The organism is Dactylosporangium sp. NPDC051484 (genome assembly GCF_040689395.1).
GTDB lineage: Bacteria > Actinomycetota > Actinomycetes > Mycobacteriales > Micromonosporaceae > Dactylosporangium.
The window spans coordinates 1-55,492 of sequence record NZ_JBFAZX010000038.1; the positions used below are offsets into that span (position 1 = coordinate 1).

52 protein-coding genes and 4 pseudogenes (1 of these 56 cut by a window edge) are annotated in these 55,492 nt (G+C 71.7%); 26 read left to right on the forward strand and 30 right to left on the reverse strand.

Features of this window, described 5'->3' with window-relative positions; genetic code table 11:
- Positions 1-88: 88 nt before the first annotated feature.
- Entirely contained in the window at positions 89-382 is a 294-nt protein-coding gene (locus AB0367_RS34485; RefSeq protein WP_366230693.1) for a sulfurtransferase TusA family protein, read from the forward strand.
- Positions 383-450: 68 nt separating this feature from the next.
- On the opposite strand, the gene AB0367_RS34490 is transcribed toward AB0367_RS34485, so the two are convergent.
- From AB0367_RS34490 to AB0367_RS34510, 5 genes are read right to left on the reverse strand one after another with little or no spacing between them, the layout of a single operon-like run.
- The gene (locus AB0367_RS34490; protein ID WP_366230694.1) at positions 451-1,041 is read right to left on the reverse strand and encodes a hypothetical protein; all 591 of its coding nucleotides are present in this window, start codon (positions 1,039-1,041) and stop codon (positions 451-453) included.
- A complete protein-coding gene (locus tag AB0367_RS34495; RefSeq protein ID WP_366230695.1) occupies positions 1,038-1,913 on the reverse strand; it encodes a hypothetical protein in 876 nt (291 codons plus the stop codon). The genes AB0367_RS34490 and AB0367_RS34495 overlap by 4 nt, the downstream gene beginning before the upstream one ends.
- Positions 1,910-2,785 (reverse strand): ATP-binding cassette domain-containing protein, encoded by an 876-nt coding sequence (locus tag AB0367_RS34500; RefSeq protein WP_366230696.1) that lies wholly within the window; start codon positions 2,783-2,785, stop codon positions 1,910-1,912. Before AB0367_RS34500 ends, AB0367_RS34495 begins: the two co-directional genes overlap by 4 nt.
- Complete coding sequence (locus AB0367_RS34505; RefSeq protein WP_366230697.1) at positions 2,782-3,606, reverse strand: zf-HC2 domain-containing protein; 825 nt, start codon at positions 3,604-3,606, stop codon at positions 2,782-2,784. Before AB0367_RS34505 ends, AB0367_RS34500 begins: the two co-directional genes overlap by 4 nt.
- Before the next feature lie 11 nt (positions 3,607-3,617).
- Positions 3,618-4,166, reverse strand: a complete 549-nt coding sequence (locus tag AB0367_RS34510; protein WP_366230698.1) for an RNA polymerase sigma factor — start codon at positions 4,164-4,166, stop codon at positions 3,618-3,620.
- Between the two features lie 229 nt (positions 4,167-4,395).
- Here AB0367_RS34510 and AB0367_RS34515 point away from each other — a divergent pair, with 229 nt between their 5' ends.
- The 3 genes from AB0367_RS34515 to AB0367_RS34525 are packed head-to-tail and all read left to right on the forward strand — an operon-like array spanning position 4,396 to position 8,324.
- Positions 4,396-5,304 carry an NADP-dependent oxidoreductase gene (locus AB0367_RS34515; protein ID WP_366230699.1) on the forward strand — a complete coding sequence of 303 codons (909 nt, stop codon included), beginning with the start codon at positions 4,396-4,398 and terminating at the stop codon, positions 5,302-5,304.
- 32 nt (positions 5,305-5,336) lie between these two features.
- Positions 5,337-7,004, forward strand: a complete 1,668-nt coding sequence (locus AB0367_RS34520) for an FAD-dependent oxidoreductase (RefSeq protein ID WP_366230700.1) — start codon at positions 5,337-5,339, stop codon at positions 7,002-7,004.
- Positions 7,005-7,046: 42 nt separating this feature from the next.
- Positions 7,047-8,324, forward strand: coding sequence for a cytochrome P450 (locus tag AB0367_RS34525; RefSeq protein WP_366230701.1), 1,278 nt, complete (start codon positions 7,047-7,049; stop codon positions 8,322-8,324).
- A gap of 24 nt (positions 8,325-8,348) precedes the next feature.
- Here the strand turns inward: AB0367_RS34525 and AB0367_RS34530 are convergent, their stop codons facing one another.
- A complete protein-coding gene (locus AB0367_RS34530) occupies positions 8,349-9,515 on the reverse strand; it encodes an epoxide hydrolase (RefSeq protein ID WP_366230702.1) in 1,167 nt (388 codons plus the stop codon).
- 141 nt (positions 9,516-9,656) lie between these two features.
- Between AB0367_RS34530 and AB0367_RS34535 the strand changes: the two genes are divergently transcribed.
- Positions 9,657-10,739, forward strand: coding sequence for an amidohydrolase family protein (locus tag AB0367_RS34535; protein ID WP_366230703.1), 1,083 nt, complete (start codon positions 9,657-9,659; stop codon positions 10,737-10,739).
- Between the two features lie 55 nt (positions 10,740-10,794).
- Here the strand turns inward: AB0367_RS34535 and AB0367_RS34540 are convergent, their stop codons facing one another.
- Positions 10,795-11,571 carry an NADPH-dependent F420 reductase gene (locus AB0367_RS34540; RefSeq protein WP_366230747.1) on the reverse strand — a complete coding sequence of 259 codons (777 nt, stop codon included), beginning with the start codon at positions 11,569-11,571 and terminating at the stop codon, positions 10,795-10,797.
- Positions 11,572-11,625: 54 nt separating this feature from the next.
- Here AB0367_RS34540 and AB0367_RS34545 point away from each other — a divergent pair, with 54 nt between their 5' ends.
- Entirely contained in the window at positions 11,626-12,735 is a 1,110-nt protein-coding gene (locus AB0367_RS34545; protein WP_366230704.1) for a serine hydrolase domain-containing protein, read from the forward strand.
- A gap of 262 nt (positions 12,736-12,997) precedes the next feature.
- Here AB0367_RS34545 and AB0367_RS34550 read toward each other — a convergent pair whose 3' ends face one another.
- From AB0367_RS34550 to AB0367_RS34560, 3 genes and pseudogenes are all read right to left on the reverse strand, one after another.
- Positions 12,998-13,228 (reverse strand): hypothetical protein, encoded by a 231-nt coding sequence (locus AB0367_RS34550; protein ID WP_366230705.1) that lies wholly within the window; start codon positions 13,226-13,228, stop codon positions 12,998-13,000.
- Positions 13,225-14,190 carry a Hint domain-containing protein gene (locus AB0367_RS34555; RefSeq protein WP_366230707.1) on the reverse strand — a complete coding sequence of 322 codons (966 nt, stop codon included), beginning with the start codon at positions 14,188-14,190 and terminating at the stop codon, positions 13,225-13,227. Before AB0367_RS34555 ends, AB0367_RS34550 begins: the two co-directional genes overlap by 4 nt.
- 406 nt (positions 14,191-14,596) lie before the next feature.
- Positions 14,597-16,870, reverse strand: a pseudogene (locus AB0367_RS34560) (RHS repeat-associated core domain-containing protein); the annotation flags it as partial.
- Between AB0367_RS34560 and AB0367_RS34565 the strand changes: the two are divergent.
- Together AB0367_RS34565 and AB0367_RS34570 are read left to right on the forward strand one after the other, a co-directional pair.
- Positions 16,869-17,249, forward strand: a complete 381-nt coding sequence (locus AB0367_RS34565; RefSeq protein WP_366230708.1) for an STAS domain-containing protein — start codon at positions 16,869-16,871, stop codon at positions 17,247-17,249. The pseudogene AB0367_RS34560 and the gene AB0367_RS34565 overlap by 2 nt on opposite strands.
- Entirely contained in the window at positions 17,246-18,511 is a 1,266-nt protein-coding gene (locus tag AB0367_RS34570; protein WP_366230709.1) for a GAF domain-containing SpoIIE family protein phosphatase, read from the forward strand. The genes AB0367_RS34565 and AB0367_RS34570 overlap by 4 nt, the downstream gene beginning before the upstream one ends.
- Positions 18,512-18,568: 57 nt before the next feature.
- Here AB0367_RS34570 and AB0367_RS34575 read toward each other — a convergent pair whose 3' ends face one another.
- Entirely contained in the window at positions 18,569-19,318 is a 750-nt protein-coding gene (locus AB0367_RS34575) for a DUF2795 domain-containing protein (RefSeq protein ID WP_366230710.1), read from the reverse strand.
- A 418-nt stretch (positions 19,319-19,736) separates the two neighbouring features.
- Here AB0367_RS34575 and AB0367_RS34580 point away from each other — a divergent pair, with 418 nt between their 5' ends.
- Positions 19,737-20,123, forward strand: a complete 387-nt coding sequence (locus AB0367_RS34580) for a hypothetical protein (RefSeq protein WP_366230711.1) — start codon at positions 19,737-19,739, stop codon at positions 20,121-20,123.
- Positions 20,124-20,158: 35 nt separating this feature from the next.
- Positions 20,159-20,917, forward strand: a complete 759-nt coding sequence (locus AB0367_RS34585) for a glucose 1-dehydrogenase (protein ID WP_366230712.1) — start codon at positions 20,159-20,161, stop codon at positions 20,915-20,917.
- 64 nt (positions 20,918-20,981) lie between these two features.
- On the opposite strand, the gene zwf is transcribed toward AB0367_RS34585, so the two are convergent.
- From zwf to cbiM, 5 genes are all read right to left on the reverse strand, one after another.
- Complete coding sequence (zwf, locus tag AB0367_RS34590; RefSeq protein WP_366230713.1) at positions 20,982-22,472, reverse strand: glucose-6-phosphate dehydrogenase; 1,491 nt, start codon at positions 22,470-22,472, stop codon at positions 20,982-20,984.
- Positions 22,473-22,573: 101 nt separating this feature from the next.
- Positions 22,574-23,998 carry an NAD(P)/FAD-dependent oxidoreductase gene (locus AB0367_RS34595; protein WP_366230715.1) on the reverse strand — a complete coding sequence of 475 codons (1,425 nt, stop codon included), beginning with the start codon at positions 23,996-23,998 and terminating at the stop codon, positions 22,574-22,576.
- 167 nt (positions 23,999-24,165) lie between these two features.
- Positions 24,166-24,945 (reverse strand): ABC transporter ATP-binding protein, encoded by a 780-nt coding sequence (locus tag AB0367_RS34600; protein WP_366230716.1) that lies wholly within the window; start codon positions 24,943-24,945, stop codon positions 24,166-24,168.
- Positions 24,942-25,883: a cobalt ECF transporter T component CbiQ gene (gene cbiQ / locus AB0367_RS34605; RefSeq protein WP_366230717.1), complete on the reverse strand. Its 942-nt coding sequence runs from the start codon at positions 25,881-25,883 to the stop codon at positions 24,942-24,944. Before cbiQ ends, AB0367_RS34600 begins: the two co-directional genes overlap by 4 nt.
- Positions 25,880-26,980, reverse strand: coding sequence for a cobalt transporter CbiM (cbiM, locus tag AB0367_RS34610; RefSeq protein WP_366230718.1), 1,101 nt, complete (start codon positions 26,978-26,980; stop codon positions 25,880-25,882). Before cbiM ends, cbiQ begins: the two co-directional genes overlap by 4 nt.
- 228 nt (positions 26,981-27,208) lie before the next feature.
- Here cbiM and AB0367_RS34615 point away from each other — a divergent pair, with 228 nt between their 5' ends.
- Together AB0367_RS34615 and AB0367_RS34620 are read left to right on the forward strand one after the other, a co-directional pair.
- Complete coding sequence (locus tag AB0367_RS34615; protein ID WP_366230719.1) at positions 27,209-28,549, forward strand: cytochrome ubiquinol oxidase subunit I; 1,341 nt, start codon at positions 27,209-27,211, stop codon at positions 28,547-28,549.
- A gap of 4 nt (positions 28,550-28,553) precedes the next feature.
- The gene (locus tag AB0367_RS34620) at positions 28,554-29,549 is read left to right on the forward strand and encodes a cytochrome d ubiquinol oxidase subunit II (RefSeq protein WP_366230720.1); all 996 of its coding nucleotides are present in this window, start codon (positions 28,554-28,556) and stop codon (positions 29,547-29,549) included.
- An 8-nt stretch (positions 29,550-29,557) separates the two neighbouring features.
- Here AB0367_RS34620 and AB0367_RS34625 read toward each other — a convergent pair whose 3' ends face one another.
- Positions 29,558-30,364 (reverse strand): NAD(P)-dependent oxidoreductase, encoded by an 807-nt coding sequence (locus tag AB0367_RS34625; RefSeq protein ID WP_366230721.1) that lies wholly within the window; start codon positions 30,362-30,364, stop codon positions 29,558-29,560.
- A 53-nt stretch (positions 30,365-30,417) separates the two neighbouring features.
- Complete coding sequence (gene manD / locus AB0367_RS34630) at positions 30,418-31,656, reverse strand: D-mannonate dehydratase ManD (protein ID WP_366230722.1); 1,239 nt, start codon at positions 31,654-31,656, stop codon at positions 30,418-30,420.
- Between the two features lie 1,185 nt (positions 31,657-32,841).
- Between manD and AB0367_RS34635 the strand changes: the two genes are divergently transcribed.
- A complete protein-coding gene (locus tag AB0367_RS34635; protein WP_366230748.1) occupies positions 32,842-33,207 on the forward strand; it encodes a DUF4279 domain-containing protein in 366 nt (121 codons plus the stop codon).
- Here the strand turns inward: AB0367_RS34635 and AB0367_RS34640 are convergent.
- Both AB0367_RS34640 and AB0367_RS34645 read right to left on the reverse strand, forming a co-directional pair.
- Positions 33,183-33,828: pseudogene (locus AB0367_RS34640) on the reverse strand (transposase family protein); the annotation flags it as partial. The gene AB0367_RS34635 and the pseudogene AB0367_RS34640 overlap by 25 nt on opposite strands.
- Positions 33,829-33,923: 95 nt before the next feature.
- A pseudogene (locus AB0367_RS34645) lies at positions 33,924-34,220 on the reverse strand (ABC transporter); the annotation flags it as partial.
- Between the two features lie 173 nt (positions 34,221-34,393).
- Between AB0367_RS34645 and AB0367_RS34650 the strand changes: the two are divergent.
- From AB0367_RS34650 to AB0367_RS34670, 5 genes and pseudogenes are all read left to right on the forward strand, one after another.
- A complete protein-coding gene (locus tag AB0367_RS34650) occupies positions 34,394-35,617 on the forward strand; it encodes an MFS transporter (protein WP_366230723.1) in 1,224 nt (407 codons plus the stop codon).
- A 115-nt stretch (positions 35,618-35,732) separates the two neighbouring features.
- Positions 35,733-36,071 (forward strand): Imm51 family immunity protein, encoded by a 339-nt coding sequence (locus tag AB0367_RS34655; protein ID WP_366230724.1) that lies wholly within the window; start codon positions 35,733-35,735, stop codon positions 36,069-36,071.
- A gap of 74 nt (positions 36,072-36,145) precedes the next feature.
- Positions 36,146-36,874, forward strand: a complete 729-nt coding sequence (locus AB0367_RS34660) for a M23 family metallopeptidase (protein WP_366230725.1) — start codon at positions 36,146-36,148, stop codon at positions 36,872-36,874.
- A gap of 29 nt (positions 36,875-36,903) precedes the next feature.
- Positions 36,904-37,323 (forward strand): YbiU family protein, encoded by a 420-nt coding sequence (locus AB0367_RS34665; RefSeq protein WP_366230726.1) that lies wholly within the window; start codon positions 36,904-36,906, stop codon positions 37,321-37,323.
- 11 nt (positions 37,324-37,334) lie between these two features.
- Positions 37,335-37,760: pseudogene (locus tag AB0367_RS34670) on the forward strand (YncE family protein); the annotation flags it as partial.
- 75 nt (positions 37,761-37,835) lie between these two features.
- Here AB0367_RS34670 and AB0367_RS34675 read toward each other — a convergent pair.
- Entirely contained in the window at positions 37,836-38,504 is a 669-nt protein-coding gene (locus tag AB0367_RS34675) for an NAD(P)H-binding protein (protein WP_366230727.1), read from the reverse strand.
- 62 nt (positions 38,505-38,566) lie between these two features.
- Here AB0367_RS34675 and AB0367_RS34680 point away from each other — a divergent pair, with 62 nt between their 5' ends.
- The 6 genes from AB0367_RS34680 (at position 38,567) to AB0367_RS34705 (ending at position 43,364) form a co-directional block, all read left to right on the forward strand.
- Positions 38,567-38,974 carry a helix-turn-helix domain-containing protein gene (locus AB0367_RS34680; RefSeq protein WP_366230728.1) on the forward strand — a complete coding sequence of 136 codons (408 nt, stop codon included), beginning with the start codon at positions 38,567-38,569 and terminating at the stop codon, positions 38,972-38,974.
- Between the two features lie 16 nt (positions 38,975-38,990).
- A complete protein-coding gene (locus tag AB0367_RS34685) occupies positions 38,991-39,542 on the forward strand; it encodes a TetR family transcriptional regulator (protein ID WP_366230729.1) in 552 nt (183 codons plus the stop codon).
- An 82-nt stretch (positions 39,543-39,624) separates the two neighbouring features.
- Positions 39,625-40,659, forward strand: a complete 1,035-nt coding sequence (locus AB0367_RS34690; RefSeq protein WP_366230730.1) for a medium chain dehydrogenase/reductase family protein — start codon at positions 39,625-39,627, stop codon at positions 40,657-40,659.
- A gap of 108 nt (positions 40,660-40,767) precedes the next feature.
- Positions 40,768-41,526 carry a polyprenol monophosphomannose synthase gene (locus AB0367_RS34695; RefSeq protein ID WP_366230731.1) on the forward strand — a complete coding sequence of 253 codons (759 nt, stop codon included), beginning with the start codon at positions 40,768-40,770 and terminating at the stop codon, positions 41,524-41,526.
- A 34-nt stretch (positions 41,527-41,560) separates the two neighbouring features.
- Entirely contained in the window at positions 41,561-42,022 is a 462-nt protein-coding gene (locus AB0367_RS34700) for a PPOX class F420-dependent oxidoreductase (RefSeq protein ID WP_366230732.1), read from the forward strand.
- Between the two features lie 100 nt (positions 42,023-42,122).
- Positions 42,123-43,364: a condensation domain-containing protein gene (locus AB0367_RS34705; RefSeq protein WP_366230733.1), complete on the forward strand. Its 1,242-nt coding sequence runs from the start codon at positions 42,123-42,125 to the stop codon at positions 43,362-43,364.
- A 5-nt stretch (positions 43,365-43,369) separates the two neighbouring features.
- Here AB0367_RS34705 and AB0367_RS34710 read toward each other — a convergent pair whose 3' ends face one another.
- Positions 43,370-44,263, reverse strand: coding sequence for an ADP-ribosylglycohydrolase family protein (locus AB0367_RS34710; protein ID WP_366230735.1), 894 nt, complete (start codon positions 44,261-44,263; stop codon positions 43,370-43,372).
- Between the two features lie 22 nt (positions 44,264-44,285).
- Positions 44,286-45,755, reverse strand: coding sequence for a trehalose-6-phosphate synthase (locus AB0367_RS34715; RefSeq protein ID WP_366230736.1), 1,470 nt, complete (start codon positions 45,753-45,755; stop codon positions 44,286-44,288).
- Positions 45,756-45,923: 168 nt separating this feature from the next.
- On the opposite strand from AB0367_RS34715, the gene murJ reads away from it, so the two are divergent.
- Entirely contained in the window at positions 45,924-47,501 is a 1,578-nt protein-coding gene (gene murJ, locus AB0367_RS34720) for a murein biosynthesis integral membrane protein MurJ (RefSeq protein WP_366230749.1), read from the forward strand.
- 71 nt (positions 47,502-47,572) lie between these two features.
- On the opposite strand, the gene AB0367_RS34725 is transcribed toward murJ, so the two are convergent.
- The 4 genes from AB0367_RS34725 to AB0367_RS34740 form a co-directional block, all read right to left on the reverse strand.
- Positions 47,573-48,664, reverse strand: coding sequence for a sugar transferase (locus tag AB0367_RS34725; RefSeq protein WP_366230737.1), 1,092 nt, complete (start codon positions 48,662-48,664; stop codon positions 47,573-47,575).
- Between the two features lie 81 nt (positions 48,665-48,745).
- Positions 48,746-50,632 (reverse strand): asparagine synthase (glutamine-hydrolyzing), encoded by a 1,887-nt coding sequence (asnB, locus tag AB0367_RS34730; RefSeq protein WP_366230738.1) that lies wholly within the window; start codon positions 50,630-50,632, stop codon positions 48,746-48,748.
- 46 nt (positions 50,633-50,678) lie between these two features.
- Positions 50,679-51,521, reverse strand: a complete 843-nt coding sequence (locus AB0367_RS34735; protein WP_366230750.1) for a WecB/TagA/CpsF family glycosyltransferase — start codon at positions 51,519-51,521, stop codon at positions 50,679-50,681.
- A gap of 234 nt (positions 51,522-51,755) precedes the next feature.
- On the reverse strand, positions 51,756-52,100 hold the full coding sequence (locus AB0367_RS34740) for a MerR family transcriptional regulator (protein ID WP_366230739.1): 345 nt from the start codon (positions 52,098-52,100) through the stop codon (positions 51,756-51,758).
- Positions 52,101-52,159: 59 nt separating this feature from the next.
- On the opposite strand from AB0367_RS34740, the gene AB0367_RS34745 reads away from it, so the two are divergent.
- A complete protein-coding gene (locus tag AB0367_RS34745; protein ID WP_366230740.1) occupies positions 52,160-53,038 on the forward strand; it encodes an NAD(P)-binding domain-containing protein in 879 nt (292 codons plus the stop codon).
- Positions 53,039-53,169: 131 nt separating this feature from the next.
- On the opposite strand, the gene AB0367_RS34750 is transcribed toward AB0367_RS34745, so the two are convergent.
- The 3 genes from AB0367_RS34750 to AB0367_RS34760 all read right to left on the reverse strand — a co-directional run.
- A complete protein-coding gene (locus tag AB0367_RS34750) occupies positions 53,170-53,568 on the reverse strand; it encodes a hypothetical protein (RefSeq protein WP_366230741.1) in 399 nt (132 codons plus the stop codon).
- A complete protein-coding gene (locus tag AB0367_RS34755) occupies positions 53,565-53,903 on the reverse strand; it encodes a hypothetical protein (RefSeq protein ID WP_366230742.1) in 339 nt (112 codons plus the stop codon). The genes AB0367_RS34750 and AB0367_RS34755 overlap by 4 nt, the downstream gene beginning before the upstream one ends.
- A gap of 126 nt (positions 53,904-54,029) precedes the next feature.
- Positions 54,030-55,492, reverse strand: the 3' portion of a protein-coding gene (locus tag AB0367_RS34760; protein ID WP_366230743.1) for a glycoside hydrolase family 71/99-like protein. It continues 193 nt past the right edge of the window; the window shows 1,463 of its 1,656 coding nt (coding positions 194-1,656); the start codon falls outside the window, past its right edge — the gene reads right to left on this strand; the stop codon is at positions 54,030-54,032.

Sequence of the window (55,492 nt, forward strand, 5' to 3'; positions counted from 1 at the left end):
CCAACCACGGACGACGAGCCATCCGCCTCAACGACGGCATGCTCGAATGGCGCCTCGCCGACCTCCCCATCACCACCGGGGAACACCCGTGACCGCGGGTTCGCAACCGGCGGCAGGTCTCACCTTCGACGGCACCGGTCTGCTGTGCGTCACTCTGCTGCTCCGGCTGCGCCGGGCCATCCAGGACCTCGCACCGGGCACCGTCGTGCACGTCATCGCCAGCGACCCCGCCGCCCCGCTCGACCTGCCCGCCTGGTGCCACCTCACCGGCCACGACTACCTCGGCGAACTCCCCGAACCCAGTCCGCCGACCTACGCACTGCGCATCACGGCCAGCGCGCACCGGGTCGACCCCGCCAGGCCCTGGCACACCACGCCCTGAGCCCGGCGCGAGTCCGGAAGCCCTGCCCGGGCCGCCGCGGCCGGTAACGGCACGGCGCGGCGGCGCGGTCAGGCCTTACGCAGGCTGCGGATCAGGGCCGCGGCCAGGATGACGCACGAACCGGTCGTCACGGCGGCCCAGACGGTACGGCTGGTGTGCCAGTCCTCGGATGGCCAGACCGGAAACACCGGCAGTTGCTGGGTGAACGGCCTGGCCAGCGCCAGCGCGGTGGCCGTCGGTACGACGATCGCGGCGAACGCGCGCCCGGGCTCGGCCACCCCTCGGCCACGCCGCCAGGTGGTGACCGCGAGCGCGAGGCCGGCCATGCCGGCCGCCTGCAGCACGAAGAACCAGAAGTGGTCGGGCAGTCGGCTCCGGGCGACCAGCAGGCACGCGATCCACGTGCCGAGCACGAGCGGCACCACGGCGGCTCGGGCGGCGATGCGCCACCACAGCGGCCGGGGCAGTGTGTCCACCACCTGCGCGGCCGGTTCGTCGCTCGCCCAGGCGGTGATCCCCGCGATCAGGCCGAGGGCCGTGCCCTGCAGCGGCCACATGACCGCCGGCCACCGGGCGACGAGCGTCATCAGGCCCACGATGATGCCCGTGGCGGCGATGGTCAGCCGCCACGGGACCGCCTGGACCAGGTACCGGGTCACGCGCCGCTCGGCAGCGGATTGACCAGGGTGTGCTCGACGCCGGTGAACATCGCCAGCAGGCAGGTGACCACGGCGGCCACGAACAGCGCGCCGCCCACGAGGCGCAGTGCCGGCGTCCGGGCGCTGGGATCGTGCCACAGCGCGGCGACGACGGCGAGCCCACACAGGCAGCCCAGGTACGCCGCCCACCAGCCGGGTGAGCCGCTCAGCAGCAGCATCCGCATGTCGTCGCCCTCGACGCCGATCGGGCCGCCCCAGTACGTGAACGGCATGATCACCCGAACCGAGCGCAGCGGCTCGAAGATGCCCTGGAAGACGATGGCCACCGCGACGAGCAGTACGGCGACGATCGGTGCCGTGCCACGCTGCGGCAGGTACCGGCCCACCACGATCCCGAGCAACGGCCCGCCGAGCGCGGAGAACGCGCCCTCGCCGAGCAGCGCCGCGAAGGTCCAGCCGTCGCCGGCGGGGCCGAAGGGGAATCCGTTGTCCGGCACCGGCCAGTGGTGCTGCGCCCACATCGCCCACGCCACCCAGAGCAGGCCGACGGTGAACGGCAGCAGGGCCGTGAGTGCCAGTGCCGCGGTCTGCACCCGCTCCGGCACCGGGGTGACCCCTGCGGCCCGGTTCAGCGTGGCCGCCTTGCGGGTCTGCGCGGCCATCGCGACCAGGCCGAGGATGCCGAGGCCAGCGGCGGGAACGATGGCGTTGAAGAAGCCGGAGGACGGCTGGTCGGGCCGGCCGACGGTCGTCGCGACGGTCAGAAGCACTCCGATGATGAACAGCGGATGCGTGGCGTATCTGCGCAGCTCCATGGCGGTGAGCTGGCCCAGTGCGCTGCCGGTGCGCGCGGTGGTGGCGGTCGTCGTCATGCTGCTAGTTCCATCCGGGACTGGGCCGTGGGGCCGAGCATCAGCAGGTAGGCGTCCTCGACGGACGGTTCGGCCGCGACGGCCTCCGCGGTGGGCTGACCGCCGATCGAGCGGACCTGGCCGTCGGCGGTGCGCCAGGACGCCTGCGCACCGGGCAGTTCGACGCCGGCGAGCCACACCCGGCCGGCGGCGGTACCGACGAAGTCACGGACCTTGCCGTCGAAGTGGATGCGTCCGGCCGCCACGACGATGACCCGATCGCACAGCGCGGCGACGTCCTCGGTCTGGTGGGTGGCGAGCACGACCGCCCCGGTGCGGCCGCGCTCGGACAGCAGCGCCCGCAGCGACGCCCGTTGCTCGGGGTCGAGCCCGGTGGTCGGCTCGTCGAGCACGAGCAGGCGCGGGTCGCCGATGAGTGACTGGGCGAGGGCGAGGCGCCTGCGCTGCCCGCCGGACAAGGTGCGGATGCGCCTGGTGGTGCGCTCGCTGAGCCCGACCAGATCGAGGACCCGGCGGACCTCGGCATGGCGTGCCGCGGTGGACGTCCACTCCTTGAGCACCGCGATGTAGTCGACGAACGCGAAGCACGTCATGCCCCGGGGGAACTGCAGTTCTTGCGGGAGATACCCGAGGACGCGCCGTACCTCTGCCCGCTGCGCCGGCCCGGCGGTGGCGTCGTAGCCCAGGACCGTGATCCGGCCGGACGTCGGCGGGATCGCGGTCGTGAGCATCCGGATGAGGGTGGTCTTGCCGGCGCCGTTGGGACCGAGCAGGCCGGTCACGCCGACGTCCAGGTCGAGGTCGACCGCGTCGAGGGCCGTGGTGCTGCCGTAGCGCTTCGTCAAGGCACGCGCCTGCACGAGTCTGGTCATGCATATCCTCCTGGGGTACGGGCGAGACGGATTCGGATCGCGAGCGCGACCGCGGTGACGCAGGTGATGGCGACGTAGACGAGCTGGGCGTGCGGGCGGACGGTCAGCACGACGTCGTGCCGGCCGAACGCGACGGCGACCACGGCGATCCACGCGGCGCACAGCAGCGCGCCGGCGACCCTCGGCGGCCACCAGGTGAGCAGGACCAGCGCGGCGAGCGTCAGGCCGAGCCCGGGACCGAGCCAGGCGACGGAAAGCCAGCCGATGCCGGGCAGGATCGCCCCGAAGCCGACGACGAACGGCACCGTGGTCACCATGACCGCGAGGGTCCGCAGCAGGCTGAGCCGCACCTTCGAATACGGCGTCGTGTTGGCGAGCTCGGCGAGCGAGTCCCCGGTCACGAACGCCCCGACGACGCCGAGCAGCGGCACCAGCGGGGCGCCGAGCAGATAGCACGCGGTGGCCAGGTTCGAGCTCGACCAGGCCGCCGCCACGACGAACACGAACACGGCCGCCGAGGCGAGCACCCATGGCCCGCGCAGCGACTGGGACGCGTTGAGCAGTACCGCGTCGCGCTCGGTGAGCCCCAGCCGGCGCAGTGCTCGCAGCGGCGGGGACAGGACGGGGCGCTGGATCTGCGCCCGTACGCCATCCCAGGCTCGTCGCAGCGTTGCCGGGTCGGACAGTTCCGCCAGAGTCGCGCGGCAGGACGGGCACGCCATCAGGTGCGCCTCGATCGACGCGGACGGCACCGGACCGATGTCGCCGCCGAGGTACCGGCGCAGCAGAGCCCGGTCGTAGTGCCCGGACTCGCGGTTCACGTCGCCTCCGCTCATGACGCGCTCAGCAGGCTGGCGCGTAGCTGGGACTTGGCCTGCCGCAGCCGGCCCTTGACCGTGCCGTGCGGCACGCCCAGCAGCCGTGCGGCCTCCTTCGTGGTGAGGCCGTCGAGGATGGTGGCCTGGACGACGGCCCGCAGTTGCGGCGACAGCCGGCGCAGCGCCGTGCCGAGATCGCCGTGCTCCACGCCGAGCAACACCTGTTCCTCGGCGCTGACGAGCGGCGCGTCGGCCTCACCGTCGGCCAGGAACGTCCAGGCCACCGGCGACCGGCGCAGCCGGGAGATCAACCGGCGCACGGCGATCCCCCAGAGCCACGCCCCGACCTCCCCGTCCCCGCGCCACCGCTCGGCGCCCTTCCACACGGCGACGAACGTGTCCTGCAGGACGTCGTCGACTGCGTCGGGGTCCGCGCACCGCCGCCGCAGCCGGGCCACGATCCAGGGCGCGTGCCGGTCGAACAGCAGCCGTAACGCTCCCTCGTCACCGTCCGCGACGGCGCGCAGCAGATCCGCGTCGCCGGCGTCAGCGTTCGAGCTCATACCCTCACTGTCGCCGCGGGCGGCCCTGGCGGATCAGCTGGAGCCGAGAAATCTTGGAGAGCGCCTGTCGTGCGGCATGGCCCGCTCGGGTGATCGTGGCGCTCCCCCCACCGCCGCACACTTGGAGGAGGACATCGCCGCGGGCGCGCTTCCGCCCCGAGGATCGGCCGGATGGATCACCGGGGCCGGGGCGTATCGCGCCGAAGACATCCGAGCGAAGGAGTCCAGCATGAAGGCGGTGCGGTTCGACGAGTACGGCGGCATCGACGTTCTCCAGGTGGCCGACGTGCCGGTTCCCGAGCCGGGCCAGGGGCAGGTGCTGGTCGAGGTCAAGGCCGCGTCGATCAATCCCGGTGAGGCGAAGATCCGCGACGGGTCGTTGCAGGCGATCTGGCCGGCCACCTTCCCGTCGGGCGAGGGCACCGACCTGGCCGGGATCGTGACGAAGGTCGGCCCGGGGGTCGAGGGTATCGCCGCCGGTGACGAGGTCATCGGCTTCACCGACGAGCGGGCCAGCCACGCCGAGTACGTGGTCGTGCCGGCGCGGAATCTGACGGCCAAGCCGGCGAACGTGTCCTGGGAGGTCGGCGGGTCGTTGGGCGTCGCCGGCAGCACGGCCTACGCCGCGGTGCGCGCAGTGTCGGTGCGGCCAGGCGACACGGTGGCGGTGACGGGCGCCGCCGGCGGCGTGGGGTCCATGGCCGTCCAGCTGGCCCGGCGGGCCGGCGCCGAGGTGATCGGCATCGCCGGTCCGGACAACCGCGACTGGCTGACCACGCACTCGGTCACGCCCGTCGCCTACGGTGCGGGCCTGACCGACAAGCTACGCGAGACGCCGATCGACGCCTTCATCGACACGCACGGCGACGGTTACGTGCGAATGGCGGTCGAGCTGGGCGTGGCGCCGGAGCGCATCGACACGATCATCGACTTCCCCGCGGTCGAGGAGTACGGGGTGAAGGCCGAGGGCAGCGAGAGCGCCATGAACACGGCGGTCATGGCCGAACTCGCCGCGCTGGCCTCCTCCGGCGACCTGGACGTGCCGATCGCGGCGGTGTTCCCGCTCGACGACGTCCGCGCGGCGTTCGAGCAGCTGGAGCGGGGCCACACCCGAGGCAAGATCGTCCTGCGGCCCTGACCGCCGGGGTGTCCGGACCGGGAGGCCGGCTCATGAGGGTTGTTGTGAACCTGACGCGCTGTCAGGGGTATGCGCAGTGCGCCTTCCTCGCCCCGGACGTGTTCCGGATGCGTGGGGACGAGGCGCTGATGTACGACCCGCAGCCCGACGACGCGCAGCGCGACCGGGTGCTGCGGGCCGCAGCGGCGTGCCCGGTACAGGCCATCCGGGTCGACAGCATCGAAGACCGGGAGTCCGCCGCCAGGGCCAGCATGGCGGCGTCCGCGGTGACGGGAGGCCCGCCGGGGCAGGCCCCGCCGGACCAGGCGTCCACACCCGTGTCTGGCCTGCGCAACGCGGCGATCGAGGCGTTCCGGCGGCACGGCCGGATCGTGATCGTGGGCGCGTCGCTGGCCGGTCTGGCCGCCGCGGCGACCCTGCGCCAAGAGGGCTTCACCGGCGCGCTGACCATGATCGGGGACGAGTCGTGCCGGCCGTACGACCGGCCCCCGCTGTCCAAACAGGTCCTCGACGGATGGGTGGCCCCCGAGCACACCGGGCTGCCCCGCGCGGACGAGCTCAACGCCCGCTGGCTGCTCGGCGTCCCCGCCACCGGGCTGGACCTGGCCGGCGCGCGGGTCCACCTCGGCGACGGCGGCACGGTCGGCTACGACCGGCTGCTGATCGCCACCGGAACCAGGGCCCGGCCCTGGTTCAACGCGGCCGAGGCCGCCCTCGACGGGGTGTTCCTGCTGCGTACTCGCGACGACGCCGCCCGCCTGCGCCGCCGGCTGGCCGACCGGCCCCGGCGGGTGCTGGTCATCGGCGCCGGGTTCACCGGCTCCGAGGTCGCCTCCGTGTGCCGGGACCGGGATCTGGCGGTCACGGTCGTGGAGCGGGGACCGGCCCCGCTGGCCGGCGCGCTGGGCGGGGTGATCGGCGCGGTGGCCGCCGACCTGCAGCGTGCGCACGGTGTCGACCTGCGCTGCGGCGTCACCGTCACAGCGCTGGAGGGGGACAGCGACGGCCGGCTGCGCCGCGCCCGCCTGTCCGACGGCGGTACCGTCGACGCCGAGGTCGCCGTGGTGGCGCTGGGCGCGATCCGCAACACCGAATGGCTACGTGGTTCGGGTCTGGCCGCCGGTCACTGGGGTGTGGGCTGCGACGCCGGATGCCGGGCGTTCGACGTCAACGGCGTCGTCACCGACGACGTCTTCGCCGCCGGCGACGTCGCGCGTTTCCCGCACCCGCTGTACGACTACCAGTTCCTGGCCCTCGAGCACTGGGGCAACGCGGTCGCCCAGGCCCAGGTGGCCGCCCACAACATGATCAGCGCGCACGGCGACCGGTGGCCGCACCTGGCCAGCCCGGTGTTCTGGTCGGCGCAGTTCGGCACCAACATCAAGTCGGTCGGGGTACCGACCTTCGCCGACCAGGTCGTCATCGCCCAGGGGTCGGTCGAGGAGCACCGGTTCGTGGCCGCCTACGGCTACCGGGGGCGGATCACCGCCGCGGTCGGGTTCGACCAGGGCAAGTGGCTGGAGTCGTACCAGAGCCTGATCGAGCAGGCGGCGGCGTTCCCGCCCGCGCCGCGCCCCGGCGACCGGCAACCGGTGCCCGCGCAGATTCCCGACCACACCATCCGCGAACGCCAGGCCACCGTCGTGGTGACCGGCCACGATCCGAGCGAGCGCCGTGCGCAGCTGGTGCACCACCGGTGAACCCGTGCGGCGGTGCCCGGTGGCGGCAACGAAAGGCACGTCATGGCACAGCCCAGCATCTACGAGCAGATCCTCGACCCCGCCAACCGGGCCGACCCGTACCCGCTCTACGCGCGGCTGCGCAGGACCCCGGTGGCGCGGCAGCCCGACGGCACCTACGTGGTCAGCACCTACCGCGAGGTCGTCGCGCTGCTGCACGACCCACGGGTCAGCTCGGACCCCCGCAGCCACCCCGAGCTGGCCGGCGCCGCACCCGCGGCGCAGGAGGGCCCGACCGGGCTGCCGATGTCGTTCATCAGCCGCGACCCGCCCGAGCACGACCGGCTGCGGGAGCTGGCGATCCGGCCGTTCGGGCCGCCCCGCACCCCGGGACGTATCGAGGGCATGCGCCCCTGGCTGGCCGAGGTCACCGACGGCCTGATCGACAAGTTCGCGGGGCGCAACCGGGTGGACATCGTCGACGACTTCGCCTACCCGCTGCCCGTGACGGCGATCTGCCGCCTGCTCGACGTCCCCCGCGAGGACGAACCGCGCTTCCACCACTGGGCCGACGCGATCATCGACACCGCCGACCCGAGCTCGGGCACGTTCGCCGAGCGCCAGCGCAGGCGAAGCCTGGTCCAGGCCGAACTCGGCGGGTATCTGGACGGGCTCGTCGAGGCCCGCGTCCGCCGGCCGGGCGACGACCTGCTCTCCGGGCTGCTCACCGACACCGGCCCGCACGCGCCGATGTCCCGCGGCGACCTGGTGAGCACGGCCGTACTGCTGCTGGTCGCCGGTCACGAGACCACCGTCAACCTCATCGCCAACGGCGTGCTGACCCTGCTGCGCCACCCCGATGTGCTCGACCGGCTGCGCCACGAACCCGGCCTCATCGTCCCGCTGGTCGAGGAGCTGCTGCGCTACGAACCGCCGGTGCAGCTGCTGAGCAGCCGCAGCACGCTGGCCGACATCGACATCGCGGGCACCACCATCCCCAAGGGCTCACCGCTCACGCTGATGCTCGCCGCCGCCGACCGCGACCCCGGCCGCTTCCCCGACCCGGACCGCTTCGACCCCGACCGCGCCGACAACCAGCATCTCGGCTTCGGCAGCGGCATCCACTACTGCTACGGGGCCCCGCTCGCCCGGGTCGAGGCGCAGGTCGCGTTGTCCGAGTTGGCCCGCCGGCTGGTGCACCCCCGGCTCGTCGTCGACCCGCCACCGTACCGGCCCAGCCCGACCCTGCGCGGCCCCCGCCACCTGCTCGTCGACATCGACGCCGTCGCCACCGCCGCCGAGGCTGCGGCCGGCGCGCGGCCCCGCGTCCGGGTGCCGTGACCGCTCCCGGACGGGCGGACCCGCTCAGCGCATCGTCCGGAAGGCGCGGCGCACCTGGTCGACGAACAGTTCCGGCTGCTCGAAGGCGGCGAAGTGGCCGCCGCGCGGCGGCTGGTCGTAGAAGCGCAGGTCGGGAAAGTATCGCTGGCACCAGCGCCGCGACGGCCGGAAGATCTCGCGCGGGAAGGCCGAGAAGCCGACCGGCACGGCGAGCGGCTCCGACGGGCGAGCGCCGCGGCCAGATGGCCGGGCGAAGCCGTTCTCCCAGTAGATGCGGGCCGACGAGGCGGCCGTCGCGGTGTGCCAGTAGACGCTGATGTTGTCGAGCATCTGGTCGCGGCTGAGCGCGCCGAGGGGGTCACCGTCGTGATCGGTCCAGGCCCAGTACTTCTCGGCGATCCAGGCGCACTGGCCCACCGGGGAGTCGACCAGCCCGTAGCCGACGGTCTGCGGGCGGGTCGCCTGCTCGAGGGCGTAGCCGCTGCCCCATTCCCGGTGATCGGCGACGTCGGCCAGGCTCTGCCGCTCGAAGTCGGTCAGGTCCGCGGTGTCGCGTTGGCCATCGCGGTCAGCCACCGGCAACATGTTGAGGTGGATGCCGGCCAGGCGCTGCGGATGCCGCGCCGCGAGCGTCGTGGTCACGATCGATCCCCAGTCGCCGCCCTGCGCGCCGAACCGCTCGTATCCCAGCCGGCTCATCAGCGTCGCCCACGCCCGGGCGATCCGCGCCGGCCCCCAGCCCGGCTCGGCGGGCCTGGCGCTGAAGCCGAAGCCCGGCAGCGACGGGCACACGACGTGGAACGCGTCGCGCGCCTCGCCGCCGTGCGCGACGGGGTCGGCCAGCGGCCCGGCGACGTCCAGGAACTCCACGACCGACCCCGGCCAGCCGTGCGTCACGATCAGCGGCAGCGCATCCGGATGGGGTGAGCGCAGGTGGATGAAGTGGACGTCGAGGCCGTCCAGCTCGGTGGTGAACTGCGGTAGCCCGTTGAGCCGGTCCTCCAGGCGGCGCCAGTCATAGCCGCTGTGCCAGTACCCGCACAGATCCCGCAGCCAGTCCAGCGGTACACCCTGGCTCCAGCTCTCCGCCGGCGCCGGTTCCGGCCACCGGGCGCGCGCCAGCCGCCGCCGCAGCTCGTCGAGCGCGTCGTCACCGACGCTGACCGTGAACGGGGCCACCTCGCCGCCCATGCCGCCACCGTAGCTCCGGCCCGGCGGCCGGCACCGGCGGCCGGTTCCGGCACGACGCGAAATCACCCGAGCCCTGCGGAGCCGGCCGGTGCATCCGCCACCCGCAGGTTCCTCGACGGCAAGAGTGGGCAGTTGGTCGTCATGAAGACTGTCCTGCACAACGTCCGGGTCTTCGACGGAAGGCGGATACTCCCGCCGGACACGGTGGTCATCGACGGAGAACGGTTCGGCAACGGTACGGACGACGCCCGCGTCGTCGACGGGGAAGGCGCGGTCGCGCTGCCCGGGCTGATTGACGCCCACCTCCACCTCGACCGGCGGCCCACGCTCGAGCGGCTGGTGAGGTTCGGGGTGACCACGGCGCTCGACATGGGCTGCGCGCCGCCGGAGCTGATCGACTCGATGCGGGTCTCCCGTGGACTGACCGACGTCCGCAGCGCCGGCACTCCGGCGATCGCGCCGGGCGCCTGGCACGCGCGCATCGCGGCCCTCGCCGAACGGGGCGTCGTGCACGGCGCCGACGAGGCGGAACGCTTCGTGGCCGAACGGCTCGTCGAGGGCTCCGACTACCTGAAGATCATTGTCGGGAACCCGGAGCCCAGCCACGACCAGGCGACCCTCGACGCGCTCGTCGGCGCCGCGCACCGGCGGACGCGGCTCGTCATCGCCCACGCGACGTCCGTCGAGGCCGTCGCCATGGCGATTCGGGCCGGGGTCGACATGCTCACGCACGTGCCGCTGGATCGGCCGTTGGATCGGGCCACCGCGGATCGCATGGTGATCGACGGCCGGGAGCTGATCCCCACATTGTCCATCATGGAGGGTGTGGCGGCGCAGTCCGCCGGCGTGTATGCGGATGCCAGCTACGCGGCGGCCCGCGACAGCGTCACCACCGCCTACCGCGCCGGGGTGCCGATCCTGGCCGGGACCGACGCCAACTCGACGGCCGAGGCGCCGGTGAACGTCAGCCATGGCGACAGCCTGCACCACGAGCTGGAGCTTCTCGTCGACGCCGGAGTCAGCCCGCTCGACGCGCTGCGCGCCGCCACGGTGCTGCCCGCCGTCCACTTCGGACTGACCGACCGCGGTGCCGTCGAGGCCGGCCAGCGGGCCGACCTGGTGCTCATCGACGGCGACCCGCTGCACGACATCCGTGCCACCCGCGCGATCACCCGCGTCTGGTGCGGCGGCGTCGAACACACCCCGGCCGAGCTGGCGAGGTGACCTGGGCGCCCCGGGCGAGATCTGGTCAAGGTCTGCCAGGGGCGCCCAGGTCGGCTCAGCGCTGGGCCTCGGCGACCGCCGCGCGCACCACCTCGGCGCCGGCCGGGGTGCCGGGCGAATCCCAGCCGGCCGGGTTGCCGGCCGAATCGGTGTACAACCCGTACGGAATGCCGTAGACGGGCGTGCCGGGCTGGACACGCCAACTGTCGGCCAGCGTGCCCACATCGACGGTGTCGAAGCCGATGGCGTCCAGGAACACGGTGACGGCCTGCTTGGCCTCGGCGTCGTCGCCGGCGATCGGCAACGCGCTGCGGTCCGCGGCGCCCGACGGGCGGGCCAGCGAGACGAGGTGCTTGAAATAGATGTTGTTGAAGCCCTTGACCACCCGCGCGCCGCCCAGGTGGCGCTGGAGCAGCTCACTGCTGGTCGTCGAGGCTTCGTCCAGCTCGGCGAAATGGCCGTCGCGCTCCGGATAGTAGTTGTTGGTGTCGATGACGACCTTTCCGGACGCGGGATCGGCCGGCACCTCGCGGTACGCCTTGAGGGGGACGGTCACCACCACGATGTCGCCGGCCGCGGCGGCGTCCGCCGGCCTTCCCGCCCGTGCGCGCGGGCCGAGCTCGTCGACCAGATCCCGCAGGGTCTCGGGTCCGCGAGAGTTGCTGAGCACGACGTCGTGGCCGGCGGCGACCGCCAGCCTGGCCACCGTGCTGCCGATGTTGCCACTTCCGATGAGTCCGATCGTAGTCACACCATCGCCAACCAGGCGGCGCCGTCGCCAATTCCGGGATGCGTGGGTGACGGTAAGGAAACCGTAAACCGGTCCGCGCAGTGTGGTTCATGTTGGCCCCACGAACAACAGGGACACGAACGAGGAGATGCACTGATGCAGGACCAGATCCAGGCCGCCGTCGAGGAGATCGTCGCGTCGGGCGCGGAGGGCGGGCTTCAGGTCGCCGTGTACCGGCATGGGGAGCCCGTCGCCGAGGCCGTGGCCGGGCCGGGAATCGCCCCTGACACGCTCTTCCACGTCACGTCGACCGGCAAGGGCGTCACGGCGACCGTCGTGCACGTGCTCGTGGAGCAGGGCGTGTTCACCTACGAGACCCCGATCGCCGAGCTGTGGCCGCAGTTCGCGGCGCATGGCAAGGGGCGTGCGACCGTGCGGCACGCGCTGACCCACACCGTCGGCGTGCCCGGGGTGCCGGTCGGCACCACCCCGGAGGACCTGTGCGACTGGGACCGGATGTGCGCGACCATCGCCGACGCGCGGCCGTGGTGGGAGCCGGGGACGAAGCAGGGATACCACCCGCAGACCTTCGGCCACATTCTCGGCGAGGTCGTGCGCCGAGCCACCGGGCAGACCATCTCGCAGTCGCTGCGCGCGAACGTGGCCGGCCCGCTCGGGGTGGCCGGTGAGCTGTACTTCGGCGTACCGGTGGCGGAGCACGAGCGCGTCGCGCGACTGGCCGAGCCCGAGGGCACGCCGGAAATGACGCCGGAGATGTTCGCCGCGTTCGCCGAGCAGGTACCGTTCTTCCGGGTCGTCGACGGCTGGACCGCCGCGCCCCCGGCGGCGATGCCCACGGCCGCGTACTGCAACCGGGCCGACGTGCTCGCCGCCGACATCCCCGCCGGGGCCGTCGCGTCCGCGCGGGCGCTGGCCCGCATGTACTCGGCGCTGCTGGGCGAGGTCGACGGGGTACGGCTGATCAGCCCGGACCGGCTGCGCGAGGTCACGGCGCCGGCGGTGAGCGGCCCCGACGAGATCGCCGGCCTCCCGGCCACCCGCGGCCTGGGGTACGGCCTGGGCTTCGAGGGGCCGCTGGACGGCCCGACGCTGTTCGGCATGGCCGGCTCCGCAGGCACGGCGGCGTTCGCCGACACAGCCACCGGCATCGCGGTCGCGGTCGCCAAGACCACGGTCAGCGCCGGCGACTACACCACGTTCAACCGGATCGCGGACGTGGTCGCCAAGGCCGCGAGCACGTCGTGAACGGCCGGCCCGGTCCCGCGAGCGCCGCGGGGCCGGGCCAGCCAGCAGTACGCGGTCTCGTTGAACAGCGGCGCAAGGTAGTCCAACCGGGTCAGGAACCTCGTGCCCTGCACCCAGGTGCGGAACTCCACGGCTGCTGGCCGCCGCCGTGGACTACGTCGGACTACGTCGCCGAGCACGGCTCGGCGGACCTGCCTGCCCCGGCAGATGCGAGATCGGCAAGCATGGCAAGCGGAGTTTTATTCGAATAGCACCGACTTCCTCATAGCCATTCGATGCGCCACTCGGAAACTAGGAACAAGTTCGCCACCTCGTCCATGTCCTTAGCCCAGTAGTCACCGCCATCGGATGGATTCTCAATGTCATCGACCAGGAAAATATAATACCCGCGAGTGGCCTCCGCGTCGAAGCAGACACGAACGAAGTAGCCCTCGTTCTCGCCGGCCAACACGCGGCCGTATCGGTCAAGCGGAATATCTAACATCGTGGTCAACCAATGAGTGGAACGTGATTATTCGCAATAGATTTTCCTAGATCGTCGAATATCTCGAAGTGAACATGAGGACTATTCGGCCAGTGCCCGATGCCTTGAACCGAAGCCGGATCGACGCGGAATCCTTTGTTGCCGTTCCGGAAGACGCCCGGCGCGACCTCCTTCGCGGCATCGCCGACGAAAGCACGTCCGGTTGCCATCGCGTCATCCATTGTAATACTGAATTTGCTGATGAAACTGGCAGAGAACTTCTTCGAGGTTCGGTTAAGGAACTGTGTCGCATGATCCGCAGTCTCATCAATGATGTCCTGCCGAATCTCTCCAACGCAGTTGTGTACGAGGACCGGCGTGGTACCCGCGATTACATAGTACGTGTGGGTTTCAGCGACCGTGAGGTCGTACATGTCTCGGGTGCCGAGATAGTTGCGGACGTCGACGATCTCGGACGACGTTCCGGCGCTCCCGTACTGCTCTGTTCCCGATCGCAGGTCGCCGGCGCTCACCCACACCTGCTGATCGCTGTCCCAGAACGGGTGGTTCTGTGAGGTCCGGATCGTGGTGACGGTGCCGTTCGGGGTTTTGACCGTTAGGTCGGTCAGGGCGTTGTCGCGGTTCACCTTCACCGCGAGCACCGTGCGCGGCGACGCCTTGCCTGTTCTCGGATCGGTGGCTTGGACGGTGTCGCCGACCTTGACGTCCTTGATGGGCTTCTGCTTGCCGTCCGCCATCTGGACCTTGGTGTCGGCGGTGAAGCTGCATCCCTTCTTGAACAGATTCTTGGCGCCCTGGGCGATGGCGCGCGACTCGGCGGCCGCGGCCTTGCCGCCGGCCTGGGCGGCGGCCTTGAGACCGCCGCCGCTCATCAGGGCCGCCTTGCCGGCCTTCAGCGCGGCGCCGCCCGCCGCGCCGAGGCCGCCCATGAGGCCGCCGACGATGGCGCCCTTCACGCCGGTCTTGAGCATGCCGCCCCAGGAGAAGTTGCCCCTTGTGCTCGACCTTCGTCTGGATGGCGTAGGTCACCATGTTCTGGACGGCTCCGGCCAGCGCACCGCACGCCACGGCGCCGACGCCGGTCCAGCCGATCGCGGCGCCGCAGCCAAGGCCGACGGCGAGGCCAGCAACCGTGCCGATGATCTCGGCCTTGTGCTTATCGACCCAGTTGACCGTGGCGGTCGCCGCCGTCTTCAGGCCGCACTTGATCGGGTGGGCCTTGCACCAGGCCCTCCTCTGGGCTTCCTTGGCGCGCTTCTGACCGTCGAGCACAGCCTTGGTGTCTCTTTCCAGCTGTGCCTGATCGATGGGCCGTTCCATGTTCGCGGCGCCGGACTTGCCGTAGTACTGCTCGTCCGTACGCTCGCCGGTCGGGTCGCTGTGCGTGACCGGGCTGTTCTCGGCGTACGCGTAGCCCTGCAACTGCTGGGGATCGCTGCTGTCGACGATCGGGTCGGCGGAGATGAAGCGGCCGATCGCGGCATCGTAGTAGCGGGCGCCGACGCTCACCAGGCCGGTCGGGTCGTTGGTGCCGCCGACGAAACCCTTCTCGTTCGGCCAGGTGATCGCGGCGCCGCAGGCTTCGCCGAAGGGCTGCTGGCGGCGGACCGTCGCGGCCTGGGACGTGGCCACGATCGAGACGTCCGCGGTGCCCTGGCCGTCGCTGGCCAGCCAGGTCAGGCCGGACGCGGTGCGCTGGCCGACCGTGGTGCCGCCGAAGCCGTAGTACCGTGTGCAGGTCTTCACCGCAGTCTGGGTGTTGTACTTCACCTCCATGTCCGGCAGGTAGAGGGTCTTGCCGTTGACGTCCTTGCGGATCAGACGGTTGCCGTCGGCGCCGTAAAGGAACGTGGTGCTGCCGGCGGTGTCAGTGACGCTGGTCAGGTTGCCCTCGGCGTCCCACTGCAGGGTCTGGTTGCCGTTGGCGCCGGGGCGGCCGGTCGTGTTGCCGGCGTTGTCGTAGGTGTACGACGCCGTCCGGGTGCCGTTGTTGTCCGTGACGCTGGCGCCGGTCAGCGTGTGCGGGCGGACCGTGGTCGGCGGGGTCGTGCCGGTCGGGTACGTGTACGTGGTTGCCGCGGTGCCCGCGGCGGTACCGTACCGGGTCTGCTTGGTACGGCGGCCAATCGTGTCGTACTCGTAGTTGACCCGGTACGGGGCCGGGCCACCGGTCGTCGCCGTCGGGCCGGTCGAGCAGTCGCCCGAGGCCGGGGTCCACGCGTCGGTCAGGCGCTCGTAGCGGTCGTGATTGAAGCACTGCGTGTCGGCGGTGCCGCCCGCCGCGGTGTCGGCGATCTTCGTGATGGTGCCGAAGTCGTTGTACGAGTAGTGCAGGTCGGAGACGGTGTTCGGGGAGACCTGGTCGCGGTCGGTCTTGAGACTGGTCAGCCGGCCGGTCTCCAGCTCGTAGCCGCGGGAGAGGTAGGTGCGCGGGCCGTTGCTGTCGCCGTCGTCGGTGGTGACGGTGCTGTTGAACAGGGTGTACTGCGTCGGCTTAGCCAGGGCGTTGAACGACGTGCGCTCGACGAGCCAGCGCTGCTGGTCGGTACCGTAGAACGTGCTGAGGTTGTCGGTCATGCCGAGCGCGTTGTAGCCGACGAGGGTGGTCTCGCTGGCAAGATCGCCGGCGGCCGGCGAGGTCAGGCTGTTGACCGTGCCATCGGGGTTGTAGCCGGTGTAGTACGTGTAGTCGCCGGCGAGGCCCGTCTCCGACGCAGGGATGGTGACGGTGGCGACGGTGGGCTGATACCGGTCGTTGTACTGCACGACCGTCGACTTGTACTGCTGGCCGCTGACGTAACGGATCGACGCTGTGGGGTAGCCCTTGGCCACGGTCACGTTGTCTTGCAGCTTCGTCGTGTCGTACGTCCAGGAGGCGAGCAGGTTCGCCGCGCTGATCGAGTTCTGGTAGAGGCCGGTCTTGCGGTTCAGTTCGTCGTAGGTGTAGACGAGAACCTTGCTGCGGCTGTCGGTCGTCTTCTTCAGGCGGCCGGCGTTGTCGTACTCCTTTGTCGTCGTGCCGCTGTCGGGGTCCTTTGTGGACGTATTGCGCCCGCGCAGGTCGTAGTCGTAGGTCCACTCGTAGCCGGCCGGGTCGACCACCTTGGACAGCAGGCCGCGCCGGGTGTAGCTGTAGGTCGTCTTGTCGTACGTGCTGGGGTTGGCGTTGAGGTTGCCGGGGATGCGGGTGGCGAACTGCCGCAGCTCGGCGGTCCGGCCGCTCTCGTCGACGACGGTGAGACTGCCGGTGCCACCGGCGGGCGGGGTGATGGCGGAGTAGTCGCCGCCGTAGTAGGTCTCGGTGCGCCAGCGTTCGACGTTGTACGGCTGGAAGATCTCCGCCACCGTCCGGCTCGCGCCGTCGTACTCGTAGCGGGTCTGTGACGGCACGGTCAGGCCCTCGTCGACCGGCGCCACGATCGTGGTCCCCGACCCGCGACGGTGCCGATGCCGTCGAGGCCGTTGGCGGTGGCCACGTGCCAGCCGTCGCCGGGGCGGCGCACGCCTGATGGCGGCACGTCTTATGTCGTTGATGAGTCCAGGCACAACGCCCGCTGGCTGCACCGGTCGGCGTGGCGTATGAAGGCGGCAGCTGCGGTGACTCAGGCCACGCCGGTGGGCTACAGTCGATCCTGCAGGCTGTTTCCGCATGTCGGACGCCGATTCGCAGCAAGTGCAAAGACGCACGATGGTGGAGTACCGGGGGTCCGGGGTGCTGACCGTTGCCCGGCATGACGGGTCCGGGGCGGTGACGATCACCGTCCAGGGGGAGATCGATCTCGCCACCGCCGGGCAACTGCGCGACGCTATCATCGCCGCGGTTACCGATGCCGAGCCTGACATATCGCTGGTCGTGGACCTGGCCGAACTGCGGTTCATCGATTCGGCCGGAATCAGCGCGCTGTTACGCGGACGTCGTAGCGCGCTTGCCGCTGGCCGGACGTTCCGGGTGGATGGCGCGGCAGGCCTGGTCCTGGAGGTGTTGCAGCTGACCGGGGTTTGGTCGCTGCTGTCCGGGGAGGCCGTATGACGTCCCTGGCAGGCGCCGGCACGGTCGGCAGCGCCGAACAGCTGCGGCGGCTGCAGGCGGTCACCGATGCCGCGCTGTCCCGCCTGGGCGTGGAGGATCTGCTGCGGGAACTGCTGGAGCGGACCAAGAATCTGCTGCGTACCGACACCGCGGCGGTGATGCTGCTCGACGCCGCCGGCAGCGAGCTGGTCGCGACGGCGGCCAGCGGCCTGGAGCGCGAGGTGTGCCTGGGAGTGCGGGTACCGTTCGGCCGCGGATTCGCCGGCACGGTCGCCGCCCGCGGCGAGCCCCTCGCGGTCGAGCAGGCCGAGCAGGCCGAGCACACCGAGCACACCGAACACACCGGCACGGTCAATCCCATGTCGCTCGGCGCGCGGCTCGTCGCGGCGCTCGGCGTGCCGATGATCAGCGACGGCCAGGTGATCGGGGTGTTGTACGTCGGCACCCGCGCGCCGCGGCGGTTCACCGGTCAGGACATCGAGCTGCTGCAGCTGGTCGCCGACCGGGCCGCGCACGCGACGGTGGCACGGCTGCACAGTCTGGACCATGCGGCCGCACATGCGCTGCAGCGCAGCCTGCTGCCGGCCCGTCCGCCGCGGCTGCCCGGACTGGATCTGGCGGTGCGCTACGTGCCCGGCGCGGAGATCGGCGTCGGCGGTGACTGGTATGACGTGTTCGATCTGCCGTCCGGATACATCGGCATCGCCGTTGGGGACGTGGCCGGCAACGGACTGCGGGCCGCGGTGGTGATGGGCCGGATCCGTTCGGCGCTGCGCGCGTACGCGATGGAGACCGACGACCCCGCCGAGGTGCTGACCCGCCTCGACCGCGAGGTCCAGCGGTTCGAGCCCGACGCGATGGCGACCGCGATCTACGCGGTGATCGGCCCCGATCTGGCGACGTTGACGCTGTCCAACGCCGGGCATCTGCCGCCGGTCGGGATCGAACCCGGCGGCGCCGGCCGGCTGACCGTCGTCAAACCGGACCTGCCGCTCGGCACGGACCTGCGCATCGCGCGGTACACAACCGAATTGCCGCTGCCGGTCGGGCAGTGCATGCTCTTCTACACCGATGGCCTGGTGGAGCGCCGGGACCGTTCGCTCACGGCCGAGATTCGGCGGCTCGCCGAGGCCCTCGGCGCCGGGCACAGCGCTGAAGAACTGTGCACGGCGGCGATGGCGGCGATGCTCGACGATGCCGCGCCGACGGACGACATCGCCATGCTCGCCCTGCGTCGCACGCCTGCCGGCACCGAGGTGTAGCGGGCCGGGTCAGCGCCCTGGTTCGCCGAGGCCGGCGGCCCGTCAAGGTTGCCTGTGTCATGCCTCGCCCGTGCGCTTGCGCCAGTCGCGCATCGCGTCGCGGACCTTGTCGAACACCGCGGTCGGCGGGCCGACCAGGAGGTTGACGATCGCGGACTCCCCGGCCGCCGGATGTGGACGTGTCGGCGCTATCGACTGGGCCGCCTCGAAGGCGCCCGCCATCCGGCGCAACCGCTCGGCGTCGGCATGCTTGCGCAGTTGCGTGAACTCCTGGTGCTCCTCTTGCGTCGCATGAGCCAGGACCGATTTGGCCAGGGCGTCCAGGTTCCGGTCGAAGTCCCGATGATCGACCCCCAGGTCGTAGAGGTCGGCGAGCGCCCGCTTGGCGTCCGCCTCCTCCTGGAGCCGTTCGTTGACGACCGTGCCGCCCTTCGGAATCAGGTCACGCGCCGCCGGATGCACCACCACTTCCTCGGCGTTCTCGTGCACGGCCAGCAGCCTGACCAGTTCGTGGAACAGCTGCTCCTTGCGCGCCCCCTGGGCGGAGCTGACGCGTGCGAACAGGTCCTTGATCTCGTTGTGCTGGGCGATCAGGATCTCCACGACGTCGCGCTGTGTCGCCTGCGTGCCGATGGCCTGGCTGACGTCATTCGGTGAGGCGAACCGGTCACGCGGAAGGTCCTGCAGGGCCCGGACGACCTTGTCGTCGGCGCCGTGCTGGCGAGCCTGCTCGACGAGGCTCTGCTTGCTCGTCGGATAGTCCACATCGCCGAGGTACCGCTGGACCTCGATCGGGTTGGCAGTCATGCTCTGGCGCTACCCACCGAGGCGTCGTCCAAGCCCCAGGGCCGCGACGCGGAGTCGTCAACGCCGGCCGCCCGGCCGAAGGCAGCCGCGAAGCCACTGCGATTTCCTGCTCATTCATCCGGCGTTCATCTGGCCCTCCTACATTTCCGGCGCACGCCGAACGTCGAAGGAGCCCCGAAATGTCCGCCCTGCTCTCCGCCATCGCGGTCGAGGTGGTCAGCGCCCTGCTGATCTCGCTCGTCGTCACCGCGGTCCGCCGCCTCTTCGGCGGCAGCGCCGCCCGCGCCGCCTGAACCGGCCGCCCAGCCCGCACGGCTCACCCCGTCCCGCGCATGATCCGGGGTTGATCGCGCGCCGCCCGGGTAACCGCCTCCAATTGGGGGGGGCTCACCCATCTCCCGTTGGGAGGTGCTTACCCATGACCGCAACCACACAGGCTGCCACCGAGCCGTCCACACGGCCCGCGACCCGGCGCCGCGCCGCTGCGCGAAAAGCGACCGGGCCGAAGAAGACCCAATCCGCCCGCACCCCCAACGCGCCCGGGCCCGACTCCGAGCTGGTGACCTGGCAGGACGTACCCATGCCGCACGTCAAGGTGCCGGTCGTCCACATGCGTAAGCCGGACGTACGCGCCACGCTCACGAACGTCGCGCAGCCCAGGCACCTGCTGTACTACGGCGGCGTCGGCGCGCTCGCCGCACTCGGCGTCCTGGAATGGCCGGTCGCCCTCGCGGCCGCCGCCGGGGTCTGGGTGGCCACCCGCGAACGCCGGGCGATGGCACGTGCTCCGATCAGGATGGCGTGAGGGTTCGATCTGACCCCTGCGGGTAGGGCGCCGAGATGACGAGAACTGAGCAGGGTAGGGGTGCCGTGATCGTCACCGGCGCGAGCCGGGGTATCGGCGCCGCGATCGCCCAGAAGCTGGCTGACGACGGGTACGGCGTGGTGGTGAACTACGCGGCGGACGCGGCCGGCGCCGAGTCGGTGGTCTCCACCATCCGTGAGCATGGGGGCCGGGCCGTCGCTGTGCGCGCGGACGTGGCGGCACCGGATGACGTCGCGAACCTGTTCGAACGGGCGCGGCAGGAGATGGGGCCGTTGACCGCGCTGATCAACAATGCCGGGATAGTCGGCGAGCAGGCGCGTATCGATGAGCAGGACGCCGACGAGCTGACCCGGCTGATGCGGATCAACGTCGTGGGGCCCATGGTGTGCGCCAGGCACGCCGTGCAGGCGATGTCGACCGCGCACGGTGGCACCGGTGGCTCCATCGTCAACATCGCCTCGGTCGCGGCCCGGGCGATCCCGGGAGTAACGGGATTCGTGCCGTACGAGGCCACGAAGGGCGCCGTGGTGACGTTCAGCCGTGGCCTGTCCAACGAGGTCGCCCCCGAGGGGATCCGTGTCAACAGTGTCTCGCCGGGCGTCATCGACACGGAGATGGCAGCGAAGACCGCCGGCGCGAGGCAGGCCGCCGCGAGCAGCCCGCTCGGTCGCGCGGGCCGGCCCGATGAGATCGCCAACACGGTGGCGTGGCTGGTCTCGCCGGCGGCTTCATACGTCACCGGCACAGACGTGACCGTCTCCGGCGGCATGTGACGGATCCGCGCTCAGTCAGTACATCCCGGTGTGGCGGAGCTCGAGTTCCCGCCACACCGGTTCATCAGGGGCCGTCTGGCAGGTACCACTGGTGCGGCGCGATGAGCCGGTGGATCGAGTCCGGGCCCCACGATCCGGGGGCGTACTGCTCCACAGGCGGTGGATCGTCCAGCAACGGGGCGGACACCTCCCAGAGCCGCTCGATGCCGTCGGCGCGGGTGAACAGCGACTGGTCGCCCTGCATCGCGTCGAGGATGAGCCGTTCGTAGCCGGCCAGCGCGTGCTGGGTGCAGAACGAGTCCGCGTACCGGAACGTCATGGTCGCCTCGCCGAGGCGCATGGTGGCGCCGGGCATCTTGGCCAGGAAGCGGGCCGCGATCCAGCCCGGATCGTCGAACTCGATCACCAGCTCGTTGCTGGGCGTGGCGATCGTCGTGTCCGGATCCAGCGCGAACATCCGCATGGCCGGTTGTTTGAGCCCGAGGGTGACCACCTGCCGTTTCCGCCCGAGCGATTTGCCGGAGCGCAGGTAGAACGGCACCCCTGACCAACGCCAGTTGTCCACCTCGACGCGCGCGGCGATGAACGTCTCGGTCTGCGAGGCGGGATCGACGCCGGGCTCGTCGCGGTAGCCGCGGTACTGGCCGCGGACCACGCGGCCGGCGTCCAGCGGTGACATCGCCTCGAAGACCTTGGTCGTCTCGTCCCGCAGCTGTTTGGCCGCCAGGGAGGTGGGCGGCTCCATCGCCACGAAGCCCAGCACCTGGAACAGGTGCGTGACGATCATGTCGCGGAACGTGCCGGTCTCCTCGAAGAACCCGGCGCGGCCCTCGATCCCGATCGTCTCCGGCACGTCGATCTGCACGTGGCTGATGTGCTCGCGGTTCCAGATCGGCTCGAACAGTCCGTTGGCGAACCGCAGGGCAAGGATGTTGTCGACCGACTCCTTGCCGAGGAAGTGGTCGATGCGGAACACCTGGGACTCGTCGAAGGTGGCGTGGATGGTGTCGTTGAGCGCGCGGGCGGACGCGAGATCCGTGCCGAACGGCTTTTCGACGATGACGCGTGCGTTGCTCGCCAGACCGGTGTCGCCGAGCATGCTGATCGTGGGCGTGAAACCCTTCGGCGGTACGGCCAGATGAAACAGCCGGCGTGGGTGCCCCCCGATCGCCTTCTCAGCCGCCGTCACCGCGTTCAGCAGCGGTTGCGGATCCGCCGGTACGGCAGCGCCGAAGGACAACGATTCGGCGAACTCGTGCCACGCCTCGCCGGTCGGCTCCGCCAGCCCGAATTCGGCCACGGCGTCCCTGGCGTGCTGGCGGAACTCGTCGTCGCTGAGCGCGGACCGGGCCGAGCCGACGATCCGATACTTTGCCGGCAGCAGACCGGCCTTCGCCAGGCTGAACAGCCCCGGCAGCAACTCGCGTCTGGCGAGATCCCCGGTGGCGCCGAACAGCACGATCACGTGGTCGTCGCGGGGCGCACCGTCGCTCTTGCGCCGCGCCGCGACGGATTCCCTGGTATCGGAGCCGGGCGGTGCATACCGAACGCTCATGATCCCTGGTCACTTCCGACCGTTGCGGACATACCTGTGCTTATCCGGGCCCGTACCCGGCTCGGCCACGCATACACCGACTCGCCGCCGCGGTCATGAAGTCAAAGGCCGTACTGTTCCAGCAGGCGCAGCCAGATCTCGCTGACGGTCGGGAACGGCGGGACGGCGTGCCACAACTGGTCGAGGGGCACCTCAGCGTTCACCGCGATGGTGGCCGAATGCAGCATGTCGGCCATGTCCGAGGCGACGAAGGTGGCCCCGATCAGCACCCGGCGGTCCTCGTCGACGACCAGCTTCGCCCGGCCGCCGTAGCCGACGCCGCGGACCATGGCGCCGGGGACCTCTGCGATGTCGTACTCCACGATACGGACGGTGAAGCCGTCGGCACGGGCCCGCGACTCGGTGCGCCCCACCATGCTCACCTGTGGTTCGGTGAACACGACCTGGGGGGCGCCCCGGTCGTCGGCGGTGTCGCGCAGCCCCGGTGCGTCGTCGGGGGTGCCGTTGGCACGGGCGGCGATCACGTCGCCGCACACCCGGGCCTGGTACTTGCCCATGTGGGTGAGTAGGTTGCGGCCGTTGACGTCGCCCACGGCGTACAGCCAGCCGTCAGCGACGGCGGTGGCCCGCATGCTGGCGTCGACCTCGATCGGGCCGTTCACGCGCAGGCCGATCGCCTCCAGCCCGATGTCGCCGACCGCCGCCCGGCGGCCGGTGCCGACCAGGATCTCGTCAGCGTCGATCCGCCCGCCGTCGTCGGTGTGCACGGTCACCGGGCCACCGGGGATCGGCCGCTCGACGCGGGCGGCCGAGCGGCCGAACCGCACGTCGATGCCCGAGTCCCGCAACGAGCGTGTCACGAGTTCGCCGGCGAACGGCTCGGCCTGGGCGAGCAGCCGGTCGCCGCGCACGAGCATGGTCGTCTCCTGGGCGCCGAGTGAGTGCAATGCCTGGGACATCTCACAGGCCACCGGCCCGGCGCCGATCACGGCCAGCCGTTTGGGTACCTGCTGGACGCTGGTCGCCTCCCGGTTGGTCCACGGGTGGGCCTCCCGCAGTCCGGGTATGCCGGGAATCGCCGGCGTGCTGCCGGTGGCGATGACGACGGCGTGCCGGGCCCGTAGCGCGCGTGTGCCACCCTCCGGCGTCGTGACCTCGGCGCGCAGCGCCCCCGCCAGCCGTCCATGGCCCCGCACGAACGTCGCCGGGAACTTCTCGATCGCGTTCACCACGTGGCCGTCGTCGCGGTGGGACACCGTCTCGTCGCGATGGGCCAGCACCGCGGCGGCGTCGATCGGGCCGCGCAGCTGCAGCCCCGGCATCCGGTCCACCTCGGCCGCCAGCTCCATGGGCCACAGCAGCGCCTTGCTCGGAATGCACGCGTAGTACTCGCACTCACCCCCGGCGAGGCGCTCCTCGACCACGGCCGCGGTCAGGCCACCTCGCGCAGCGCGTGCGGCGACACTCACCCCGACCGGCCCCGCGCCGATCACGATCACGTCGAAGAAGTCAGCCGCATCCGCCATGACACACCCTCCAGCGTTGAACGTGGCGTCCTGCTGTGACTTCGGTGTGCCTTCCCAGTGACCCGGCGATCGAACCGGTGCTCCCGGGCCTTCACCCGGCCCGCGCCGATCAGCGCGACCGCGGCCGGCGAGTCGGCACGCCGTGAACGTCGCTGGCCGGCCTGTGGCTACCAGCGGCTGGTGCGGGAGTGGGCGGTCGCGGCGCGGGTGTGGATCAGGTTTGCGGACAGCAGCAGGTCGCGGTCGTCCAGGACGGTCGCGGTCGGGGCGTCGGCGACCACGCGGTGCTGCTCGCTGAAGACGACACAGCGGTCGGCCAGGTCCGGCAGGGTGTCCAGGTCGTGGGTGGCCAGGACGATGGTCTTGCCGGCCGAGCGCAGCTGCTCCAGCAGCTCGATCAGCCAGAACTGGGTGCGCGGGTCCAGCGCCGCGGTCGGCTCGTCGAAGAGCAGGACCTCGGGGTTCATCACCAGCACCGACGCGATCGCGACCCGTTTCTTCTGGCCGCCGGAGAGCTGGAACGGGGCGCGATCGGCCAGGTCGGCGATGTCGAGCATGGACAGGACGTCGTCGACGCGGGTGTTGGCGGTGTCGCGGTCCAGCCCGAGCTGGAGGCAGCCGAAGGCGACCTCCTCGCGTACCGACGGGGAGAAGACCTGCGCGTCGGAGTTCTGGAACACGAAGCCGACGCGGGCGCGGAAGCCGTGGTTGAACTGCTCGTCCTCGAGCTTGTCCTCGGTGACCTCCTCGCCGAACGCGGTGAACGTGCCACTGTCGGCGAACAGCAGGCCGTCGAGGAGCTTGAGCAGCGTGGACTTGCCGCAGCCGTTGGCGCCCAGCAGCGCCACCGTCTCGCCGCGCTCCACGCGCAGGCTCACGCCGTCGAGGGCGGTGAAGCGGTCCAGATACCGGTAACGGAGGTCCCGGCACTCGAAGACGGTGCTCATCGTCCCACCTTGTGGTCGGCCACCAGGATCGCCACGGCCAGGGCGGCGGCGAACAGCGTGAACGCGATGTCGACGCCGCGCAGCCGGAAGCCGCTGAGGGTGCGGGCGTTGCCGGTGTAGCCGCGCGCGGTCATCGCCTGGTGCACTTCCTCGGAGAGCTGATGGGCCTTGCCGAAGAGGGTACCGGCGCCGGCGGCGACGAACCGGCGGCCCGACTTGACCTCGCCGCGGCCGGTGTCGGCGACGAGGGTGCGGGCCTTGCGTGCGGTGTACATGTCGTCGACGGCGTCGAGGAGCAGGAAGAGGTACCGGTAGGCCATGCCGATGATGAGCACGAAGATCTTCGGTACCCCGAGCGCGCGCAGCGCGGCCAGCAGCCGCGCCCACGGCGTGGTGAGGGTGAGCAGCACGACGAGCGAGATCGAGGTGGCCACCCGGGCCACGATGATCCCGGCGCCGTGCAGGCCCTGCTCGGTGACGCCGTGGGTGTGGCCATGCCAGTGCCACAGCGGCAGCAGCACCTCACCGGGCGTGACGACGGAGAGGGTGGCCGGCAGGACCACGATCCCGGTGAAGATCGGGATGAACAGCCAGACGCGCTTGATGAAGTACCCCAGCGACAGTCCGGAGGCGACGGCGAGCGCGACGGTGGCCGCGTAGGCGCCGACCAGGATCGGCAGCGAGTGCACGAGCGCGACGACGACCAGCAGGCCGACCATCGTGACGAGCTTGACCCGCGGGTCGAGCCGCTGCAGCAGGCCCCGGCCGGCGGCGACGTCCTCGGAGAACATCGCCTGGCGCAGGACGCCGGTGGCGCCGGCCAGGGTCTTGCCGACGAAGCTGCCCTTGCGCCGCTTACCGATGCAGCCGCACGGACACAGCCCGACCTCGGGCTGCAGCAGCCAGGCGGGCGTGTTGGTGGTGGTGGTAGTGGTCATGACCCGGCCGCGTTGGACGACACGGACGGCGCGGGCGAGACGGGCGGGGTGTCGAGGTCAGCGGCCTCCCGCTCGCCGCCGCGTAGCCGGCCGATGAGCCAGGTGATGCCGAAGACGAGGGCGGCGACGACGACCACGCCGATGAGGGCCGAGAGGCTGTACTGCCACCAGCTGCCGTCGCCGTAGTCGGGCAGCAGCGTGCTGCCCCAGAAGTCGGTGTACTTCTGCAGCCCCTCGGGCACGGCCCCGAGGTGGTACTTGGCCAGGTCGAGGTCCTCGGGGGCATCCTCGCCGAACGCCCCGCCGGGTGCGAGCAGGCCGAGCGGGCTGACCAGGGCCATGATCCCGAGGGTGACCAGCGCGGCGCGGACCGGGCTGACGGGCCTGCGCCGCACCTCCTGCTCGGTCAGCGGTACCTCGGGTGCGTTGATCCGCAGCAGCGGCACGTTGGCCCGCTGCAGGTAGGCGACCACCCCGCCGGTGAGGACACCCTCGACCACGCCCGCGATGATCAGGTGGGCGAGCATCATCGCCGGGATCGCCTGGGAGAGGTGGAACGGGGAGTACAGCGGGGTGCCGTCGGCCTTGTGGAACAGGTCGGGCTGGATGCCGAACTCGATCGCGGTGACCAGCGCGGAGGCGTTGAGCCCGACGTAGGCGCCGGCGACGGCGGCCCAGACCCGCCGGCCGGAGGTCAGCGCGGTGTTGCGGGTGAGCAGCCGGTAGACGCCGTAGGACACGAACGGCAGCACCACCGCCATGTTGAACGCGTTGGCCGGAAACGCCAGGATGCCGCCGTCGCCGAAGAACAGCGCCTGAATGAGCAGGGCTATGGACACGGCTATGCAGGCCGCCCATGGCCCGAGCAGGATCGCGATCAGCCCGCCGCCGACCGCGTGCGCGGTGGTGCCGTCGGGGATCGGGATGTTGAACATCATCACCACGAACGAGAACGCCGCGCCGAGCGCCACCAGCGGCACGTAGCGGCTCTTCACGACCTTCTTGACCCGCCGGGCCGACTGCCACCACAGCGGCAGCATGGCCACGCCGAACGCGGCGCACGTCTGCGGACTCAGGTACCCGTCCGGAATGTGCATGACGCCCCTCCCCCTGCCACGCGCCTCCTTGGCGTTAAACGCAGTCTGCGGCTATCGCAAGTTCTGTGCAACAGCAAGCCGCATGCGTGAGACGAGATCGTCACCCGTCATCGCCCGCTACTCGTTCATGGCCGCCGAGCGTGCCACCGGATCATGAACGCCACCGCCCCGCCGGCTGAACGTCCGGCAGCGTGTTTAGCCATGTCCGGCGGCGGTAGGCCCTCAGTGATGGAGCCGTCACAGATGCTGCCCGCGCGCGAACAGATGGCCTTCACGCTCGGGTTCCACATCATCCTGGTGCCCTTCGGGCTGGCGTTCACGTTCCTGATGCTGATCGCCGAGTACCGCGGGCTGCGCCGGGGCGACGCGGCGGCGCTGCGGCTGGCGCGGCAGTGGTCGCACGTCGCGGCGGTGCTCTTCGCCGTCGGCGCGGTGTCCGGCACCGTGCTGTCGTTCGAACTGGGGCTGCTGTGGCCGGGGCTCATGGGCCGCTTCGGGGCCGCGTTCGGCATCCCGTTCGCGATCGAAGGACTGTTCTTCTTCCTCGAGGCGATCTTCATCGCGGTGTACGTCTACGGCTGGGACCGCCTCCGCGGCCGGGCGCACTTCTGGACCGGCGTGCCGGTCGTGATCGCCGGCGTCGGCGGCACGCTGTCGGTCGTCGCGGCCAACGCCTGGATGAACCAGCCCGCCGGGTTCACCCTGCGCGACGGCCGGGTGATCGACGTACGGCCGCTCGGCGTCATCTTCAACGGCGCGTTCTGGTATGAGGCACTGCACATGCTGCTGGCCGGCTACATGGTCGCCGGCTTCCTCACCGCCGCCGTCTACGCCCGCGCCGTGCACCGCGACCACACCGACCGCCACGCCCGGCTGGGGCTGCTCATCCCGCTGACCATGGCGGCGATCATCACGCCGGTGCAGATCGTCGTCGGCGACATCGCCGCCCGCGAGGTGTTCCACCGCGAACCGGCGAAGTTCGCCGCGATCGAACTGGTGCCGCAGACCGGGACCCACGTGCCGGAGATCCTCGGCGGCTACTACCGCGACGGCGAGGTGCACCTCGGCCTGCCGATCCCCAGCGGCGCGTCGATCCTGTCCGGCTACCGGCCCGGCACCGAGATCCTCGGCCTGAACGTCGTCCCGGTCGAGGTGCGCCCGAGCGACCACGAGATCACGGTGGCGCACCTGGCCTTCGACGTCATGATCGGCGCCGGCGTCTTCCTGCTGGCGCTGTCGGCCTGGTTCGCCCTCGCGTGGTGGCGGCACCGGGACGTGCCCGGCGGGCGCTGGTTCCCCCGCGCCACGATCGCCGCCGGCATCCTCGTCGTCGTCGCGCTGGAGGCCGGCTGGGTCGTCACCGAGGTCGGCCGGCAGCCCTGGACGGTCGTCGGGCACCTGCTCACCCGCGACGCCGTGACGCGCTCCGGTGACGTGTGGCTGTTCTTCGCCGCGACGCTACTGCTCTACGCCGCCGTGGCCGCCGCGACCGTGCACGCCCTGCGGGTGCTGCGCCGCCGCTGGCACGAGCGGGGCGTCGGCCCACCCGACGTGCCCTACGGCCGGTGATGGCATGAGCACGTTCGCCGCCGTGGTGCTGTTCACCGGCGTCGTCTTCTACGCCGTGCTGGGCGGCGCCGACTACGGGGCCGGGTTCTGGGACCTGACCGCCGGCGGCGCCCGGCGCGGCCGCGCACCGCGGCACCTCATCGACATGGTCCTCGCCCCCGTATGGGAGGCCAACCACGTCTGGCTGATCTTCTGCCTGGTGATGCTGTGGACCGGGTTCCCGGCCGCGTTCGCCGCCATCACCACCACCCTCTACGTGCCACTCGGCCTGGCCGCCCTCGGCGTGGTGACCCGCGGCTGCGGATTCGCCTTCCGCAAGGCCTTCACCGCCACCGAGCACCAACGCGCCGCCGGGGCCGCGTTCGCGTTCTCCTCCGTGCTCACCCCCTTCTTCCTCGGCACCGTGGCCGGGGGCATCGCGTCCGGACGGGTGCCGTCCACCGGCGGCGGCGACCCGCTGTACAGCTGGCTGAACCCCACCTCGCTGCTCGGCGGGGTCCTCGCGGTGCTCGTGTGCGCGTTCGTCGCGGCCGTGTTCCTCACCGCCGAGGCGCGCCGGCGCGGCTACCACGGCCTGCGCCGCTACTTCGCCCGGCGGGCCCGCATCGGCGCGCTGGCCGCCGGATTCGTCGCCGTGGCCGGGATCGGCGTCCTGCACGCCGACGCGCCGCACCTCACGCACGGCCTGCTCACCCGCGGGCTGCCACTCATGATCATCTCCGCGGTGTGCGGCCTGGGATCGCTGACGCTGCTGCGCCACGCCCCACCCCGCGTGGCGCAGGCCTGCGCGGTCGGCGCGGCGGCGACGGTCGTGGCCGGCTGGGGCGTGGCACAGTACCCCTACCTGCTCGGCGACCACCTCACCATCGCCGAGGCCGCCGCGCCGGCACCGACCCTGCTGGCGTTGACCGTCGTGGCCGCCGCCGCGCTGATCCTCGTTGTGCCGGCACTGGCGCTGCTGTTCGCCCTGCACCAGACCGGCGACCTCGGCGACACCTGACGCGTCGATCAACAGACCGGGGCGGGCGGGCGGCGGTAGAGCTCGGCGACGGCGGCGATGTCCGCGTCGGGCAGCTCAACGCCGGCGGCACGGGCCAGGTCGACGGCCAGGCGGGTGTCCTTCGCCCCGAGCCTGTTGCTCCACCACGTGTCCCGGGCGCCGGTGAGCACGTCCTCGAAGCGGTTACGGACCCCCTCCACCAGCGGGCTGTCGCCGAGCAGCTCCCGCAGCTGCTCAGCGGACAGGCCACCGACCCGGCCGACCGCGACCGACTCGGCCAGCGCCACGACCTCCGACAGCAGCAGCAGGTTGGAGGCCAGCTTCGCCGCACCGGCCAGGGACGGCGAGTCGTACCGGCGCACCGCCGGCGACAGCGCCGCCAGGACCGGGCGCAGCCGGTCGACGAGGCCCCGGTCGCCACCAGCGAGCAGGATCGCCTGACCCGCCCGCACGGCGACCGGGTTGCCGAGGATCGGCAGGGCGAGGTATCGGCCCGGGAACCCGGCGGCCAGCTCCGCGCTGAGGCTCGGCGAGACCGTGGAGCAGTCGACGTAGACGGCCCGCTCCTCCAGCTCCTCCCGCAGCGGCCCGAGCGCCACCGACCGCACGGCGTCGTCGTTGGCGAGCATGGTGACCACGACGTCCGCACCGCGCACGGCGTCGGCCATCGTCGGCACCTCCCGCCCGCCCGTGGCCACGACGTCGGCGGCCCGTCCCGGCGTGCGGTTCCACACCCGCACCCGGTGCTCACCCTGCAGCAGCCGCGCGGCGATCGCGCGGCCCATGTTGCCCATGCCGAGCACGGCGATGTCCATGGGCCGCGGCTACCCCGGGCGACCGGCCACCAAACCCGCGATGATCATCCCTGCTACCAGTCGTGCACGGTGCCGTCAGCGAGTCGGTTGTACGGCAGGTACGCCCGCGCGTACGGGTACTTACCCGCCTCGTCGACGTCGAGCTCGACCCCGAGACCCGGCCGCTCCCCCGGGTGCAGCATCCCGCCGGACCAGGTGAACGACTGCTGGAAGACCTGGTCGGTCCGCGCGCCGTGCATCATGTACTCCTGGATGCCGAAGTTGTGGATGGCCAGCCCCAGGTGCAGGGCAGCAGCCATGCCGACCGGCGAGATGTCGGTCGGGCCGTGCATCCCGGACTTGATCTGATACTGCGCGGCGAAGTCGAGGACCTTCCGCAGGTGCGTGATCCCGCCCGTGTGCGTCACAGCGCCGCGCACGTAGTCGATCAGCTGCTCACGGATGATCTGCTGGTAGTCGAAGACGGTGTTGAACACCTCCCCGATCGCCAGCGGCGTGACCGTGTGCTGGCGCACCAGCCGCAGCGCCTCCTGGTTCTCCGCGGGCGTGCAGTCCTCGAGCCAGAACAGGTCGTACGGCTCCAGCGACCGGCCCAGCCGCGCCGCCTGAATCGGGGTGAGCCGGTGGTGCGCGTCGTGCAGCAGCGGCAACTCCGGCCCGAACTCGTTGCGGACCGCCTCGAACACCGTCGGCAGGTGCCGCAGGTACGAGCGGGTGTCCCAGTCCTCCTCGACCGGCAGCGGGCCACGCTGGGCCGGCTCGTGGTCGTAGCGCACCCCGGCATTGGCCTCGGCCGTGGCGTTGGACGCGATACCGTAGATGGCGTTCAGCCCGGGCACCCCGGCCTGGATGCGGATCGCCCGGTAGCCCAGCTCCTGGTGCCGGCGCACACTGTCGAACAGCTCCGGCAGGTCCTTGCCGGACGCGTGCCCGTAGGCCAGGAGCCCGGTGCGCGACGCCCCGCCCAGCAGCTGATAGAGCGGCATCCCCGCCGCCTTGGCCTTGATGTCCCACAGCGCCACGTCGACGGCGGCGATCGCGGCCATCGTCACCGGCCCGCGCCGCCAGTACGCGCCGCGGTACAGCAACTGCCAGGTGTCCTCGATCCGCCCGGCGTCCCGGCCGAGCAGCAGCGGCACGACATGGTCGCGCAGATAGGCGACCACCGCCAGCTCCCGGCCGTTGAGCGTGGCGTCGCCGAGGCCGGTGAGCCCGTCGCCGGTCGTCAGCTTGAGTGTCACGAAGTTACGATCCGGGCTGGTGACGATGACTTCGGCCCTATCGATGATCATGTGCCGTCCCTCACGGTCGATCGGCGGCGGATGCCGTCCGGGGCATCGCGATTCTGCCGTCACACCCGCGAACCGGCCAGGGCGTAGTGGCACCCATGCAGCGTGCGTCCGGTCGGCGGATCATCGTGTGGCGCAGGGCCGGGCCGATGGCGGCAGCGTGCGTGCCGTCATAGTGGGCGCCAGGTTGCGGCGGCAAGCCGCTTTCCCGCGGGCCGAACCTGCTACTCACCGACGGCGCCAGGAAGGACGTCAGCCGTCCCCGTACGTCGTGCTCGGCACAAGCAACAGGTGAAGCGCGGCAGGTTCCGCCACGACAAGGTCGCCACCGAACCGCGCCCGCTCGCAACTGACCGATCCACAGCCATACACGCCGGCACCGGCCAACGGCGCCGCGCAGCACGACGGTCGGTGACCGACCTCTGTATCGCGGCATAGGGCGTGCACTATCTGACATTATGGGCTGCCGTTCGGGGCGGTGGTTTCGGTCGGGTTCTGGGATAATTGCGTACATGGGGCAGCTGGGATTGTTTTCGAAAACGGAATTGGCTGCCATGCGTGACCGGACCAGGTCACGTCGTTATTCTCCGGCGAAGGAGCAGTTCCGCCGGGAGCATGCCCGGCATCGGGACTGGGGCCTGGCCAAACGCCACTCCGAGAAGCTCCGCCGTGTCCGCGGTGACACCCCACCGGCGGTCAGCGACCAACGGGACGGATCGGTGCAGGAGCCGGTGCCGCCCTCGCCGCCTCCGCTGGTCACGCCACCTGACCAGGAACGAAGTCCCGCGAGCAGCACCGCGGCAAACGACTGCGGTCCCGCACCGCGCCAGGTGGGCGGCGCCGGGCGGCCCGGTCCTGTCCCGAAGCGTCGTCTCACATCCACGCCACAGCTACGCCGGCCCGGCGGGCCGGCAACGCATCGAATGCGTAGGCGGCAACATACGCCACCGGTGCAGCGCGGCCGTCTTTCGACAATGCCGCGCACGGCCGGGCGGCATTTCCGCCAAAGGCTCCACAAGGCAAAAACAAGCAACCGCTGCCCCCATGGACCGCCGGCACAGATTCCCGAATGTCTCGACAACGGCGATTCACGAGGCATTTTCATCGTCCCCTTAGGGCTCCTCGCAACTGGCTTCAATCGCGGTGGTCACCGTCTCGTCTCTGCAGCACACTGTGGGCGTGAGGACGATGGCGACCTTCCGTCTCTTCGGAGACGGGGTGAAGGGCTCGGCGGACGGCGTAACCGCGCACCTTGGACTGCAGCCCAGTCATGTTTCGCAGCAAGGGCTGGGCTGGCTGCTGTGTAGTGCATCTGGTCCCGAGGACGACGTCGGACTCGCCGTGCAGCTGCGTCAGTTGCTGGACATCCTTGAGCCGACGACGGATCAGCTCTGGGAACTGGCAGGAGCGGGATACGAGGCGAACTGGCTGTGCTACCTCGGCTCCCATACAACCGAACATGCGGCAGAGCTGGACCGGGACACGATGCGGCGCCTGCTCGCTTTGCCTGGGGATTTGTGGCTGGACATCTACGACGAGGAACCACCAGCGTGACGCTCGCCCGGTGGACGCTGCTCCTCCACCAGTTGTAAGACCAGAATGCTCTGGACGATCATGCTTGAATCTTCCAGGTCTTGAGGGTTGCAACTGCGCGGTCACCGGTGGCGTGAACGCGGGCGTGGGATCTGTTGACGGCACGCTGGCGTCGCGAGAGCCGGGGTCGAGATCGATGGCGTTTGAACGGCGTGCGGACTGTGCCCGCCGGCGCAGTTGGTTGACGTATCGATCAGTGCGTGGATGCGGGCGGCGGTCAGGTCGTGGACCGCACCGGGCGGCGCGGGTGAGGCCCAGACGAGCCGGCCCGACGGATCGGCGAGGACCTGCGCGTTGACGCCGTGGCGCTTGTGGTTACCGGAGTGATAGGGCTGCTGGTTGGCGACCCGATCGATCGAAATGAGGGTGCCGTCGAGGATGGCGTACGCCAGTTCGGGCCGCGCGGCGAGCGGCGGCGGTGACGTCCTCGGCGTGGGCGGCGAGCAGGCTAACGCCTTCGCGGACGTAGCGCCAGGCGGTGCTGGTGCCGATGGCGAAGCCGGCGACCAGCCGGGTATACGTGTCGCCGTTGCGCAGGTGCGCCAAGACCAGCAGCGCTTGTTGTCCTGGCTCCAGGCGCCGCACCGATCTTGTGGTCAGGGTCTTCGTCGCGGGGTAGAAGTCGGCGGCGGCGAGTCCGACCGTCGACGCGGAGCGCGACCGCCGCACCGAGCACCAGCAATCCCGACGCGACGCAGCTGGCCGCCGGAAAGGGCCCTGCTCGGCCGGTCCGCCAAGTCAAGCATCGACACCCGGCGCAGCGCCCCGGCTGCGCTGTCCCAGGCCTCGCGACGGCTGAGCCCCTTCAACCAGCCGGCATAGGCGACCTGTTCACGCACCTTCAGGCCGGGCATCGCGGCCACGTGCTGCGGGTGGACTTACCTGCCCAGGACAGTCGCGCCCGGCTGGAATTCAAGGTTCAGATCGCGGAAGACGGCGACGCTCCTGCGGTACTGAAAGGAACACCCCGTGATCAGCACAGACACCCAACCCACCTCAGGTGATGTGCGCGAGCGGTCCGGACTACGCGCCACCGGCCGACGACAGCATCGAATTCGTCACGTGACGGAAGCCGGCATCCGCCGCGCGGCATGAAGGCTGGTAGTCATGAGAAGCCAGCGCGCCGAGGAATGGACGGGACCCGCGGATGGGAAGTGAGCGCAGACGCTGGCTGATCCTGGTCGTCGGCATGCTGGCGATGACGGCCGGCAGCACGTTTCAGTACGGGCTCGCCTACCTGATTCCAGCATTTCGGGACGAGGGCCTCTCCCTGCAACAGGCTGGCATCCTGGTCGCCTGCCCCACCGTCGGCGTGGTGCTCACGCTCATCGCCTGGGGCGCCGCGGCCGACCGGTGGAGCGAGCGCGTCGTGCTGTCCACGGGCCTCGGGCTGGCCGGCCTTGTCCTCCTCGCCGCCCGGTGGGCGCACGGTACGGTGAGCCTCGCGATATGCCTGGCGCTGGCCGGCGCAGCCGGCGGCTCGGTACTGGCGACCGGCCGGCTCATCCTGGGCTGGTTCGCGCGGCACGAGCGCGCATTGGCGATGGGCATCAGACAGAGCGCACAGCCGATGGGTCTCGCGCTGGCCGCCGCCACGCTGCCCGCCCTCGCTGCCGGCGGCACCGGCGTGCCACTGTTGTTCCTCGCGGCGCTGTTCCTGGCCGCGGCGACAGCGGCATTCGTGTTCGTGCGCGATCCAGCCCCACAGCCGCCCACCGCCGGCCAGAAGGCATCCGATCGGAAGCCGGCCTCGACGTCGCCCTACCGTACTCCCCGGCTGTGGCGCATTCATTCCGCCAGCGCGCTGCTCGTCATCCCCCAGTTCACCGTCACCACGTTCGCGCTCGTGTTCCTCACCGACGCCCGTGGCTGGACGGCCCTCGACGCCGGGTACCTGCTGGCAGGCACACAGGCGGGCGGCGCCCTCGGCCGGCTCGGGGCGGGCTACTGGTCGGACCGCACCGGCAGCCGGCTGAAGCCCGTGCGGATAATCGCGATCTCGACCGGCGTGGGAATGCTGGCGCTGGCCGCCGCCGCCGCGGCCGGATCGAGCGTGGCGGTACCCGTGCTGCTGTTCCTGGCGGTGGTGGCGGTGAGCAGCAACGGCCTGTCCTTCACCGCCGTCGCCGAATACGCGGGCTCCGCGTGGGCCGGCCGAGCCCTCGGCATCCAGACCACGAGCCAGAACGCACTGGCGGCCGCCACTCCGCCGGTCCTGGCGCTGGCGATCGGAGCTGCGGGCTTCGCGCCGAGTTTCGCCGTGGTAGCCGCGTTGCCCCTTGTCGCTGCGATACTCGTCCCGGTCACGGCCGAGCGGACCGCGATCGTCGCCCAGGCTGGCGAGACGGACCCGGCAACCGCAGGGCGCTGAGGGCCTGCGTTCGTAGCTGAAAGTCTTCGTCACAACCGCTAATGTGTCCTAGGAAACTAGGTTGGGAGTCTCCCCGGCGTTGCCTGCCGGGGCGGGGACGTGCCACGCTACGCCGGTGCATCCGCTGAAGCTGATCGAGACCGGTGCTGGGAAGTACTCGCTGCTGCTCAACGCCGGCACGACCGACGTCGACCTGGTGGTGTCCGAGCTGGGACACGAACCCAACGGGTACTTCTGGGAGGGTGTCGCGCGGTTCCTGGTCGCGCACGAGGCGCAGGGCCTCGACGGCCGGTTCCGCTACGACCCGGAGGGCGGCATGTTCTGCGCGTACGGCACCGACCGCGCCGCCCTGGAGGAGCTCGGCACCGTGATGGCCGGCGTGGCGACCGACGCCGATCGGATCCGCCTCCTGGTGCGCTCGGCGGAGGCGGAAGGCTTCGAGTTCGACGACTGATACGCGCCGCGGTCCGCTTGCTCCACGGCCGCCCGTGAGCCGGCCGGTGATTGCCGCACGAGGATGGGGGCGGTTTGAGCGCGCGGAGCGTCTACCGGTGGACGATGTTGTCGATCATCGTCGCGTGCACGGTCGTCTCATATCTCGTGCTCACCCGCCGTGCCGACGGGCACACCGCCACGCCGGGCCAGCGTCCCGATTTCCAGCTGCCGTTCCCGTGCGGCGAGGTGTGGCGCCTGACGACGTACCCCGGCCACGACGACTACGACATCGACTTCTTCTACACCGGCGGCCCCAGCGGCGGCCGGACAGTCGTGGCCTCGGCGGCCGGCACCGTGACGTGGGCCGGCTGGAGCGCCACGCTCGACAACGGCGCCCCTGCCCCGCCCGGCAGCTCCGGCACCCGCGGCGGACTCGGCTACGGCGTGATCGTCGACCACGGCGGCGGCTGGTTCACCGAGTACGGTCACCTGGCGAGCGAGCCGGAGGTGCGCACCGGCCAGGTCGTGCGGCAGGGTCAGCCGCTCGGGAGGGTCGGCCACACCGGGTCCACCCGCGTCGACCACCTGCACTACGAGCAGCTCGACGACAACCGCGACCCGCGCCGCACCCGCGGCGTGCAGGACAAGGTCGAGTCCGTCTTCGACGGCGTAGCATCCGGGATCACCTCCGACGGCAGCGCCGCCACCGGCCCGCTGCGCGTCGACGGCCCGCCGTCGCCGGACCGGGAGCGCACCAGCCGCAACTGCCCACCCACCGGCGGATCGTCGGCGCCGTCGCCGACCCGCGGCACAGGTCCATAGCACGCCTCGCACCGTGACGCCGCTCCGCCATGGCGTACCTCATGCTGCGCCCCCTGCTCGCCGACGTCGCGGAGGACGACATGTGCGGCGTCACCGTCAACCGGGTGTTCCCGGCCAACGAGCGCTGGCACCCGCTGCTGATGCGCGCCCTGGCCGGCATCCCCGACGTGCGGGCCGGCGACTCGGTCTGGTGGCACTGCGACATGATCCACAGCGTCGCCCCGGTGCGGAACCAGCGCGGCTGGGGCAACGTCATGTACATCCCGGCGGCGCCGTGGTGCCCGCGCAGCGAGCGGTACGCCGCGAGCGTCCGCGATGCCTTCGAGACCGGTTCGAGCCCGGGCGACTTCCCGGAGGAGCACTACGAGCGCACCTGGCCGGACCGCTTCCGGCTCGCCGAGCTCAACGAGCGAGGGCGCCGCGGGCTGGACCTGAGCGCGGCGGGGTGATCGCGGTCAACCAGGTGTCTTTCTTCAACGGCCTCGTCGAGTACGACGTGGCCGCCGACCGGATCACCCGCATCCGCGAGCTGCCCAAGAACCCGGCGACCAGCCCGGACCGCACGACCTGGGTCAACGACTCGCGCCACCACGGCCTGTCGATGAGCCTCGACGACACGAAGCTCTGCGTCGCGGGCACGATGGACGACTACGCGACGGTCGTGGCCCGTGCCACGCTGCAGGAGGGCGCGCTGGTCCCGGCGAGCAAGCCGTACTGGGCGACGGTCAGCGGCGACGGCCGGGACTGCGTCATCTCGGAGTCCGGCGCCGACCAGGTCACCGCGATCAGCTTCGCCACCGGCCAGAAGGTGACGAGCGTGCCGGTCGGCGACCACCCGCAGCGGGTGCGGATCGGCCACGTGCCGGTCGGGTGGACCGCGCCCTGAGCAGGGCTCAGCCCGCCATCAGCGCGCGCTGTCGCGCGCCGAGCGGGTGCCCCGGGTAAGCCTCGATGCCGGCGGCTACCCGGCGGCGCCGAACACCGAGGCGCGGCGGCGGTGCACGGTCGGCGACTCGATCTCGTCGAGGACGGCCACCGCAAGGTCCACATAGGACAGCGGAGCGTCCTCGGCGGGGACCGTCTCGCCGCCGAGGCGGTACCTCCCGGTGCGCGCGCCCTCGTGGCGCAGGCCCGCGGTCGGGGTCAGCACGGCCCAGTCGACGTCCGCCGGGCCGGCCTCCAGGCGCCGCAGGCCGGCGAGATGGGCCAGCGCGAACGGCCGCAGCGGTGGCGGGAACGCCGACGGATCGTCCAGGACGAGGCCGCCGCCGGGCGTGTGCAGCGTCGCGAACAGGCCGATGACGACCAGGCGGGCGGGGCGGGCGGCCAGCAGCGCGTCCGCCGCCTTCGCGAAGTAGTCCGCAGTGTCCGACGCGTCGAGGCGGGCCAGGGCCTGCGGGCTCGACGCCGGGGTCACCGCGCTGACGAGCGCCGCACAGCCGGCCGCGGCGCGGGCCACCTCGCCGGGGTCGGTGACGTCGGCCCGGGTCACGGTGACCGACGGGGACGCCAGGTCGGCGTGGGGCGGCACGCGGCGTACCAGTGCGGAGACCTCGTGGCCCCGCAGCACCGCCTCGGCGGTGATGGCGCGACCGGCCCGGCCGCCGGCGCCGAAGACTGCGATCCTCATGTCCGCGACGCTACGGCCGGGGGTGCCGGTTTCCGCAACGATACCGGCGCTACGCTCGGTCGATGGCCGCCGCCGCGGAGCCGCTGGACCCCGACATGTTCGACCCGATGTGCCCGTCGGGCGCGCTGCCGTTCCAGATCGGGGACAAGTGGACCGGCATGGTGCTGCTGTGCCTGCGGGACGGGCCACGACGCTTCACCGAGCTTCGGGTGCCGCTGCGGGCGGTGACCCCGAAGGTCCTGGCCGCGACGCTGCGGGCGATGCGCCGCGACGGGCTGGTCGAGCGGACCGAGCACGCGGAGAACCCGCCGCGGGTCGAGTACGCCCTCACGCCGCTCGGGCGCAGCCTGCTGCCGGTGATCGCGGCCTTTCGCGCCTGGAGCGGCGCGCACCTGCCGGAGCTGCTCGCGGCGCGCGCGGCCTTCGCGGCGACCTCGGCGGGGTGCCGGATTGACAGCGGAAGTTTGTAAGTGTGTACTGACTTACATGCGAAGCACCGCCGAGGCCCGCAGGGCCGTCCTGCTCGACCGGGCCGTCTCCGTGTTCGCCCGCAACGGCTATCACGCGACGCCGGTCACCGCGGTGGCCGCGGCTGCCGGGATCTCCGAGGCGTATGCGCTTCGGCTGTTCTCCGGCAAGCTCGGGCTGTTCGTCGCCGCCGTCGAGGCGTGCCACGAGCGCATCCTCGCCACCCTTGAGGCGGCCGCCGCGCGGGCGGAGGGCCAGGAGCCGCAGAAGCTGCTGGAGAGCCTCGGCGACGCCTACGCCGAGCTCATCGCCGACCGCGACCTGCTGATGCTGCAGGTGCACGCGCAGAGCGTCAGCGACGTGCCCGAGGTGGGGGCGGCGGTGCGGGCCGGATACAAGCGGCTCGTGCACTTCCTGCGCGCGGCCGGGGCCGAGGACCGGCAGATCCAGCACTTCGTCGCGTACGGGCAACTGTGCCACCTCATCGTCACCACCGGCCTTGACGACACGGACGGCGTGGACGAGTCGTGGGCCCGCGCGCTGACCGACGGCATGCGTCACGTGTCGTGAACCGTGTCATCAGCACGACCAGTTTTTCTGTGGCCTCACATGTAAGTGAGTGCACACATACATACTATGGAGGGTGTACCCCATGACCACGCTCACCACCGAGATCGTCCTGCCCGGCATCGTCGAGCCTGACGGCCTGCTCATGCGCGACCGCGAGCTCCCCGCGCCGGGCCCCGGCCAGGCGCTCGTGCGCGTCGAGGCCAGCGGCGTGTCGTTCGCCGAGCAGCAGATGCGCCGCGGCAAGTACTACGACCAGCCACCCTTCCCGTTCACCCCCGGGTACGACCTGGTCGGCCTGGTGGAAGCGGTCGGACCCGGCGTCGATGCCGGCCTCACCGGGACCCGCGTCGCGGCCGTGACGAAGACCGGCGGCTGGGCCAGCGCCGTCACCGTCGACGCCGCCGACCTGGTGCCGGTCCCCGACGGCGTCGACCCGGCCGACGCGGAGACGGTCGTGGTCAACGGCGTCACCGCCTGGCAGATGCTCCACCGCGTCGCACGCATCGCGAAGGCCCGCCCCGGCGGCACCATCCTGGTCCTCGGCGCCAACGGCGGCGTCGGCTCCACCCTCACCCAACTGGCCCGCCACGCCGGCATCCGGGTCGTCGGCACCGCGTCGGCGCGCCACCACGACGCCGTGCGCGCGCTGGGCGCCGAGCCGCTGGACTACCGCGCCCCGGACCTCGCCGCGCGGGCCCGAGCCCTGGCGCCGGGCGGCTACGACGCGGTGTTCGACCACGTCGGCGGCCCCGGCATCGTCGACTCGTGGCGGCTTCTGCGGCGCGGCGGCACGCTGGTGTCCTACGGTACCGCCGCCACCCGCGACGTCGCCGGAAACGCCCGCCTGCCCGTCCTGGCCCTGTTCGGGCGCCTGCTGTGGTGGAATCTGCTGCCCAACGGCCGCCGCGCCACCTTCTACAACCTGTGGGCCGGCCGGCGCCGCCCCGCCGCGTTCCGCGCCCGGATGCGCGAGGACCTCACACGGGTGTTCGCGCTGCTCGCCGACGGCTCGCTGACGGCGCAGGTCGCCGCCCGCATCCCGCTGCACCGCGCACCGGAGGCAATGCGCCTGGCCGAGTCCGGCACGGTCGCCGGCAAGGTCGTCCTCGTTCCCTGACCCGCGCTGAGCCGCCCCCGGTGGACGAATGACCGCGTTTCACCCCGCCGTCCGATAGGGTCCAGGAGAAGGATCTCGATATGCGGGCATGCGCTAGGGGAATAATCAGTGCCAGACGGGTTTGGGAAGATCACGGTCGTCGTGCCGACCTACAACGAGCGCGACAACCTGCCGAAGCTGGTGGATCAGCTGGCGGCGCTGCCGGTGCGGCTGCACGTGCTGGTCGTGGACGACAACTCCCCGGACGGCACCGGCGAGGTCGCCGACAAGCTGGCGCTTGAGTCCCCGCAGACGCTCGGCGTGCTGCACCGCACGGCGAAGGACGGGCTCGGCCGGGCGTACATCGCCGGTATGCTCCGCGCGCTCGACGAGGGCGCCGACGTCGTCATCCAGATGGACGCCGACCTGTCCCACCCCAGCTCGGCCATCCCGGCGATGGTGGACGCGCTGGCCGCCGACGACGTGTCCGTCGTGCTCGGCTCGCGTTACGTGCCGGGCGGCTCCGTCGCCGGCGACTGGGCGTGGCACCGCAAGGCGCTGTCGACGTGGGCGAACTTCTACGTCGACGCGATCCTGCGGATGGGCGTCAAGGACGCCACCGCCGGCTTCAAGGCGTGGCGCGCCGAGGCGCTGCGCCGCATCGACATCGCCTCGATCCAGAGCAACGGGTATTCGTTCCAGGTGGAGATGAACTACCGGACCGTCCGGCGGGGCATGCGCATCGTCGAGGTCCCGATCTGCTTCGCCGACCGCACCCGCGGCGAGTCCAAGATGAGCCTGCGGGTCCAGCTGGAGTCCGCGCTCATGCCATGGAAGCTGCGCCTCGCGCGCGACGCGGCGTCCGCCCGGCGTTCGTCGCGGCCCTGACGACCCCGGCGATCATCGGAGTACGGTCGGACCCATGGCACGAAAAATCGCGACGAACGACCGAGTCGATCGGGACGCGCTGGTGGAGTTCCTCGCCAAGCGTCACCACGGGATCGTCATCACCAACCGCGCCGACGGGCGGCCGCAGTCCTCGCCGGTGTCGTGCGGCGTTGACGGGCAGGGACGGATCGTGATCTCGACCTACCCGGAGCGTGCCAAGGCGAACAACCTTCGCCGCGATCCGCGGGTGTCGGTGCTCGTGCTGTCCGACGACTGGAACGACGCCTGGGTTCAGGTCGACGGCGTCGCCGAGGTGCTCGACCTGCCCGAGGCCCTCGAGCCGCTGGTGGAGTATTACCGCTGTATCTCCGGGGAGCACCCGGACTGGGACGAGTATCGCGCGGCGATGGTGGCGCAGGGCAAGTCGCTGCTGCGCATCACGATCGAGCGGTGGGGGCCGGTGGCGACCGGCGGGTTCCCGGCCCGGTTGGCGTGAGCGAATACGACGCCCTCGATCGAGCGCGCCGCGCCCTAGCGGAAAACTCTTCCTGACGCCAGTCTTGCCACGGCACCCGGCCGGTGGCGATCCTGTGCCGATGGACGTGCCGAACGCCGTGGCGCGCGTCGATGTCCGCTTCGCCGGCGAGGGCGCCGGCGAAGCGGAGCTGACGTGGGGCCAGCGCGCGATATACCAGGCCATGGGCCGCGAGCGGTCATGGCTGCCGATGGGCGGGCATCGGCCCGTGCCCGCCGGGACGACGGTCGCCGACGTCGAGGCGGAACTGCGGTACACCATGGAGCGCTACCAGGCGTTCCGCACCCGGCTTCGCCCGCGCGACGGCGGCCCGCCCGGCCAGTCCGTCGCCGCGGCCGGCGTCGCGCACCTCGACGTCGTCGAGGCCGACGGGGCCGACCCGGACGAGGTCGCCGCGGCGGTGGAGCGCGCCTACCGCGGCACCGAACCGGACCTGGTCCGCGACTGGCCGATGCGCATGGCGCTCGTCTGCCGCGGCGGCCGCCCGGCCCGCCTGGTCGCCGTCATACCGCACCTGGTCACCGACGGCATCGGCGCGGGCGTCATGGTCGACGAGGTCAACCGCCGGGCCGACGCGCCGGTCGCCGGGCTGCGACCGCTGGACCTCGTCGAGTGGCAGGCGTCCCCGGCCGGCGTCCGCCAGCACGCCGGCGCCCTGCGGCACTGGGAGCGGCATGCGCCCGACCTCGAGCCGTTCACGACCGGCATCCGTTCGTCGCAGCGGTACCGCAAGTGCCTCCTCGAATCGCCCAGGCTCGCCGCCCGGCTGCCGGAGGCGGCCGCACGCACCGGCGTCGACCAGTCCACGGTCCTGCTCACCGCGTACCTGGCCGCGATTGGCCGGGTCGCCGGGCGCGGCACGGTCGCCGTGCGGCAGGTCGTCAGCAACCGGTTCCGAAGTGGACTGTCCGATGTGGTCAGCCCGATCACCCAGCTCGGCCTGTGCGTCGCCGACGTCTCCGGCGGGTTCGACGAGGCGGTGGCGAGCGTGGCCCGCGCCGCGCTGCCGGCCCGCAAGTACGCCTACTACGACCCGTTCGCGATGCCGGACGCCCCGACGCCGTGCTTCAACGACCGCCGCGCCACCGCCGCCATGGCGTTCCGCTCCGCCGGCCTGGGAGCCGAACGGGCCGACCCCGGCACGCTCACCTGGGCCGGCCCGCCGCCGGGCCCGACGGAGCCGCTGTTCCTGCACGCCGACGACGTGCCAGGGGCCGTACGGCTGATCCTCGACGTCGACACCGCCTGCTTCTCCCCCGCCGACGTCGAGGCGATCGCCCGCACGATCGAAGAGCTCGTGTGAGCGGTTCAGTCCGAGACCGCCCACGCGGCCAGGGGCTCGCGCTGTTCGAGCCAGGCCGGCGGGATGCCGTCGCGGCCGGTGTACGCGGCGACGATCCCGCCGACGATCGCCGCCGTCGTGTCGACGTCCCCGCCGGCCTCGATGCACGCCCGCACCGCCGCCGGGTAGTCGTCCAACCGGGTCGCGGCGACCCACAGCGCGAACGGCACCGTGTCCTGCGCGAGGACCTGCGCGCCGTTGCCCAGCTCGTACACCGCCTCGGTCACACTCACGCCCAGCAGCCGCCGGGCCCGCCGCACGCCGTCGCGAACCCCGCCGTCGATGAGGTAACCGTGCACCGCGCCGAGCAGTTCCGCGGGCGTCGGCCGGTTGCGCACCAGCCGCGCCCAGCCGGCCTCGGCGGCCGCCACCGCGACGGCGACCGCGCCGAGAATGCCCTCCGGGTGCGCGTGCGTGACCTCGGCGGAGCGCATCGCCTCCAGCGCCGCGGTCCGCGAGTCACCGGCGTGCAGGGCGCCGAGCGGCGCGACGCGCATGGCGGCGCCGTTGCCCATCGAACCCTGCCCGCCGAACGCGTCGCGGGTCACCTCCCGCCACGGCTCGCCAGCGCGGATGCGGCGCAGGATCACCACCGCGCCGCCGCCGTAGCCGCGGTAGGGCTCGAAACGCTCCGCGAACGCCCGGGCGAGCCGGTCCTGGTCGATGGTGGGATGCCGGCGTAGCTCGCCCACGAGCGCGCACGCCATCTCGGTGTCGTCGGTCCACGGCCAGGAACCGGCCGGTGCGCTGCCGTCGAGAAGGTCTTCGAACGTGGTGCCGGGGACGAAGAACTGCGCCCCGAGCGCGTCGCCCACGCTGAGCCCGTCCAGGCTGTCGTGGCAGAGTGCGAAGTCGGTCATGGCTGTGTTCGAGGCTACCCGGTCAGGTCGTCTCCGCGGCCTCGGCCTGTTGTCCGGGGCTTACGGAGCGACACCCGTCCAGCACGGCCAGCATGCGCCCGGCCCACCAGCGCACGTCGTACCGTCGCACCGACTGGCGCATCCGGCGCATCGCCGCCTCGTCCGCCGCGGCACGGCGCGGGTCGGCGGCCGCGGTGATCGCCCGCTTGAGGTCCTCCACGTCGTACGGGTTGACCATCGTCGCCTCGGCGAGTTCCCCGGCAACGCCGCTGAACTCGCTCAGCACGAGCACGCCGGTATTGTCCAGCCGGGAGGCGACGAACGCCTTCGCGGTCGGGTTGGCTCCGTCGCGCAGGGAGGTGGCCAGGAACACGTCGGCCAGGCGGAACAGGGCCGTCAGATCGACCGGATCGAGATCGCGGTGCACGTAGTGCACGACCGGCCGGCCGACGGCGCTGTGCGTACCGTTGATCCGCGCCACCAGCTGCTCGACGCGCGTGCGGATCTCGTCCTGCTCGGCGGACTGGCGCGCGGCCGGCACGACGACCTGGACCAGCACGCAGTCGCTCGCGCGGAGCCGGCGATCGCTCAGCAGTTCCCCGAACGCGGTGAGCCGCTGCTCGGTGCCGCTCGTCGCGTCGAGCCGATCGACGGCGAGCAGCACGGCGCGTGGATTGCGCAGCTCGCGCCGCAGGCCGTCCATCCGCCGCCGCACGTTCGCCCCCGCCGCGAGCTGCTCGACCCTCTCGACGTCGGCGCCCATCGACAGCGCATCGACGGCGACTCGGCGACCACCGACGGTCACGACCTGCTCGTCGACGTCGTACCCGCCGAGGTCGTGCGCGAGCCGCACGAGATTGCCGGCGCTGCGACGATCCGGAACCCGGATGGTGTCCGCACCGAGGAGACCGTCGATGATCTCCGCGCGCATCGGCATCCTGCTGAACAGCTCGACCGGGGGCACGGGCAGCGGCAGGTGACAGCCGATGGTGAGGTCCGGCCGAGCCGCCCTCAGCAATGCGGGGACGAGCTGCAGCTCGTGGCCGTGCACCCATACGGCGGCGCCGGGCGCGGCCACTGCCGCCGCGCTCGCCGCGTACCGCTCGTTGACGCAGCGGTAGGCGCGCCGCCATCGCCGGTGGAAGGCGGGCCGCTCGACTCCGTCGTGGTACAGCGGGACGATCGTCGACGCGCACTGGCCCTCGATGTGATCGGCGATGTCCGTGGCCGACAGCGTCACCGGATACAGCGAGACCGCCTGGAACTTCCTCGGCGACGTCCCATTGCCCGCGACGCCGTTCCAGCCGATCCAGGCACCGTTACGCGCGGCCAGGGCAGGCCGCAGCGCACCCGCCCATGCGGCGTGCTCGCCCGCCCAGCGCCCCGGCCGGCGCCCGGTTTCCAGCGGCTCGGCGGGGATTCGGCTCGTCACGACGACGAGTTCGTGGTGGCCCGCTCCATTCGTCGACGGGCTCGTCGATTCGGGGTACATCGATACGAGCCTGCGTCGCGGCCATGACGGCCCGTCTGCGACATCGTGGCAATCTCATGACAATGCCAACCCGGCTCCGCGCGCCGACCGGCTGGACGGCGGCCGGGCAGCTGCGCTATGAAGGTCGGCGTGGCAGTCGGATCGCCCCTGGAACGCGCGGGCCGTGGCATGGCCGTGGCAACCCTCGGATCGCGGGTGGCCGGATTTGCCAGGGTGCTGGTGCTGTCGGCCGCGCTGGGGCTGGGCAGCCATCTGCTGGACAGCTACAACCTGGCGAACACGCTGCCGAACACGGTCTACGAGCTGGCCGTCGGCGGCGCGATGGCCAGCGTCGTCGTGCCGTTGCTGACCCGGGCCGCGCTCGACGAGTCCGACAAGGGCGTGGCCTACGCCCAGCGACTGTTGTCGATGATCACCTACGGGCTGGTCGCGGTCACTGTGGTGGCGACGCTGTTCGCCCCGTTCCTCGTGGAGTTGTACACGCCCGGCTTCACCGCGGACCAGCGGCAGCCGGCCGTGGTGTTCACCCGGTTCTTCCTGCCCCAGATCCTCTTCTACGGGGTGAGCGCGGCAACGGGTGCCGTGCTCAACATCCGGGGCCGCTTCGCCGTGCCGATGTGGGCCCCGTCGGCCAACAGCCTGATCGTCATCGCGGTCGGGTCGCTGTATCTCTTGGCCAGCGGCACCACCGGCGCGCACGAGTTGACCACGGCCCAGCTGCTGCTGCTCGGCGTCGGCACCAGCGCCGGGGTCTTCGCCCAGATGTCGCTGGTGCTGTGGGCGCTGGCCCGTAGCGGCTTTCCGGTCCGGCTCCGGTTCGACCTGCGGGGCGTCGGGTTCCGCCGGATCGGCCGGCTCGGCGGCTGGATGCTGCTGTCCGTCGCCGCGGCGCAACTGCTGTTCACGGTCGCCACGAGATCGGCTTCGATCAGCGTGGGCGGCATCAGCGCGTTCCAGAACGCGTGGGCGCTGTTCCAGCTGCCGTTCGCGGTGATCACCGTCTCGGTGATGACCGCGCTGCTGCCACGGTTGAGCCGCAGCGCGGCCCGCATGGACCACCGCGGGATCACCGACGACCTGTCGCTGGCCATCCGGCTGGCCAGCGTCGCGATCGCCCCGGTGGCGGCGGCCATGGTCGTGCTCGGGCCGCAGATCGCGACGCTGCTGTTCGCCCACGGCCGCAGCACCGCGTCGACCGTGGGCCTGGTCGGGGTGCTCATGGCGGGGTTCGGGCTCGCCGTGGTGCCGTTCACCGGCTACTCGATCATGCTCCGCGGGTTCTACGCCATGCAGGACACCAAAACGCCGGCGCTGATCAGCAGCGCGGTGAGCCTCGTCGGCGTGGCGGGGTGCCTGACTGCGGTCGAGCTGCTGACCCCCCGGCAGATCCTGATCGCCGTCCCGATCGCCTACGCGGCGGCGTACACCACCGGCCTGGTCATCGCGGGCGTCGTCCTGCGCCACCGGCTGGGCCGCATCGACGGTCGGCGGCTGGTCGGCACGCACGCCCGGGTGCTGGTCGCAGCGGCAGCGGCCGCCACCGTCGCGGCCGCGAGCGCCCGCCTCGTGACGGCGCTGGCCGGGCCGGCGTGGACCGCGGCTCCGCTCGTCCTCGTCGTCGCCGGCCTGCTCGGCGCGGTCACCTACGCGATCGCCGCCCGGCTGCTCGGCCTCGGCGAGTTCCGCCGGCTCGTGGCCACCGCGACGGCCGGGTTCCGGACCGGCTCACCTCGCCCCGGCGGCTGACGGGCCGGGCGCCGCACGCGCACGCCCTCTCCGCACCCAGTCCGGCTCGATGAGGCCGCGCTGCGGACCGCTCATGCGCCCGGCATGCGCCCCGCGGGCTCGATCGGCTCGGGAGGTTCGGCCGCCTCAATGGACTCGAGCGGCTCGATGGGTTCGAGGGGGTCAACGAGCTCGACGAACTCGGCCGGTTCGGCGGGCCTGGGCCGGCTGACCGGATCGGCGGCGGCCCGGTTGGCCGGCACGACCACCGGGTCGTTGTGATACCGGCGCTCGCCGCGAACCGTGGTCAGCGCGGCCCGGCCGAGCAGCCTCAGATCGAACAGTACGCTCTGTTCTTCGATGTACGCGAGATCCTTCACCAGCCGCTCCTCGGGCGGCATGTCGAACTTCTCGATCTGGGCGATGCACGCGATCCCCGGCCGCACGCTGTGCCGTTCGGCATATCCACGCACGGCCTTGAGATGGGTCAGGACCAGCACCGTGCGCAGCGGGCGCGGGCCGACCAGGCTCATCGAGCCGCCGAGGACGTTGACCAGCTCGGGCAGCTCGTCCAGGTGCCAGCGGCGCAGCCACCGGCCGACCGTGAGGGTGCGCGGATCGCTGCGTACCGACGCCACCGGGCCGGTGAGGCGCTCCGCGCCGTACCGCATGCTGCGAAACTTGAACTGCCGGAACGTGCCGCCGCCGCGGCCGACGGAGTTCTTGGTGAAGAAGATCGGGCCAGGCTCCTCGAACCAGATGAGCAGCGCGATGACCGGCCACAGCGGCAGCGTGAGGGCGAGCCCGAGGAGCGCGCCGGCGATGTCGAACAGCCGCTTCCCGCGCGGGGTCGGGCGCAGGCGCAGCCGGCCCGGGCCGTGGTAGGACAGGACCATGCGCTGAACGCCCAGGGAGGGTGGCGCATTGTCCTCCACGAGCCCGGCCGTGGCGGCGCTGAGCACGATCCCGCCCGCGAACGCGCCGGTCACCAGCAGCAGGGCGGCGCGCGCCGGGACGTCGTAGCCGAGGCGCATCCAGAGCCACGGCGCGAGCATCAGCCCCACCGAGACCAGGAAGGCGATCCGGCAGGCCCAGGCCCGGGCCGGCTGCGAGATCAGGGATGCCAGGACGACGGCGGGCAGGAACGCCAGGATGAGCGACGTCAGCAGCCCCCAGTAATTCACGTTTCTCACCTCCAGCAGTGCCACGGCGTCGTGGCGCGCGTCGCCGCCGGCGGCCCCGGGCGAAGCCGCGGCTCGGGACCACTAGCGGTACGCCTTCTCCTGCTCGGCCCACATCGTGAACAGCAACAGGATCCACAGCTCCCGGGCATGTTCGGCCGTGCCGCTCAGGTGTTGCTCGACGATCCCGTTCACCTCGTCGAATCGGAAGTAGCCCTGCCGCTGCAGGACGTCACGGCTCAGGTACTCGCGCAGCAGCGGCCGGTAGACGCCGCGCAACCACCTGGGCAGCGGCGCGTTGAAGCCCTTCTTGCGCATCGCGACGATCTCCGGTGGCAGCAGACCGGCCATCGCGCGGCGCAGCAGCCATTTCGGCCGCAGGCCCGGAAGCTTCAACCGGCCCGGCAGGGAGAAGGCGAACTCGAGCACGGGGGTGGCCAGCAGCGGGACCCGGACCTCCAGCGAGTGGGCCATGCTCAGCCGGTCGACCTTGGTGAGCACGTCGTCGGGGAGGTACACGTGGGCGTCGGTGTACTGGAAGCGGGTCAGCGGGTCGAAGCCCGCGCCGGCCCGGTGGTGCGGCTCGTGTGTCTCGTAGGCGTCGGTCATCTCGGCGAACACGTCGGGCTGCAGGAGCCGCGCCTTGTGCGCCTCGCGGAAGACCACCCGCCAGAGGTAGTGGCTGCGGCCCGGGTCCTCGATCGCGTTCTCGACGAACCGCCGGGCCCTGAAGTCGAAACTCGCCTTGGCGTCCGAGCTGGGCAGGAAGCGCAGCAGGGCAGGGGCGATCCGGGCCGTCAGCGGCCGGGGCAGGTGCCGGTAGTAGCGGGCGAGCTTGTCCGCCTGGTAGGTCGCGTAGCCGGCGAGGAGTTCGTCACCGCCGTCCCCGCTCAGCGCCACCGTCACCTTCTGGCGGGCGAGCCGGGACAGGTAGTAGGTGGGCACCATGGACGGGTCCGCGAACGGCTCGTCGAAGGCGGGCAGGATGCCCTCCGCAACGTCCTCGGCCCGCGGTTCGACCAGCAGGGCGGTGTGCTCGGTGCCGAAGTGCCGGGCGATCAGGGCGGCCTCGCCACGCTCGTCGTAGGAGCGGTCCGCGAAGCCGACGGAGAACGTCTGCAGCACGGCGTCCGGCTGGGCGAGGCGGGCCGCGGCGACGACGGTGCTGGAGTCCATGCCGCCGCTGAGGAAGAAGCCGAGCGGTACGTCGGCGACCATCTGCTGGCGCACACCGTCGACGATGAGGTGGCGCAGGACGCGCTGGGCCGAGGCGGCGCTCAGGCCGGCGCGCGGCGCCACGTCGGCGAGGGCCCAATAGGGCTTGATCGTGTACGCGTTGTCCTGCCACACCAGCGAGGTGCCCGGTGGGAGCTTGCGGATCTCCCGGTACATGGTCCGGGGCGCCGGCACGTACATCAGCGACAGGTACGCGCCGAACGCCTGCAGGTCGGGCGTGCGGTCGGGGACGGCGCACAGCACGGCCTTCATCTCCGAGCCGAACGCCAGGCCGCCGTCGTGCTCGGCGTAGTACAGCGGCTTCACCCCGACGCGGTCGCGGCACAGGACCAGGCGGCGGCGGGCCCCGTCGTACAGCGCGATGGCGAACATGCCTTCCAGGTGTCTCGCGAAGTCGGCGCCGTGCTCCTCGTACAGATGCGGGATGACCTCGGCATCGCTGCCGGACACGAACCGGTGGCCGCGCGCGGCGAGCTCGCGGCGCAGGCGCCGATGGTTGTAGATCTCCCCGTTGAGCACGGCGTGCACGGTCCCGTCCTCGGAGCGCACCGGCTGCCGCCCGTGGACCACGTCGATGACGGCCAGGCGCCGTACGGCCAGCCCGATGGCGCCGCTGACGTAGTAGCTCTCGTCGTCCGGGCCGCGATGCGCGAGGGTACGGCACATGGCACGCAACCGGTCCAGGTCGACCTCGCGCGCGCCGTCGGCGGTCACCACGCCGGCAATTCCGCACATTCGATTCTCCGCTTCGGCTGGTCGCTGACAGGGCTGGCGGGTGCGCTCAGACCGGCGGCGGCTCGGGCGGGCGGTACACCGGCTCGGGCGCCACCGGGGTCCACAGCCGGGTCTTCTGCGCGGCCAGCCGGGCCAGGTAGCCGGGTCCGAGGAGCAGATAGCGCCGCCAGAGCCGGCGCGGCTCGCGTCTCAGCCGCCACAGCCAGGCCAGGCCGTACCGCTGCATCGGCAGCGGTGCCGGGGTGAGCAGGCCGGCGTGGTAGTCGAATGCCGCGCCGACGGCCAGCAGCGGCATGGCCAGCAGCGGTCGCATCGCATGCACGAACGCCTCTTGGCGCGGGCAGCCGAGGCCGACCAGGACCAGCCGGGCACCCGACCGGTTGATTCGCTCGGCGATCCGCTCCGGCTCGCCGGGGCGGGCGGGGCGGAACTTCGACGGTTCGGCGCCGGCGATCCGCAGCCGCGGCAGCGCCCCGGTCAGCGACTCCACCAGCCGTTCGAGGGTCGGTGCCGTCGAACCGTACAGGTACACCGGCAGCGCCTCGGCGGCCGCCCGGCGCAGCACCCGCAGCGTCAGGTCGGGTCCGCTGACCCAGTCCCGCAGCCCCGCCCCGTGCAGCAGGTTGAGCGCCCACCGCACCGGCTGGCCGTCCGGCGCCACCACGTCGAAGGCGTTGAGCCGGGCGTTGTGCGCGCGGCTCGCCACCCCGGTCATCACGCCGTGCACGGCCAGCGCGCTGAGGATGAACGGGCGCCGGTCCCGGGCGGCAGCGATCACGTGCGCGACGGCCGCGTCGTAGTCGATGACGTCGACCATGACGCCCAGCACGTTGCGTTTACCGCCGTCGATACCCGTCGAGGCACGCCGAACTGCCGGGCCACCCGGCATGCGGGAGCGGCCCGGCGCAAACCCGATACTCAACCGTGTTCCTTTCGCCTCGCCCCCTTCGCACGGGCCGCAAGCCGTACGGCACAGTGCGAACTCGCTCGGGGCGTCGGCGAGCCAGTACCCGGGCGCCCGCCGCTAAACGCGACGCGCCGGAGCGTGGCGGGGTGGCTTTACGGGGTGACGCGGCGTCGCGGTCATGACGGTGGCGTGTACTCCCGGCAATGACCGGTCAGGTCACGCGCCGATGATGCGGTCCAGCACGTTGCGGGCGGCGGCGAGGCCGGCCATGGTCTCGGTGATGCGGGCACGCTCGCGGGCCAGGCCGTCGAGCAGCTCGGGGCACTTCGGGGCCAGCACGGTCGCGCCGTCGGGGACGCAGGGCAGGATCTCGGCGATCGTCGCGGTGCCGAGGCCGGCCGACAGCAGCAGCTGGATGTGGCGCACGGTGTGCTCGGCCTGGGGCGGGTAGTCGCGGTAGCCGCTTTGGCGCCGCCCGGGTCGCAGTAGGCCCTGCTCCTCGTAGTACCGCAGTGCTCGCGGGGTGGTCCCGGTCAGCCTCGCCAGCTCGCCGATCCGCATGCCCGCAGAAAATCACGGGCTTGACCTTCACGTCAACGGAAGGGTTTAGCGTCGGCGGCATGAACGACGAACCCTATGCCGTCGCGGTGCTCGGGCTCGGGCCGATGGGGCGGGCACTTGCCGGCGCCGCGCTCGCGGCCGGGCATGCCACCGTGGTCTGGAACCGCACGCCGCAGCGCGCCCGCCCGTTGCTTGACCGGGGCGCCGCCCTCGCGCCGAGCGCGGTCGAGGCGCTGCGCCGCGCTCCGGTGGCGGTGTGCTGCCTGCTCGACTACACCGCCGTCCGCTCTGCGCTGGACGGCGCCGAGGGTCCGGCCGTGCTGGTGAACCTCGGCAGCGGCCACCCCGGCGAGGTCCGCGCGACGGCCGGCTGGGCGGCCGCCCGCGGCATCGAATACCTCGACGGCGCCATCCTGACGCCCACGCCCACCATCGGCACGCCCGCCGCGGCCATCCTCTGCAGCGGTCCCAGGCCGATCTTCGACGCCCACCTGGCCGTACTGCGGGCCTTCGCCGCCGATCCGCTCTTCCTCGGCGAGGAGGTCACGACGGCCGCCGCGTACGAGATGGCGTTGCTGGACCTGTTCGCCATGTCCGCCGGCGGCCTGGCCCACGCCTTCGCGCTCGCCACCGCCGCGGGTCTCGACCCGGCGGCGTTCGCACGGTTCGCCGGCGGTATCGGCGCACTCCTGCCCGAGATGGCGCATCGGTACGCCGGAAACCTGGCCGCCGGCACCTTCCCCGGCCAGCCGTCGACCATCGGCTCGGCGGCCGCCGCACTGGCCCACGTCGCCGCCGCGTCCGCCGACCTCGGCGTGGACGCGGGACCGCTGCACGCGCTGCGTGCCCTGTTCGACCGTGCGGTCGCCGCGGGCCACGGCGACGAGGGCTACGCCCGGCTGGCGCGTTTCCTGACCGACGAGCGCACCCACCGATAGCTCAGACCCGCCGCACGGGATCGTCTCCTCATCGTCTCCTCCGGCCACGCGCCCGCCGGACAGGTCGGTGGCGTCGGTGTCCAACGCGGACGACGCCGGCCAGCGTGGGCATCCGGGCCGGCCGGCGTAGGTCACGACCTCGGCTGTCCGCGGCGCACGAGCAACAGGGCGACCACGCCGACGAGGGCGGCCGCGGCGACGGCGCTGCCGGTGGCGGTGCTGGCGGGGCTGACCTCGTTGACCGTGGCGCCGTTGAGGGTGGCCGGGACTCGGGCGCCTCGGTCGTCGCCGTGACTCTCGACGAAGCGGACGGCCTCACGGCGGATCGTGCCGTCGCTGGACTCGAAGGTGCCGGTGCACTCGTATCGGGGCCGGTGGGATCCGGCGTCGAGCGCGCACGACCGGACGGTGACGGTGCCCCGGCGGCCGGTCGCGTAGTGCACGACATCGGTGAGGACCGCCGCGCCCGCGCACATCGCCAGCAGGGCGAGCAGGCCCGCCGTGATCAGCAGTGCGCGGCGCCGGGTCATCGGGCCACGCCGGCGATGGTCCGCTGGTGCCCCGCCGTGTTGTCGTCGCGCCGGGCGCTGGAGCAGCGGATGAGCAGCACGTCGCTGTCGCGGATGGACAATGTCAGGCGCGGCGGCTGCTTCGCCTGATCGCCGGTGCCCGCGGTCTCGTAAACGACGGCCTCCTCGCCGAGGCCGGGCACGGTGCTATTGGGGCCGGCCAGCTTCGCGGTCTCGGTCTCCTGCTGCTGACCGGCGACCGTCAGGGAGCCATCATTGTATGCCCATGCCTGAGCCTTCGCTGACCCGACGAACAGGCCGGCCGGCTGACCGATCGCGGACGCCGACCTGATCACCGGTCGCGTGGACGCTGGCGGCGTGTGCGGCGACGACGCCGCACACATCCGGTCAGGCGGGCAGCGCCGCGCGAGCCGCACCGACCGGCCGGCCGGCCGCGTGGCCGGCCGGGGTCGGGGACGGGGTCAGGCGGGCACGAGGTCGAACTGCTCCCACGCTCCGATCGCCGCGCGGTTGGCGATCAGCGGTGCCGCGCCCGCGTTGTCCGCGCACACGTACTGGTTGTTGGCCGCGGCCAGCAGGCTCACCGTCCCGTCAGCGTTGCGGACGAGCCTGAAGGTCTCCCACGCGCCGACGGCGGCGCGGTTGGCGATCAGCGGCGCGGCGCCCGCGTTGTCCGCGCAGACGTACTGGCCGTTGACCCGTGCCCGCAGCGCGATGTTGCCGCCGCCCAGGTCGATCTGGTCGAACTGCTCCCACGCGGCGACCACCGACGCGGTGGCCTGCAGCGCCGAGGCGCCGGCGTTGCGGGCCGAGACGAACAGGTTGTTCGCGCGGGAACGCAGCGCCACCACACCGGTCGGGGGCGGAGTGGTCGAGCCGCCGACAATGGGCTGGGTGGGGCGGGTCGGGGTCAGGGGCGCCTGGCCCTTGAACATGCGGCCCCCGTCGGCGGTGATGCGCAGATAGTAGTCCGCCGAGCAGGCCACGCCGTCGGCGTTCAGCGCGGGGCGGCCGAAGTCGGTCGGCTGCATCGACGCGTTCTCGGCGGTCTTCGCGATCTGGTTGCCCTCGTTGAACTCGTCGAACATCGACACGTACAGGCCCTGGGCGCCCAGCCTGGTCATGTTGTAGATGTGGCGCCAGTAGAAGTCGCCGTGCGCGCGGGCGCCCGCGGACAGGTCGCCGGGCATCACGCAGGGCTGGTAGTCGATGCCGCGGGCGTTGCAGTCCGCCTGGTCGCCGACGTTGACGTTGTTGTAGTAGGAGTCCAGGCCGGCGATGTCGCCCGTCCGGCCGACCATCCACGGGGAGATCATGTTGAAGGCGTGGTACACGTCGAGGAACCCGGGGCGGGAGTCGTTGACGCCGGTGCGCCACCAGGTCGGCACGCCGCCGATGACGTAGCAGCCCTGGGCCTTGAACCAGTTGATGACGTCCAGGCACGGGCCCGGCGCGAACGGCCTTCCCGAGTCGTTGAACCCGAAGCCCCAGATGCACACGACCGGCTTGCCGTTCTGCCGGGCGTACGCCGAGGAGGAGGTGTAGGCCTTCATCTTGTTCGTCCAGTCGGTCTTGATCTCCGACTGCATGTTCGTCCAGCTGGTGACGTCGTACATGATGTAGAACTTGCGGCCATACGTCTCGGCCGCGCTGCGGACCTTCGCGGCCATCGCGTCGCGGGTCGGGCCCTCGCCCCCGAACGGGTTGAAGCGCTGCAGCGCAGCGGTGTCGCAGCCGTAGTCGCGCATCCACTTGAAGTGCGTGTCAACGGTCTGCTGGTCGTAGGAGGAGAACAGGCGCGCGGGCTGGCCGTTGCCGAGGTTGGCATACGCGGTGGTGTAACCCTTGGTGAACTCGCGCATGTCCGGCCACGAAACGATCGTGGTGTTGCTCGCGGACGGGGCCTGGCCGCCGTTGCGGCTCC

Excerpts from the sequence above, each read along its gene's own strand:
- AB0367_RS34495 (WP_366230695.1), bottom strand. The coding sequence starts at position 1,913 with ATGACGACGACCGCCACCACCGCGCGCACCGGCAGCGCACTGGGCCAG.
- AB0367_RS34500 (WP_366230696.1), bottom strand. The coding sequence starts at position 2,785 with ATGACCAGACTCGTGCAGGCGCGTGCCTTGACGAAGCGCTACGGCAGC.
- AB0367_RS34510 (WP_366230698.1), bottom strand. The coding sequence starts at position 4,166 with ATGAGCTCGAACGCTGACGCCGGCGACGCGGATCTGCTGCGCGCCGTC.
- AB0367_RS34515 (WP_366230699.1), top strand. The coding sequence starts at position 4,396 with ATGAAGGCGGTGCGGTTCGACGAGTACGGCGGCATCGACGTTCTCCAG.
- AB0367_RS34520 (WP_366230700.1), top strand. The coding sequence starts at position 5,337 with ATGAGGGTTGTTGTGAACCTGACGCGCTGTCAGGGGTATGCGCAGTGC.
- AB0367_RS34525 (WP_366230701.1), top strand. The coding sequence starts at position 7,047 with ATGGCACAGCCCAGCATCTACGAGCAGATCCTCGACCCCGCCAACCGG.
- AB0367_RS34530 (WP_366230702.1), bottom strand. The coding sequence starts at position 9,515 with ATGGGCGGCGAGGTGGCCCCGTTCACGGTCAGCGTCGGTGACGACGCG.
- AB0367_RS34535 (WP_366230703.1), top strand. The coding sequence starts at position 9,657 with ATGAAGACTGTCCTGCACAACGTCCGGGTCTTCGACGGAAGGCGGATA.
- AB0367_RS34545 (WP_366230704.1), top strand. The coding sequence starts at position 11,626 with ATGCAGGACCAGATCCAGGCCGCCGTCGAGGAGATCGTCGCGTCGGGC.
- AB0367_RS34555 (WP_366230707.1), bottom strand. The coding sequence starts at position 14,190 with ATGCTCAAGACCGGCGTGAAGGGCGCCATCGTCGGCGGCCTCATGGGC.
- AB0367_RS34565 (WP_366230708.1), top strand. The coding sequence starts at position 16,869 with ATGTCGGACGCCGATTCGCAGCAAGTGCAAAGACGCACGATGGTGGAG.
- AB0367_RS34570 (WP_366230709.1), top strand. The coding sequence starts at position 17,246 with ATGACGTCCCTGGCAGGCGCCGGCACGGTCGGCAGCGCCGAACAGCTG.
- AB0367_RS34575 (WP_366230710.1), bottom strand. The coding sequence starts at position 19,318 with ATGACTGCCAACCCGATCGAGGTCCAGCGGTACCTCGGCGATGTGGAC.
- AB0367_RS34580 (WP_366230711.1), top strand. The coding sequence starts at position 19,737 with ATGACCGCAACCACACAGGCTGCCACCGAGCCGTCCACACGGCCCGCG.
- AB0367_RS34585 (WP_366230712.1), top strand. The coding sequence starts at position 20,159 with ATGACGAGAACTGAGCAGGGTAGGGGTGCCGTGATCGTCACCGGCGCG.
- zwf (WP_366230713.1), bottom strand. The coding sequence starts at position 22,472 with ATGAGCGTTCGGTATGCACCGCCCGGCTCCGATACCAGGGAATCCGTC.
- AB0367_RS34595 (WP_366230715.1), bottom strand. The coding sequence starts at position 23,998 with ATGGCGGATGCGGCTGACTTCTTCGACGTGATCGTGATCGGCGCGGGG.
- AB0367_RS34600 (WP_366230716.1), bottom strand. The coding sequence starts at position 24,945 with ATGAGCACCGTCTTCGAGTGCCGGGACCTCCGTTACCGGTATCTGGAC.
- cbiQ (WP_366230717.1), bottom strand. The coding sequence starts at position 25,883 with ATGACCACTACCACCACCACCAACACGCCCGCCTGGCTGCTGCAGCCC.
- cbiM (WP_366230718.1), bottom strand. The coding sequence starts at position 26,980 with ATGCACATTCCGGACGGGTACCTGAGTCCGCAGACGTGCGCCGCGTTC.
- AB0367_RS34615 (WP_366230719.1), top strand. The coding sequence starts at position 27,209 with ATGGAGCCGTCACAGATGCTGCCCGCGCGCGAACAGATGGCCTTCACG.
- AB0367_RS34620 (WP_366230720.1), top strand. The coding sequence starts at position 28,554 with ATGAGCACGTTCGCCGCCGTGGTGCTGTTCACCGGCGTCGTCTTCTAC.
- AB0367_RS34625 (WP_366230721.1), bottom strand. The coding sequence starts at position 30,364 with ATGGACATCGCCGTGCTCGGCATGGGCAACATGGGCCGCGCGATCGCC.
- manD (WP_366230722.1), bottom strand. The coding sequence starts at position 31,656 with ATGATCATCGATAGGGCCGAAGTCATCGTCACCAGCCCGGATCGTAAC.
- AB0367_RS34635 (WP_366230748.1), top strand. The coding sequence starts at position 32,842 with ATGGCGACCTTCCGTCTCTTCGGAGACGGGGTGAAGGGCTCGGCGGAC.
- AB0367_RS34650 (WP_366230723.1), top strand. The coding sequence starts at position 34,394 with ATGGGAAGTGAGCGCAGACGCTGGCTGATCCTGGTCGTCGGCATGCTG.
- AB0367_RS34665 (WP_366230726.1), top strand. The coding sequence starts at position 36,904 with ATGGCGTACCTCATGCTGCGCCCCCTGCTCGCCGACGTCGCGGAGGAC.
- AB0367_RS34675 (WP_366230727.1), bottom strand. The coding sequence starts at position 38,504 with ATGAGGATCGCAGTCTTCGGCGCCGGCGGCCGGGCCGGTCGCGCCATC.
- AB0367_RS34680 (WP_366230728.1), top strand. The coding sequence starts at position 38,567 with ATGGCCGCCGCCGCGGAGCCGCTGGACCCCGACATGTTCGACCCGATG.
- AB0367_RS34685 (WP_366230729.1), top strand. The coding sequence starts at position 38,991 with ATGCGAAGCACCGCCGAGGCCCGCAGGGCCGTCCTGCTCGACCGGGCC.
- AB0367_RS34690 (WP_366230730.1), top strand. The coding sequence starts at position 39,625 with ATGACCACGCTCACCACCGAGATCGTCCTGCCCGGCATCGTCGAGCCT.
- AB0367_RS34700 (WP_366230732.1), top strand. The coding sequence starts at position 41,561 with ATGGCACGAAAAATCGCGACGAACGACCGAGTCGATCGGGACGCGCTG.
- AB0367_RS34705 (WP_366230733.1), top strand. The coding sequence starts at position 42,123 with ATGGACGTGCCGAACGCCGTGGCGCGCGTCGATGTCCGCTTCGCCGGC.
- AB0367_RS34710 (WP_366230735.1), bottom strand. The coding sequence starts at position 44,263 with ATGACCGACTTCGCACTCTGCCACGACAGCCTGGACGGGCTCAGCGTG.
- AB0367_RS34715 (WP_366230736.1), bottom strand. The coding sequence starts at position 45,755 with ATGTACCCCGAATCGACGAGCCCGTCGACGAATGGAGCGGGCCACCAC.
- murJ (WP_366230749.1), top strand. The coding sequence starts at position 45,924 with ATGGCCGTGGCAACCCTCGGATCGCGGGTGGCCGGATTTGCCAGGGTG.
- asnB (WP_366230738.1), bottom strand. The coding sequence starts at position 50,632 with ATGTGCGGAATTGCCGGCGTGGTGACCGCCGACGGCGCGCGCGAGGTC.
- AB0367_RS34735 (WP_366230750.1), bottom strand. The coding sequence starts at position 51,521 with ATGCCGGGTGGCCCGGCAGTTCGGCGTGCCTCGACGGGTATCGACGGC.
- AB0367_RS34740 (WP_366230739.1), bottom strand. The coding sequence starts at position 52,100 with ATGCGGATCGGCGAGCTGGCGAGGCTGACCGGGACCACCCCGCGAGCA.
- AB0367_RS34745 (WP_366230740.1), top strand. The coding sequence starts at position 52,160 with ATGAACGACGAACCCTATGCCGTCGCGGTGCTCGGGCTCGGGCCGATG.
- AB0367_RS34750 (WP_366230741.1), bottom strand. The coding sequence starts at position 53,568 with ATGACCCGGCGCCGCGCACTGCTGATCACGGCGGGCCTGCTCGCCCTG.